This is a genomic window from Bacillus sp. 179-C3.3 HS, assembly GCF_047229225.1.
Taxonomy (GTDB): Bacteria; Bacillota; Bacilli; order Bacillales; family Bacillaceae; genus Bacillus.
Map to the genome: position 1 here is coordinate 1 of NZ_JBFEFT010000016.1, position 57,671 is coordinate 57,671.

Genomic DNA, 57,671 nt, shown 5'->3' on the forward strand with positions numbered 1-57,671 from the left:
CGTCGACACAACCGATGCCGGATCAACCACCGTATATCCAAGCATTTCAGCTTGATCTTTTTCCGCTTCTGAAATCCATTTTGCCGGTAGACCAAATGATGGCTCGATGGTTTCAATGCCTTCAATTGGATCATCATCAGGAGTCGGTGACATCGCTAGGTAATGATCGAGCAAGAGCTCACCTTTTGCCACTTCGTTCCCTTTAATTTTCAACCGATATTCGTTTGGGTTAAGGGCGATGTTATCTCTAATTCGGACAACTGGAATGACTAGACCTAACTCAAGAGCAAGCTGCCTGCGGATCATAACAATTCGATCTAACAGGTCTCCGCCTTGATTCGCATCAGCGAGCGGGATCAATCCGTAGCCGAATTCAAATTCAATGGCATCCATTTGAAGAAGATGAATGACACTTTCTGGACTTTTCATCTCTTCTACCTCTTGCTGTTCTTCGAGCACTTCTTCGATTTCTTCCTGATCTTGTTTGTTCTTCGACATGACGTATGCTCCGATTGCAAGTAACGCTGCAATTGGTCCTGTCAAAAGCACACCAATTGGCGTGAACAATCCAAGAAGGAAAATGGTTCCTGCTGTCACATAAAGCATGGCTGGGAACGCAAAGAGCTGACCAGTAATATCAGACCCTAGGTTTCCATTAGATGCTGCCCTTGTAACAACGATCCCTGTAGCCGTTGAAATCAGCAATGCAGGAATTTGTGAAACGATTCCGTCTCCTACCGTTAAAAGGGTAAAGTGGGACGCTGATTCTTGAAGCGACATGCCTTGTTGAAGCATCCCAATGATGATTCCAAAGATAATATTGATGATAACGATGATAATACCGGCGATGGCATCTCCTTTGACGAATTTACTCGCCCCGTCCATCGCACCATAAAAGTCGGCCTCTCTCGATACTTTTTCACGGCGACTTCTTGCTTCACTTTCAGTCAGCATTCCTGCATTTAAATCTGCATCAATACTCATTTGTTTACCTGGCATCGCATCGAGCGTAAAACGTGCCGCAACCTCAGACACACGCTCAGCTCCTTTTGTGATAACAATAAACTGAATGATGATCAGGATGAGGAAGACAACCAGACCAACGAGTATATTTCCTCCAACAACAAATGAACCGAACGTTTCTACAACTTTCCCAGCATCTCCAGTTGATAAGATCGAACGTGTTGTAGAGATGTTAAGTCCCAAGCGAAACAGCGTTAAGAGCAACAGCAATGATGGAAAAATAGAAAATTGCAGCGGCTCTTGCATGTTCATTGTGGTGAGAAGCACGATAAGCGCAAGAGAAATATTAATAATGATTAAAATACTTAATAGTACGGGCGGAAATGGTATGACCAGCATCGCCACGATTAAAATAACACTAAATAAAACAGATAAATCTCTTGCTGACATGCCAGTTCTCTCCTTTTAAAACCAAAAATTCATAAAATCTTTTGTTTCGTTTTATATACGTAAGCTAAAATTTCAGCGATGGCCTTGAAATATTCCTCTGGCACCGCTTGATCGATTTCGACCTGGTCATATAACGCGCGAGCGAGGGGACGGTTCTCTACGGTCATGACATCGTGTTCTTTTGCAATCGATCTAATTTTCAAAGCCAAAATATCCGTTCCTTTTGCCACAACAAAAGGGGCGTCCATTTTTTCTTCATCGTATTTAAGAGCGATCGCGTAGTGGGTTGGGTTGGTAATGATCACGTCCGCATTTGGGACTTCTTGCATCATCCGTCTCATGGCCATTTCCCGCTGCCGCTGCTTAATTTTTGATTTAATGAGCGGGTCACCCTCTGATTTTTTATACTCATCTTTGATGTCTTGTTTAGACATCCGTAAGTTTTTTTCGTAATCATATTTCTGATACATGTAATCAAGCCCTGCTAAGATTAAGAGCGCACCTGCTGCATATAACCCCATGATCAAGGTCATATTGGCGACAAAATGAAGAGTTTCCTCTGCAGTAAGTAAAGGAAGTCTCAAAATTTCCTCAAAGTGCATCCAAATGGCAACAAAGGTGACAAAACCAATAAAACCAATTTTTAAAATGGATTTTAATAGCTCTACAAGTGCTCGAACACTGTATATTCGTTTGAAACCTTTAATAGGGTCAAGCTTTTCTAATTTCGGTTTGATGACTTCTGTCGAAAAGAGAACCCCTACTTGTAAGTAGTTACTGATCACCCCAGCTAATAAGCCAACACCAAGGATTGGCAGGAGGAGGAGTCCTGTTTCTTGAAGTAACTCCAAGAATAATTGATGAATATTAGATGAACTAATCTCCATTAACATGGTAGTTGAATAAAAACGTTCAATGAGCGCAATAATTCGCTCTTTCATAAAAGGCCCAATAAAAAAGAATGATAAAAAGATTAATAGAAATGAGATGGCTGTATTGACGTCGGTACTTTTGGCAACCTGCCCTTTTTTTCGTGAATCCTGTCTCTTTTTTGGTGTTGCTTTCTCTGTTTTTTCACCTGCGAAAAATTGCAAGTCTAATCTAAGTCTTGTCATCATGACGAACCACCGACCAATGCTAAGAAATTCCTCATGGTAATCACAATGGTTTCAAATGTATTTTGAATAACCCCAAACATGACGCCCATACAGATGATGATCATAATAAAACTCACACTTATTTTAAGAGGAAGACCAACAACAAATACGTTCATTTGAGGAACTGTCCGTGCCACAATCCCTAATGCAAGATCGACTAAAAATAAACTCGCCACAACTGGTGCAGAGATTTGAAACGCAATGATAAACATCTGATTGAAGCTTCTTGCGATAAAGGATGCAAAGGATTCACTGCCGAAATTCAAAGCGTATTGATCAAGCGCAATATATTGGAAGCTGTAATAAATCCCATCAAGCAACAGGTGATGTGCATTTGTTGCAAGCATCAGCAAAAGGGTCACTGTATAAAAAAACTGCCCCATAAGCGGTGTTTGTGCACCTGTTTGCGGGTCAATCACGTTTGCGATGGCAAAACCCATTTGAAAATCAATGAATGATCCTGCGATTTGTACAGCTGAAATCATCATATAGGCGATCAATCCAAGCAGCAGTCCGACCATTGCCTCTTTCACAGTGAGCATCATAAAGAGTCCATCTACGTCGAGTACAGGCGGTTCTTTAATTGTGCTAAAACCAATGACAGATAGAAACACCGAGAAACCAACACGGTGCATGACCGGTATCGTTCTATGCGCTAAAAGTGGTACTGTCACAAAAAAAGCGGTAATCCGAATAAAAACAAGAAGAAAAGCAGGGAAATATTCTACGATTGACATCATCTTTTAACCTGCAAATCGATCTAAATTCGAGAACAGCTCAGTTGTAAAGGAAACAATTGTTGAAAGCATCCATGGACCGAATACGACGAGTCCAATGAGTACAGCAACAATTTTAGGTATAAAAGCAAGCGTCTGTTCTTGAATTTGGGTGGTTGCCTGAAACACACTGACAATCAGTCCCACAATGAGGGCGAGCGCAAGAAGCGGCCCACTGATAAGCAATACAACATACACTGATCTTTCAGCCATCGTAATGACAAATTCTGAACTCATGTTTTAAGCACCTACTCTAAAAGCTTTGCAGCAAAGATTTTACAATCAAATACCATCCATCTACTAAAACAAATAACAATATTTTGAAAGGGAGCGATATCATAACCGGTGGTAGCATCATCATCCCCATTGACATCAAAACACTCGCAACCACCATGTCAATAATTAAAAATGGAATAAAGATCATGAAACCAATTTGAAACGCCGTCTTTAATTCTGAAATTGCAAACGCTGGAACCATCGCCGTTAGTGGTATTTCTTGAATCGATTCTGGTGTATCCATCTTTGCGTAATTTAGAAATAAAGCCAAATCCTTCTGTCTCGTATGCTTACTCATAAACTCTTTAATTGGCATTTCGGCTTTTTCATATGCCTCATTTAATGTAATCTCATCATTTAAAAGTGGTGTTAATGCCTCTTTATTAATGTCTGAGAACGTTGGTGCCATAATAAAAAATGTAAGAAATAGAGCAAGTCCAACGAGCACTTGGTTCGGCGGCATTGAGTTGGTTGCAAGTGATGTTCTGACGAACGATAGAACAATCACGATTCGAGTGAAACACGTCATCAAAATAAGAATGCCCGGTGCAACCGAAAATACGGTCAACAGTAAAAGAAGGCGGACAGACGTGCTAATATTTCCTGCACCACTTGAATTAAATAAATCGATAAACTCATTCATTTTGTTTCGGGCCTTTCTTTCTGACTTCTGATTGGGTCTTTTTCAATTCGGCTAGCTGTGTCTTTAAATTAGCTGAAAAAGAAGAAGTGACGGATTGATTCGGTTTCTTCACCTGCGTTGTGAATTTTTGTACGAATTTTGGCAAATCTGGTTTACTTTCCATTGCTTCTTCGTATTGTTTCACAATGTCTTCACATTCTTTTTCATCTTCAATTTCTTTCAGCAACTGAATTGAGTCTGCTACGCCAACAACTAATACTCTTTTGCCCACTTTGATGAGTTGAACCGACCGATTTTGACCGACCGTGGTTCCGCCAATATTTTCAACATAACGAAACGGTTTCAGTAAGCGATTTTGCTTGCCGATAAATCTCACCAATCCATAAATGAGCAGGATGACAAAAAGTAAGGCACCAATCATTTTGACAAAATCCATAATAGAGACAGAAGAAGAGGGAACTTCTTCTGTCGGATTCGTTTGATTGTTAGTGTTTTCCTTTTGTGTATCCTTTGTGCTTTCCTTGTCTTTTTCGAGCCATTCATTCACTGTGCCATTTTCAGGATCTTTCGTTTCCGCAAGCAGTGAAGTAGGCGCCCATGTCAAGAAAAGCATAAAACTGATCATTGCTATACATATCAAACGTTTTTTCAACAAGTCTTACACCCTTTTTTAGCCTAACGTTTTATTAATTGCTTCAAGTACACGATCTGCCTGGAACGGCTTCACGATAAAGTCTTTTGCGCCTGCTTGGATCGCATCAATAACCATTGATTGCTGCCCCATCGCAGAACACATGATGATCTTTGCAGATGCATCGATTTGTTTGATTTCTTTTAATGCTGTAATGCCATCCATTTCTGGCATTGTGATATCCATTGTGACAAGATCTGGTGACGTTTCTTTGAATTTCTCAACAGCTTGTGCACCGTTTTCTGCTTCTCCTACCACATCAAATCCGTTTTTCACAAGAATATCCTTAATCATCATTCTCATGAAAGCTGCGTCATCTACGATTAATACTTTAGTAGCCATTTACTTTTTCTCTCCCTATATGTTTGTTTATTTTAAATTCGAAAGTCTTTCTGACTGACTTAAAATATCAGTCACCCGAACGCCAAAGTTCTCATCAATGACAACGACTTCACCTTTGGCGACGATTCGTTTGTTGACCAAAATGTCAACAGGTTCTCCTGCAAGTTTGTCTAGTTCAATGACACTTCCTGCTGAAAGCTCAAGCACTTCTTTCACACTGCGCTTCGTTCTTCCAAGCTCTACCGTAATAGATAGCGGAATATCCATCAGCATATCAAGGTTTCCTAGTTGCTGCGTTGTATGCTGAGGCTCACTGAATGCTTCAAATTCAACTGGCGCCACATTAACAGGTGCTGCCGGTTTTGGCTTCGCCTGTCTTTTTGGTGGCGGCGTTTGCTCTACAGGAGCAGATTGGACTTGCGGCGCTGCTTGTTGAGGCTCAGGTGCGCTTTGTGGCGCCTCCTCTTGTACAGGCTCTTCCTCTGCTGGCTCTGTTAATTCTGCGATCAAATCCTTCGCAAATGTAATAGGATAAAGCTGCATAATATTAGAATCTATGAGTTCTCCTACTTTTAATCGGAAGGATACTTTCACGAGCATTTCTTCAGCAGGAATCCGATCTGTTCCTTCTCCCTCATTCACATCGAGTAATTCGACACGTGGCGGAGAAATATCAATTTTTTTATCGAAGACTGTAGACATGGATGTCGCAGCAGAACCCATCATTTGGTTCATCGCTTCTTGTACAGCACTTAAGTGGATTTCACTTAAAGAAGGATCGGCATTGGTGCCATCTCCTCCCATCATTAAGTCAGCGATAACTGCCGCATCTGTTTGCTGAATGACGAGTAAGTTACTTGCACTAAAGCCTTCTGTATAGTTCACTTCAATTGCGACATATGGATGAGGAAACTCCTCATTCAACTTGCTTTTTGGAATCACTGTTACTGTTGGAGTGGTAATATCCACCTTTTGATTTAATAGGGTTGAAAGTGCTGTTGCTGAGCTACCAAATGAAATGTTTCCAATTTCTCCAATGGCGTCTTGTTCCATTGCAGAAAGGAGTGCATCCGGCTCTATTTCGTCATTGTTGCCTCCTTTAAGGAGTGCATCGATTTCATCTTGTGATAATTTACTTCCGTTATTCTCCATCTTCTTCACCTCTTATGTCGTGATCTAGAATTTGAATCGCCTGTTTCCGATTCACGCGGCCGGCCTGTCCCAAGAATTTCGGTTTATTCCCGACCATAACAGTAAGAGGCGCATTTACTGGTTTGTCCAAGGTAATACAATCACCAATTTCCAAATTCAAAAACTCTTCCACCGTCATTTCCGATTGTCCAAGTTCTGCGACTACCGGTATTTGTGCCGTCATTATCCGTTTTTCAATGGCCTTTGTTTCACCTTTTTTCGGTTCATTTCGATCAGACTGCATCCAGTAGTGGACAGACAATTTCGGAATGATAGGCTCCAATACAACGTGAGGAATACATAGGTTAATAACCCCGCTAACCTCTCCAATTTGCGTATTAAGAGAAATGACGACAACTGTTTCGTTTGGAGACACCATTTGAACAAACTGGGGATTTACCTCGAAATCTGCCATTTCTGGCTCGATGTCGGCTATGGACTGCCACGCTTCTCTGTAATTTTCCAAAGCTCCCTCAAACATGTTTGAGATCACCTTTGTTTCAATTTCTGTTAGTGACTCTGTCTTATTATGACTAATGCCGATTCCGCCCATCAGTCTATCCATCATGGCATAGCCGATGGTCGGGTTCACTTCAAGCATGATTCTACCTTCAAGTGGGCTGACGTAAAATAAGTTTAATAGCGTCATATTTGGAATGGAGCGAATAAATTCTTCATATGGTACTTGGTCCACCGAACTGACAGAAATTTGAATATATGATCTTAACTGTGCTGAAAAGTGGGTCGTCAGCAGTCTAGCAAAGTTATCGTGAATCCTTGTTAAACTTCGAATCTGATCTTTTGAAAAACGCAGTGCACGTTTAAAGTCGTACACTTTTACTTTTTTCGTTGTTTCTTCTTTTTTCAGCTCGTCTGCATCCATTTCACCAGTCGATATGGCGGATAATAATGCATCGATCTCATTCTGGGAAAGCACTTCTCCTGACATTTCTTCACCTCCATCGTTTCAATTAATCGCCTCTATTGCAGATTAAAGGAGGTTATATATACTTCTTTCACCTTGCCATCTTGCAAATAGTTATTCACTTTGTTTTTGACTTGTGTTTTAAAATGTTCTCTTCCTTTTTTACCATCAAGTTCATCTGCATTTGTCTCTGATAAAATATCGATGACAGCATCCTTCACTTGGAAACTTCTTTTCTCAAGCTCTTCTTTCGCTTTTTCAGAATCTGTCTCAATATTTAGGATCAGTTTGACGGCATTACCTTCAGACTTTAAATTTGTGATAATTTCAGGAATTTCTAAAGATGCCTTTGCAACTTCATCTGCTGTTGGCTCTTTTTCTGCTTTTGCTTCGCCAGACCCATTTATCAGATAAAAAACACCTGCTCCAATTCCGACGATGGCAATAATCATGGTTAGCATTACTACGACTAATTTCTTCTTCATTCAAACTCCTCTATTCCTTGATTCAATGAAATGACTTGGATTTTTCTGTAGAAAGAAATGACCTTCTCTTGAAGCTGCTTCTCATCTTCTTTCACAACAAATTTCTTTCCATTGGCTAATGTAATCGTCGTGTCTGGAAAGCTTTCAATTTGTTCGATATGAAGAGCGTTGATCATAAATCCTTTGCCATTTAATCTTGTCACTTCAATCATATTAAGCAGAGCAGCGATAGAACGCTCCTCCTACCTCCTATCGTTTCAGGTTCACAAGTTCTTGCAGAATTTCATCAGATGTCGTAATCGTCTTCGCATTTGATTGGAAACCACGCTGTGCAATAATCATTTCTGTGAACTCGTCTGTTAAATCAACGTTTGACATCTCAAGTCTAGCTGTTTGAATGATACCTGTTCCTTGTTCACCTGGTACGATCGCATTACTTGGTGCACCCGAGCTTAACGTTTGACGATATAAGTTGTCCCCAACTAAATCTAATCCTCCTGCATTACTGAAAGCTGCTAATGATACCTGACCAACTGTACGAGAAACGTTGTTCTCAACAACTGAAACCGTACCATCTGGCCCGATACTAACACTTGTCACGTTATCTTTTGGAACATTGATTTTTTGTCCGTTCATTCCAAGCACATAGTAACCATCAGGTGTCACCAAATCACCTGCCTCATCAGGCTTGAAATTCCCTGTTCTTGTAAAGAGAATTTCGCCTTGCTTTTCAATACGGAAAAATCCATCACCAGTGATGTAAAGGTCATAAGGTTCACCTGTGTTTTGAGCAGATCCTGGTGTCATAATTTTATCGATAGATGCTAGGGATGCCCCTAAGCCGACCTGTTTTGAGTTGATAGAACCAGAATTATTTGTTGGACCACCAGAACTTTGAATTGTTTGACTCACCATATCTTTAAAAGTGATACGGCTCTTTTTAAATCCATGTGTATTGACGTTTGCCACGTTGTTTGCGACAACGTCTAATTTTGTTTGGAAGTTTTTCATTCCGCTAATTCCTGAGTAAAGTGAGCGTAACATTTAATTTCCTCCTCAATTTGCTTACGATTTTTCTCCAACAGTTGTAACGTCCCAAGGACTGATTTTCGTGCCATCTTCAAGATATAAGAAATATTCATTTTTGATATTTTTCACAGACTTGACTGTACCCGAAACTTCTTTCCCATCTTGTTCGCCAACGACTTCTTTGCCAATCCAGCCAACATACGTTGTAAAAGGATCTTGATGGGCAACAAAGGTAGACATTAACGTGTTGAGCTTTGTGATGGATTCATTCATATTCATTTGCTGCTCTAAAGAAGAAAATGTTGCAAGCTGCGTGACGAACTCACGGTCATCAATTGGATTCGTTGGATCTTGGTTTTGCAGCTGCGTGAGCAATATTTTCAAGAACTGGTCACGGCCAAGCGTATCTGTTTTCTTTGTTTCTTTTGAAGAAGTGTCTGTTGTTGTTGCATTTGTTCTAAGCATAGAATCAACGGTTGTCATTCGTCTCCCCCTCTTCTTCATCTGACTCAACAAGAGAATCCAATACATCTTGGAAGTCTACTTCTTGTTCCTCAGTTTGTTGAAATGCTTGGTCTTTTGCCTGCTGTTGCTTGTTTTCTTCACTAAACTGTCCGAATAATGGCTGTTCATTTGATTGAAGCGGTATATGGAAACGGTCAACTTGCACCGACATATTCGGAAGTGCCTGTTTTAGTTGTGGTAGATGTTGCTCTAATAGCTCTTTTGCTGCCTGTGTTGAGGCAGTAATTTTACTTGCATACATCCCATTTTGTTTCGTTAGTTGGATCGTGATAAACCCGAGATTTTCTGGGTTTAACCGAACCGTAAAGCGCCCATTTGCATTACCAAATGGTGTGAACTTCATTTGTTTCCAAGTGTTTAAAATTTGCTGATCAACCGTAGCTGGTTTTTCATCAGGTGTCTGCGCCTGCTGAACAGGTGCAGCTGATTGTATTTGGAATAGCTGCTTATGACCTGGCATAATCGTCAGTGGCAATGTTTTTTCACTAGCAGGTGTTACAGCACTTTGCCCCTTCACGACGTCCTTTTTAATGAGCCATTCAAGTGATGAGGTATTTTTTGATGGAGAAGCGGAAGTTGCTTCCTGTCTAGGCGATACCAATTGCTTTAGCTCTCCTAGAGAGATTTTCCACTCTTTTTCAGACCCTTTCGCACTTGCCATCATATGGTCGATTAACTGATTAAAGTGTTTTCGTTCACTTTCGGACATTGCGTTCAGCTTATTTGCTGATCCTTGCGTGAAAAACTGTTCTTTTATTTGTTGAACAAGCTTTTCATCTGCTCCGTTTTCTGAAAGAAACTGGATGAAGTCCTGTCCTTTTCCTTGAATATCCTGCACTAGCTTTTCATCAACACTCTGTGGCTGCTTGTTTAGCAATTGATATAAGAAAAAGTGGACTTGAATCAGTTGTTCACTTTGCACTGCATCTGCCTTTTGCATGGAATCATCATCAATCTGCGATTCCATTTTTTGAAACAGCTCTTCTATCGACTGGAGCTCAGGCATATCAAGTGATTGTCCTTGAAGTGTTTGAAGTGCCTCAAGGAGTTCGCCCTCAATCCCCTTGTCAGGCGATTGCATCCATTCTTCAATGATTTGCAAGGCATCATTGATAGAAAGGGGAGCTTTTGCTGACTGAGGATCGACTTGGCTATTCTGAACACCTACTCCACTTAGCATTTGTTTAAACAAACCGCGTGCAGATGTTGAACCGCCACCCTTCAGTCCAGAGAGAGCTTGAGGAGATTGCTGTAAGGCACCAATATCCAATAGCTTCACTTATTGCCCACCTCCATTTTCACTTTCTTCTTTCTTGGCAAGCTCCTTGGTGAATGTCGCTGCCTTCTGAGGTGTAAGTTTTGCTAAAATGTCTGTCAGCTTATTTTTACTCAGCTCGTTGAGAATGGCCAAAGCCTCTTTATCACTTAGTTCTGATAAGATTTTGGCTGATTTTCCTGCATCCATACTTTCATAGATACTTGCTACTTTCCCTTTTGATTGCTGATTAGAAGTTGCTGTATCAGAAGATGCGCCTGCTGTATTATTGCTTGATGAACCAGTAGAAGAGTTATTGTTTTCTTCGTTACTACCTGTTCCATCGTCAGCAATTTTTTCAAGTGAATTGATTTTTTGATTCAACCTTTTCATCTCTTCATCACTTGTTTTTAAGTCTTTCAGCGCAATTTCGAGTTCATTTTTTTGCTCTTCAATGGTCTTTTTCAGTTTTTTGATCTCTGCTTCACTTTTTTCATTTTGTGAGGAAGATGATGGTTTTGAACTGTCATCAGAACCAACCAAACTATTAATCACCGGAATGTTTTGGAGCGGCTTCTTCAGGTCAAATCCTGCCATATTAAGGATCGTACCAGCTACAAGCACTAGTACAACCAATGGGATGATGACAATAAACAGAACCCATTGAAGCTTTCCGCCGCCTGATTCCTTCACTTTTTGCTTCTTAGGCATTCATCTCGACTCCTAATGTCCTTGAAACATGAATTGGCTGATAGAGATATCATCCATTTCTTTCATTTCAATGGCCTTATGTTCAAGGGAAAACTTTTCAAATTGCTTTTCTTTCATTTTTTCAAACTTTTTAAACTCGATGTTCTTTTCAGTTAAATCTGATTGTTTTTCATTCATCTGATGACGTTTCATGATCACAAGCTGTTGATAATGTTGAATGGTGTTATCTAAGTTGGTCACAAATTGCTGATAGTGACGCATTTCTTGAACACTCATTCCGCTTCTCAGCTTCTCTTCTTTGCTTTTTTCCATGAGTTCTTTTTTACTCATATTTTCATAGAGTTTTTCAGCGACTTGCTCAAATGCCGAAACGGATTGTTGGTACGCTGCAAGTGATTGGTCTTTTTCATTTTCTTTCAGTTCTAAAAGCTTTTGAAATTTGTATTGATATGTCACTATTGTCAATCCTCTCTATTCATCAATCTGAGCAATAAACTCACACTGTCTTCTATAGATACAGCTTCATCTACATCTTGTTTTAAAAACGAAACGAGGTGAGGGTAAGCATCTACAGCCTCATCAATGTCCTTCGAGGAGCCTTTTTTATAAGCTCCAATGTTAATGAGATCTTCAGCGTTTTGATAAGTGGATAAAAGCTGTCGAAATCGGTTGGCTGCTTCCTTATGATCATGACTTGCAATATTGCTCATGACACGGCTAATACTTTTCAAAATATTCACAGCAGGGAACTGCCCTTTGTTGGCTAATGCACGATCAAGTACAATGTGGCCATCTAAAATCCCTCTGACTGTATCAGCTATTGGTTCGTTCATGTCGTCACCATCAACAAGCACGGTATAGAATGCTGTGATGGAACCAAGCTGATTTGTTCCAGTTCTTTCAAGTAATTTTGGCAGTATAGCGAACACGGAAGGTGTGTAGCCTTTAGTTGTTGGCGGTTCACCTGTTGCAAGTCCTATTTCCCGTTGTGCCATGGCAACCCTTGTGACAGAGTCCATCATAAACATGACGTTTTTGCCTCTGTCTCTGAAATATTCTGCAATCGCAGTAGCGGTATAAGCGGCTTTCAGTCTCGTCAGCGCCGGTTGATCAGACGTTGCTACAACGACAATCGATCGCTTTAATCCTTCAGCGCCTAAATCTTTTTCGATAAACTCTCGAACCTCACGGCCACGCTCTCCGACAAGCGCGATGACATTGAGATCCGCTTCTGTTTGCTTTGCAATCATTCCCATTAAAGTACTTTTACCAACACCACTTCCAGCAAAGATCCCTATCCTTTGCCCAGTCCCTACTGTGAGCAGGCTGTCAATTACTCTTACGCCGACACCCATTTTTTCTCGTATCGGTGGCCTGTCCATTGGGTTTGGAGGAGATTGATCTGTGGAAACAGGTGCAAGACCTTTTGGGAGCAAACTGCCGTCAAGTGGATCCCCGAAGGCATCAATGACTTCACCGATTAACCCAGTACCTACTTTGACCTTTAAAGATTCTCCTGTCGCTTCAACAAGACTTCCTGGCGAGATATTGGATGCTTCCACATAAGGCATAAGCAGAATGTTTTCATCTTTAAAACCAACGACTTCTGCTTTGATCGGATGCTGTTTGCTTCCTTTTTTATGGATTAAGCAGACATCACCGATTGAACTTTCTGGCCCCTTCGATTCAATCATCAAGCCAACTACACGATTTACCTTACCAAACCGTTTATAAGGATCGGCTGATTCAATTGTTTCTCTTAGCACATCCATGTTCATTTGTGATCACCTGAATCAATCACTTCTAATAATTTTTCTTTTAACTGATTCATTTGTGTATCAACACTCGCTTCCACTTTGCCAAAGCTTGTTACGACGTAACACGTACCTTTAGACGCTTTATCATCCGAATAGATGGCAAGGTGTGTGTCTTTTTGGAGAATTCTGATCAGCTCGTCTTTATAGTCCATGACATGCATGTAATGATCAGGGTCAACATAGATGGAAATATCGTCGTATTCTTTCACTTCTGAAATCACTTGCTTGACAAGAGCCAAAAATTGATCTTTTGTGTCGTCTGCGGCAGACCAGACGCGTTTGGCGAGTTCAAAGGCCAATTCCACGATTGTTTCAGCAGAACTTTCAATTTTCGCTTCATAGTCTTGTTTCGCAAGGCTAACGATCTCATTTCCTTTATCTAAAATGGATTGATACTCTTTTTTGGCATCTGCTTCACCCTTTTGGAAGCCTTCTTGATACCCTGTTTGTTTTGCTTCTTCAATCAACTGCATTCTTTCTGCTTCAAAATCTGCACGTCGCTGATCGATTTCTGCTATCGTCTGTTCTAATTGACTGTTTGCTTGTTCTAAAATGCGACTTGCTTGATCTTCCGCATCACTCAGTAAAAGCTGAGATGCTTCCGTTTCATTGACAAGCTCTTCTTCCTCTTCTTCGCGGTCTCGCTTAAAGTCAACTTGCTGCAAAGGAATTGTTTGCCTGCCTTGGACAGGAATAACAGATGATTCGTGTTTGATAATCCTAGACAACGATATCGTCTCCTCCACCTCGAGCTATGACGATTTCGCCCGCTTCTTCGAGTCTTCTTACAATGCTGACAATACGAGTTTGTGCTTCTTCAACATCTCTAAGCCTAACAGGACCCATGAATTCCATTTCTTCTTTAAATGTTTCGACCATCCGTTGAGACATATTGCGGAAAACAATTTCTTTGACTTCTTCGCTTGCCACTTTAAGTGCAAGTAATAAGTCGTCGTTTTCAACATCTCTGATGACGCGCTGAATGGCTCTGCTATCAAGGGTAACGATGTCTTCAAAGACAAACATACGTTTCTTAATTTCTTCCGCAAGCTCTGGATCTTGTACTTCAAGTGTGTCTAAAATGGTCTTCTCAGTTGCCCGATCGACACCATTTAACACTTCAACAACTGCTTCGACCCCACCAGTTTGCGTATAGTCTTGTGTAAAGGTTGAAGAGAGCTTTTGTTCAAGGATACGTTCTACCTCATTGATGATTTCTGGAGATGTACGATCCATTAACGCAATTCTTCTGGCAACCTCTGTTTGTACTTCCTCACCTAACTCAGATAGAATTTGTCCAGCTTGAACTGGGTCTAAATAAGAAAGAATGAGCGCAATCGTTTGTGGATGCTCATGTTGAATAAAGTTTAAGATTTGCTCCGGGTCAGCCTTTCGTGCAAAATCAAATGGCTTCACTTGGAGTGAGGATGTTAATCGGTTTAAAATATTATCCGCCTTGTCCTCACCAAGCGCTTTTTCAAGCACTTGTCTTGCATACATGAGACCACCTTGAGATATGTAGTCCTGCGCGATGGCAATACTGTGAAATTCTTCGATGATTTCATCTTTTTTAGCAGCATCTACACTTCTTACATTGGAAATCTCTAGTGTTAACTTTTCTATTTCGTCTTCAGACAGATGTTTGTATACAGATGCTGACACATCTAGCCCTAAGGAAATCATTAGGATTGCTGCTTTTTGTCTGCCTGTTAGTCGATTTGGATCTTTTCTCGACATGTTTATTCCTCCTAATCCTCGGACAGCCAGCTGCGTAGCAATTTAGCAAAGTCTTCTGGTTTATCTTTTGCCATTTTTTCAAGCTGATTTTTTCGTACGATTTCTTCTGTTTCTGGTTCGGTATCAATATCAGGAACATTGATTGGTGTACCTTCATCTAACTCAAACTCTTCCTCTTCTTCTTGTCTTCGCTTACGAACGAGTAAGATAATGAGTGCGATAATGGCAAGTAGTAGCACACCGCCTACGATATAAACCCAAATTGGGATATTGCTTGTAGGGTTATCTGTTTCTGTTTGCTGTTTACCGTCTAATTTTGATACAGATAAAACAATTTTGTTTTCTAAGTCTGCTTCAGTGAGCGGTTGACCATTTGTGTATTCTTTATCAATCGATGTACTAATGATGGTTGAAAGGATTCTTCTAATATCCTCTTGTCTCTCAGGTGTAAGAGAGTTCACATCATCCGCATTTGGCGGTTCTACTAGTGCTTGAATGCCAATATCTCTTACTTTGTACGGACTTTCTGTGATATCTTTATGGATTCGGTTTACTTCGTAGTTGATTCGATCTTCACTCTTCTCGTAATCTCCGCTTCCATTTTCTCCATCGACACCTTGATAATTGGTGACATCATCGTCACCTGTTCCAGCGACACCTCCAGCTGCTGCACCATTTCCTGAATAGGTTTCGGCAATCTTCTCAGCGCTGACAGCGATGCCTTCCATGTTCTCTTGGTCAACTGGTTCTACAAGGTCTTCTTTTCTTTTCTCTTCAGTAAAATCAATGTCTGTTGTGACCGATACAGCTATTTTGTCTTGTCCCATCATCGTACCTAGCAGCTGTTGAATTTTTCTTTGAAGATTCTTTTCGATCTCTTCTTTTTTCTGCTGCTGTGCATCCATTCCACTTGCATAGGAATCAGCTGTACTGTTTAGGTCATAGTAGTTTGAATCTTGGTCCATGATGACAATGTTTTCTGTTTTTAAGTTCGGCACACTTTTTGAAATAAGATGATAAAGGCCTTTTACTTGTTGTTGCGCGATCGTGTAGCCAGGTTCAACTTGCAACACAATGGATGCCGATGCATTACTTTGCTCTTCTCCGACAAAAACGGAATCTTTTGGCAGGTTAATCATAACCTTTGAATCTTTAATCCCATCAATTGTGTTGATCAGATTGGACAGTTCTGTCTGAGTTGCATCTACTTTCAGAACATCAAATTCATTATCTGTTAAACCGAAGCCAGAATTGTTTGCAAAGAAGGAGTAATCAATATTCCCTGTTTTAGGAAGACCTTCTGCTGCGAGTGATACTTTTAACGAGTCTGCTTGCTTTTCTGGAACTAGAATGGTTGTTCCATTGTTCGCAAGTTCCGATTTAACATTTTTGCCATCGAGTTCCTGTTTGATTTGCCCCGCTTCTACTTCAGACAAATCTCTAAACAATGGAACCATTTTTTCAGAAGAAGCAAAGATGCTAACAACCGTAATAATGATTGCTAGGGCAGCAACGCCGCCAATCATGAGTATTTTTTGTAATTTTGATCGATTTCGCCAAAACTCAACTGTTTTTGTTCTTAATTGCATTAAAGTACGATTCATCTTAACCCCCGGTCATTCCATTCAGTCTTATTTTGTCCACCAGCACCTCCTACATTTGCATTCTCATAATCTCTTGATACGCTTCGACTGCTTTGTTACGAAACTCTGTCGCAGCTGTGAGTGTCACACCTGCTTTTTGTGCAGCAATCATGACTTCATCGAGATTGACATTTTTCCCTTGTGCAAGTGCATTAGTATACTGGTCTGATTTAAGTTGTGATTGATTTAACGCCTCAATGGAATTCTTCAGCACATCAGAGAAATTCGTTTGACTCTTTGGCGAGGTAGCCTGCACTGCTGATGCATTGGTCAATTCACTCGCTTGCTGAGCGGTTTGAAGCTGGAAAGGAGATATTGTGTTTATCAATTCTATTCACCTTACTTTCCTATTTCTAAAGCTTTCATCAGCATGCTTTTATTCGCATTAAGTGCAGTCACGTTTGCTTCATATGATCTTGAACTGCTGATGAGGTCAACCATTTCCTTCAGTGGATCAACATTCGGTGTTTGAACATAGCCATTTTCGTTGGCATCAGGATGTGTCGGATCATAATGAAGGTTGAATGGCGTTTCGTCTTCTCTGATCGATGTTACTTTGACGCCATTTCCTAACCTGCCGCTCGAATTCATACTTGAGTTCAATATAGATGAAAATGATTCACCTGACGGCTGTAATGTGACGAGCTTTCGTCTATAAGGCTCCCAGTTGCCATCAACAAGTTTAGCTCTTGTCGTATCCATATTTGCAAGGTTGGAAGATACTACGTCCATTCTGAGCCTTTGCGCTGTTAATGCTGAAGCTGAAGCGTTAACGCCTGAAAAAATCGACATCACTTACCTCCTGTCAAAACTGTTTTAAGAGAATTAAACTTGCTACTCATTCTTTCAACCAACGCATTATACTGAATTTGGTTTTTAGCGAGTTCACTCATCTCTTGATCAATATCGACATTATTTCCGTTTTCTTGATAAGATGTACGGTTACTCGAAACAACTGAATAATTAGACCCTGTTTTTGAAAATTCAATGTGACCTTGGTATGTTTTTTTAGCACTTAGTGTCGTATTCGCTTCACTTAGCATATCACGAAATGTGACGTTTTTCGACTTATAGTTCGGTGTGTCTATATTCGCGATATTGTTACTTATGACTTTTTGCTTAACATTCGCTCTGCTCATGGCATTCTCAAGGTTACTTATCGTTCCAGAAAATATATTCAAAACCAGATACCTCCAATCATATGAAATTCATTCCATTTAATCATGTCGAGATTTGTAAAACCATATGTTCATTGTAAGAAATAATAGGATTAAAGTCTATGATGTAATTGTAAAAAAAACTCGTAATATATATCTATTTTACGAATAGGTACAAAGGCCTAGATTCAAAGAACTATGGGATTGTAAGGGCTTTCTTTCAAAAAAGAGCGTTATTTTTCGTATTATTTCTACTTTTTCCACTAAAAAAACCCTTTTCAGCATTTTTTTAGCTGAAAAGGGTTTGTCATTATTGTGATTTTAAATTTTCAAGTTCAATTAAGAATTTGTTATTTAACACTTTGATGTAAGTTCCCTTCATTCCAAGCGAACGAGATTCGATGACACCCGCACTTTCAAGTTTGCGTAGGGCGTTTACGATGACGGAACGAGTAATTCCTACACGGTCAGCGATTTTACTTGCAACAAGCAGCCCTTCATTCCCATCAAGTTCTTCAAAAATGTGCTCAATCGCTTCAAGCTCACTGTAAGAAAGTGAACTAATCGCCATTTGTACAACTGCCTTACTTCTTGCCTCTTCTTCAATTTCTTCCGATTTCTCACGAAGAATCTCCATTCCAACAACTGTTGCTCCGTACTCAGCAAGAATTAAATCGTCATCATTAAATGTATCTTGCAGGCGAGAGAGAATTAATGTGCCTAAACGATCTCCACCACCGATAATCGGAACAATCGTCGTTAATCCTGATTGGAACAAATCGCTGTTCTCAATCGGAAAAGCTGTATATTCACTGTTGATATCAAGGTTTGAAGAAGTCTCTGGTATATTGAATAGGCTTTTCGTATATTCTTCTGGGAACTGTCGATCTTCAAGCATTTTTTTCATACGAGCATTTTCAATTTGTTGGTTGATGGAGAAGCCAAGTAGCTTTCCTCTTCTGCTTAGTACGAAAATATTTGAATCAATGACATCTCTAAGTGTTTCCGCCATCTCTTTGAAATTCACTGGTTTCCCTGCTGCATCTTGCAGCATCGAATTGATAATTCTTGTTTTTTGTAGTAATGCCATAATAATGATCCTCCTAGATTACTTTATTCATTTGTTAAAGTATAAATTGACTTAAGTCTTTGTTATTTGCAATCTTCCCTAGCTTCTCTTCTACATATTGAGGAGTAATGGTCACCGTTTCCATTGTAATATCAGGCGCCTCAAAAGAAAGTTCTTCAAGAAGCTTTTCTAGTATCGTATGGAGCCTTCTTGCACCAATGTTATCCGTCTCCTGATTGACGTGATATGCCACCTCTGCAATCTTATGAATAGCATCGTCAGAAAATTCTAGAGATATACCTTCTGTTTGTAGTAACGCCTTGTATTGCTTCAGTAATGCGTTATCTGGTTCCGTTAAGATTTTCACAAAGTCTTCTATACTTAATTTATCTAACTCTACCCTGATTGGGAAACGACCTTGCAGCTCTGGAATCAGGTCTGAAGGTTTCGCCATATGAAAAGCACCTGCCGCTACGAACAACACATGGTCTGTTTTCACAGCTCCATATTTGGTCATAACTGTTGAGCCTTCTACAATCGGCAAGATATCACGTTGTACCCCTTCACGAGAGACATCTGCAGATGAGGCACCGCTGCTTTTGGCAATTTTGTCGATTTCATCAATAAATATAATGCCCTGCTGCTCTGCCTTTTGGACAGCTTCTTGACCCACTTCATCCATGTCGATCAACTTAGAAGCTTCCTCTGCTGTTAGCGCCTTTCTTGCTTCTCTAACCGTTAGCTTTCTGCGTTTCTTCTTTTTCGGCATCAGATTGCTAAGCGCATCTTGCATATTCATGCCCATTTGCTCCATACCCGAGCCTTGAAGCATGTCAAACATAGATGGCTGTTGCTCTTCTACCTCAATGGTCACGTAATGATCCTCAAGCTCTCCCATTGCAAGTTGGTGAGCGATACGTTTCCTTGAAGATTCAAGTTCTCCTTCTTCATTTGACTCATCTCGCTCATGACCATCCGGATCAGAGCCGCCAAACAACATCTCAAAAGGATTTTTCACAGATTGACTTTTTTTCTTGCCAGGGACAAGTAAGTGAACAATGCGTTTGTTCGCCTGTTTTTCTGCTTCCTCTTGAACATCTTTCATCTTTTCTTCTTTGACGAGTCGAATGGCTGTCTCCACTAAATCTCTCACCATGGATTCTACATCACGGCCGACATATCCCACTTCAGTAAATTTTGTCGCTTCCACTTTAATGAAAGGAGCACCAGAAATTCGCGCAATTCTGCGAGCAATCTCTGTTTTTCCCACACCAGTGGGACCAATCATTAAAATGTTTTTCGGAACGACTTCATCCTTTAGCTTATCATGTAAAAGACTTCTTCTGTAACGGTTTCTTAAAGCCACCGCCACTGCTTTTTTCGCATCTAGCTGACCAATGATGTATTGATCAAGCTTTTCAACTATCTCTCTTGGGGTAAACGGCTTTTTCTCCATACGTCTCATGTCCTTTCTATTCAAGCTCTTCTAGTGTGATTTGATCGTTCGTATAGACACAGATTTCTCCAGCAGTTTCAAGTGCAGCCTTTGCAATATCTCTAGCTGAAAGATGATCACCAGCATGTGTTTTGAGTGCTCTTCCTGCACTTAGTGCATAGTTGCCACCAGAACCAATGGCCAAAATGCCATCATCAGGCTCAATGACTTCTCCGGTTCCAGATACGAGTAGAATACTTTCTTTGTTCATCACAATCAGCATGGCTTCAAGCTGTCTGAGCATCTTGTCACTTCTCCACTCTTTTGCTAGTTCAACAGCCGCTCTCTTTAGGTTTCCACCGTATTCTTCAAGCTTCGTTTCAAACTTTTCAAAGAGTGTAAACGCATCTGCCACTGATCCTGCAAATCCTGCCAGCACCTTGCCTCCAAAAAGACGGCGCACTTTTTTCGCTGTGTGTTTCATAACGACAGCCTGACCGAAAGTGACTTGACCATCACCGGCCATTGCACTTTTTCCTTTATGTTGAACGGCAAAGATCGTTGTTGCATGAAATGATGACATGAAAAAACCTCCTATTAGGATCGTTTAAACGCTCTTGGGTGATGAGACATGTATATTTTTCTTAAAGAATCTTTTGATACATGTGTGTACACCTGTGTGGATGATAAATTTGAGTGACCGAGAAGTTCTTGCACACTTCTCAAATCCGCCCCCTCGTTCAAGAGGTGTGTAGCAAATGTATGCCTTAACATGTGAGGATGGATATGTAATGTGCCTGACGCTTTTTTCATTAATTCAGTTAGGATGAAACGAACACCACGATCTGTAAGAGTGGATCCGCGCTGATTCAAAAACACATGTTCTTCAGCACGGTCTTTTCTCTTAGCTTGTAGCTTTTTACGGCCATCCTCTAAATATGTGGTCAGTGCTTCATGGGCGTATGATCCGAACGGAACATACCGCTGTTTGCTACCTTTCCCATGAACAAGCACTGTCCCCATCGATACATCTAAATCAGATACTTTTAATGTGCATAACTCACTCACCCTCATACCTGTTGCATAAAGAAGTTCTAAAATGGCCTGATTCCTTTGTCCAAGCGGTGTGCTGACATCAGAAACGGAGAAAAGCTCTTTTAGTTCCTCTTCATACAAAAATGAAGGAATTCGCTTATCCTGTTTTGGTAAGCTCACGAGTAAAAAAGGATTTTCTAACGCAAGCTGTTCTCTTAATAAAAATTTATAAAAGCTGCGAAGTGCAGAGACTTTCTTACTAATCGTTCTTCTTGAAAGGCCTTTTTCATAAGCTTCTGTTAAATAAATTCTCGTATCTTGATAGGATACCTCTTCAAAACCGTTTATTCCTTGAATGTTCATAAATCTGACAAACTCTTCAATGGCTTCTGTATAACCGGAAATGGTCAATGCTGAATAGTTTTTTTCAATTTGCAAATATTCAATGAACATGTGAACAAGATGCTGTTTATCCGTCATTTTTACACCTCTTTAAGGCTTTTAAATGGTATCATACATCCCGCTTGACGTGCAATGTTTTACCTATAGAGATTTCGAAATAGTTTGAATAGTCTCGATTGCGCGCTTAGCGTATTCTGCATAACGATCTTGTTTGTTTTTGATTTTGACGCCGAGATCTTTCAATAAACCGAAGTTAGCATTCATTGGCTGGAAGCTTTTTTTGTTTGTTGCTGTGATGTAGTGTGCCATACTACCAATGGCCGTTTCCTCTGGAAGGACGACAAGTTCTTCTCCTTTGACAAAACGAGCCGCATTGATCCCAGCTACTAAACCTGAAGCTGCAGACTCAACATAGCCTTCAACGCCTGTCATTTGTCCTGCGAAGAATAGGTCATCTCTATTTTTAAATTGATAAGTCGGTCTTAAAAGACTTGGTGAGTTAATAAATGTGTTACGGTGCATGACGCCATAGCGAACAATTTCTGCTTGTTCAAGACCAGGAATGAGACGGAATACTTCTTTTTGATCGCCCCACTTCATATGTGTTTGGAAACCAACGATGTTATATAACGTACCAGCTGCATCGTCTTGTCTTAATTGAACAACGGCATAAGGTCTTTTTCCCGTTTTCGGATCTTCTAGTCCTACTGGCTTCATCGGGCCAAACAACATGGTTTTCTTTCCTCTTTTCGCCATGACTTCAATTGGCATACAGCCTTCGAAGAAGATTTCTTTCTCAAATTCTTTTAGCGGTACAGTTTCAGCGGAGATTAGTGCTTCATAGAAACGATCGAATTCCTCTTCTGTCATTGGACAGTTTAAATAGGCGGCTTCGCCTTTATCGTAGCGTGATTTCAAGTATACTTTGTCCATGTCAATGCTGTCTTTTTCTAAAATTGGCGCAGCTGCATCGTAGAAGTAAAGATACTCTTCACCCGTTAAAGACTTTAATTCATTTGAAAGAGCCTCTGATGTCAGAGGACCCGTTGCAATAATGGTTGGACCTTCTGGAATACTTGTCACTTCTTCTTGAAAAACTGTCACATTGGGATGGTTCTTTACACGGTCTGTCACATTCGCTGCAAATTCATGACGGTCTACTGCAAGTGCTCCGCCAGCAGGAACAGAACTTTCATCTGCTGCTGCAATAATGGCAGAATCTAAGTAACGCATTTCTTCTTTTAACACACCTACTGCATTTGTCAAAGCGTTACCGCGCAGTGAGTTACTGCACACTAGCTCAGCAAATTTATCGGTATGGTGAGCGGGTGTTTGTTTCACAGGTCTCATTTCATATAGATTCACTTTAATGCCACGTTTGGCGATTTGCCAGGCAGCTTCACTTCCTGCTAAACCTGCTCCAATCACATTGATAAATTGACTCATTGGACAACTCTCCTATTTCGTAAGATTCTATTTGATGACATAAAAAAGCAGGTGAACAAGGCTGCTCACCGCTATTTTTGTTGCTCCTCTTTATAATCACAATTCACACATTGAACTTGAATGCCTTTTTTCAGCTTTTTCTCTACAAGCATATTTTCGCATTTTGGACATTTTCTTTCAATTGGTTTGTCCCAAGAAACGAATTCACATTCTGGAAAACGATCGCAGCCATAAAAAATGCGGCGCTTTTTAGATTTTCTTTCAACAATGTTTCCTTCGTGACATGACGGGCACTTCACACCGATATCTTTGACGATTGGTTTTGTGTTACGGCAATCAGGGAAATTAGAACATGCCATGAATTTACCGTACCGACCCATTTTGTACACCATCGGATGTCCACATTCTTCACAGTCGATGCCTGCGTATTCCGGCTCAATCTCAACTTCTTGCATCTCTGCTTCTGCCTTTTCTACGCGTTTTGCAAAGTCTTGATAGAAACTGTCGATGATCCGTACCCATTCAATCGTTCCTTCTTCAACACTATCAAGTTCTTTTTCCATCTGAGCTGTGAACTCAACATTAATGATTTCTGGGAAGAATTCCATAATGAGGTTGAGTACAATTCCACCAAGCTCTGTTGGAATAAATCGTTTGTTGTCCAAAGCGACATAGCCACGCTTTTGAATCGTATCCAAAGTTGGTGCATACGTAGATGGACGGCCTATCCCTAACTCTTCAAGCGTTTTAACAAGTCTTGCCTCTGTATAGCGCGGTGGTGGCTGTGTGAAGTGTTGTTCAGGTTCAATATCTTTTGACAGAACGACATCGCCTTCATTTAGATCAGGAAGCATTTTGTCCTTTTCTTCTAGCTGATCGTCTTTTCCTTCTACGTACACTTTCATAAACCCTGGGAATTTTACTTTGCTCCCATTTGCACGGAATGTTAAACCGTTATTGTCTAGATCTACACTCATTGTATCGAGAACTGCCGGTGCCATTTGGCTTGCAACAAATCGTTCCCAAATCAGTTTATAAAGACGAAGCTGATCTCTGCTTAGCACATGCTTGAGATCTGCTGGTTTTCTTAATGTAGAAGTTGGTCGAATGGCTTCGTGTGCATCTTGTGAATTGTCATTCTTTTTAGCAGGACGTTTCGTCGTATTCAAGAAATCCTTGCCATACGTTTGATCAATGAAAGCTGATACTTCTTCAATCGCTGTATTTGAAATACGCGTTGAGTCTGTTCTCATATAAGTGATGAGACCGACAGTACCTTCTTTTCCAAGATCAATTCCTTCATATAATTGCTGTGCAATCATCATGGTTTTTTTCGCACGGAAATTTAATTTTCTTGCAGCTTCTTGTTGCAAGGTGGATGTTGTAAACGGAACAGCTGGATTTCGTTTACGTTCTTTCTTTGTGACTTTTTCTACTGAGAATTTGCTTCCTTTTAGTTTCGAAAGGATTTCTTTTACATCCTCTTTTGTTTTCAAAGGTTGTTTTTTCCCATTCACACCAAAGAAGCTCGCTTCGAACGTTTCTTTTCCTTTTAAGAACGTGCCATCGATCGTCCAATATTCTTCTGGTTTAAACTCGTTAATTTCATTTTCTCGGTCAATAATCAGTCTGAGTGCAACAGATTGAACGCGACCAGCACTCAACCCTTTTTTGACCTTTTTCCACAAAATCGGACTGATTTTATACCCAACAAGCCGATCTAAGATTCGTCTTGCTTGTTGTGCATCGACCAAGTCCATGTTGATCATACGCGGATGTTTAAAGGAGTCTTTAATTGCATCTTTTGTAATCTCGTTAAAGACAACACGGCAATCTGAAGAGAGGTCAAGGTCAAGACTGTGGGCCAAATGCCAAGCAATCGCTTCTCCCTCTCTGTCGGGGTCAGCTGCGAGATAGACTTTCTTCGCTTTTTTCGCCGCTGTTTTCAATTCTTTTAAAACTGGGCCTTTGCCTCGAATCGTAATATATCTCGGTTCGAAGTCATGCTCCGTGTCGACACCTAGCTGACTCTTCGGTAAATCCCTCACATGCCCCATTGAAGCCTTTACTTTATACTTTTTTCCTAAATAACGCTCAATCGTTTTCGCCTTAGCTGGCGACTCAACGATAACTAAATAATCAGCCATACTCAAAATCCCCCTTAAGAGGTGTTCTCTCTTTATACATTACTTCTTACATATTTATATGAATTGCACCTATTGAAAAGGCAATCGTTAGAAATTCTTTATGATGAACACTATTATAAACACGAAAATCAAAGTGTAAACTTAAATCCTCACTATTATTAAATATTCCTATGTCTTTTGTCAAACGATATTTTTAAGAGAGTTCAGTATATTGAACGCCATGAGTGGTGAATTCCTCTAAAATATCATTTGTTGAATGGACGAGTTTCGCTCCTTGTTGAATGAGTTTCGCCGGTCCGGTCGAGTTCGGATCAAAGATTGAACCAGCCACAGCAAACACCTCTTTTCCTTGCTCAAGTGCTTGGTAGGCAGTAATCAGTGAACCGCTTTTTTCTTTACACTGAATCACAATGGTTCCTTTTGTCAGACCACTAATGATGCGATTCCTCATTGGAAAGTGCCACTTCTCGGGTTTCATATAGGGCGGGTGTTCTGACAAAAGCAAATGATGCTTTCCCATATATTGCGCCATCTGCACATGTTCTTTTGGATACAAATGCTGAAAGCCACCTGCCACAACGCCAATGGTTTTACCATTCCTTCTGATACACTCCCTATGTGACAGTCCATCGATTCCTTTTGCCAAACCACTGACAATCATCCAATCTTCCTTTACCAGTTCACCAACAATTTTCTTCACACATTCTTCTCCATATGACGATGGCACACGCGTGCCCACTACACCTAAACTTTTTTCTACATTTAAATAAGATACGTTTCCTTTAAGAAATAATACAGGGGGAGGATCATAGATGTTTTTTAACGACTCGGGATATAATGTTGATGTGATGGGAATCATGTGGATGTTTTGTTTTACATAGGATTGAACGATGTGTTGAAACATGGGGAAGTCATTTTCTTCAGCTTGTTTTAAGCGGGCAAAATCGATTGTTTGTAGAGATCGATCCTGTTTGAAATGATGTGTTTCTTCATTTATATATAATGCGGGATCCACTTTCCACCATTTCATTAACAAAGAGGGTGAGATGAGGCCTTTTAAGCGGTGAAAAACCATTCTTTCGGACACGTTGAACATACCATTCCTCCAATTTTAGATAGAAAGAAGAAGACTTGCCAAAGAGCAAGTCTTCTTGCGTCATTAATGCGTTTTACAAGCTTCGAAAAGATTCTTCTCTTTTAATACTTTAATTAATGTTTCTCCCATGACAGATGGTGTTTCTGCCACTTCAATGCCACACGCGCGCATTGTTTTGACTTTTTCGTCAGCTGTTCCTTTACCACCAGAAATAATGGCACCAGCATGTCCCATGCGTTTTCCTGGAGGTGCAGTTTTACCGCCAATAAAGCCAACGACTGGTTTTGTCATATTTGCTTTTACCCATTCAGCCGCTTCTTCTTCTGCTGTACCACCGATCTCACCGATCATAATGACAGCATGTGTATCAGGATCTTCATTGAAGGCTTTTAATACATCAATAAAGTTGGTACCGTTGACCGGGTCACCGCCGATTCCAACAGCTGTCGATTGACCAACACCAGCTTCAGAAAGCTGATGAACCGCTTCATATGTAAGCGTCCCAGATCGAGAAACAACACCAACATGGCCTTTTTTATGGATGTAACCTGGCATAATACCAATCTTACATTCTTCCGGTGTAATGACACCAGGACAGTTTGGTCCAACAAGTCTTGTTTTCTTGCCTTCCATATATCGTTTGACTTTTACCATATCAAGAACTGGAATATGCTCAGTAATACAGATAACAAGATCAACTTCCGCATCGACTGCCTCTAAAATCGCATCTGCCGCAAATGGTGCAGGTACATAGATGACAGAAGCATCGGCACCTGTCGTTTGTACAGCTTCAGAAACAGTATTAAATACAGGAACTCCTTCTACTTCAGTGCCACCCTTACCAGGCGTGACACCACCCACGATATTTGTTCCATATTCAATCATTTGCTTTGTGTGGAACAATGCGGTTGAACCGGTAATCCCCTGAACAATTACTCTCGTATTTTTATTAATAAATACACTCATTTAGGTTCCCTGCCTTTCTGCTCTACTTGACTAAAGATACAATCTTTTCTGCCCCGTCAGCCATAGACTCAGCAGATGTGATATTTAAACCTGAATCACTCAGAATTTTCTTCCCTAATTCAACATTTGTTCCTTCTAGACGGACAACGAGCGGTAATGTTAAACCAACTTGCTTCGTTGCTTCAACGACACCTTCTGCAATGACATCACATTTCATGATGCCGCCGAAAATGTTCACGAAAATCCCTTTGACATTTTGATCAGATAAGATGATTTTAAATGCTTCCGTTACTTTTTCAGCTGTTGCACCGCCCCCAACATCAAGGAAGTTTGCAGGGTCCCCGCCGTAATGCTTGATGATATCCATTGTAGACATCGCAAGACCTGCTCCATTCACCATACAGCCGATATTGCCGTCTAGTGAAATGTAGCTTAAATCATATTTAGATGCTTCAATTTCCTTTGGATCCTCTTCATCAAGATCACGGTATTCTAATATATCTTTTTGTCTATATAATGCATTGCTATCAAAATTTAATTTTGCATCAAGCGCCATGACTTTTCCATCACCTGTGACAACAAGGGGATTAATCTCAGCGATTGAACAATCTTTTTCGATAAATGCATTGTAAAGGCTCGTCATAAACTTAACTGCTTGTCCAACAAGTTTTGTTGGGATATTGATTTTAAAGGCTACTTCTCTTGCTTGATACCCTTGAAGACCAATCGCTGGGTCAATGACGACTTTGACGATTTTTTCTGGCGTTTTTTCTGCTACTTCTTCAATTTCGGTACCGCCTTCTTCAGAAGCCATCAACACAATTCTTGATGTGGCTCTATCTAGAACAAGTCCAACATAGTATTCTTTTTGAATATCGCAGCCTTCTTCAATAAGTAAGCGTTTTATTTCGCGCCCTTCAGGACCAGTTTGATGTGTGACAAGTGTCTTGCCGAGCAATTCCTCTGCAAACCCTTTCACTTCATCTTTTGTTTTTGCGATTTTTACCCCACCTGCTTTACCACGACCGCCTGCATGAATCTGTGCTTTTACGACATAAACAGAACTTTCTAGCTCTTCTGATGCTTTTACTGCTTCATCAGGTGTAAATGCTACTTTACCATTTGGAACTGAAACCCCATATTTTCTTAGGATTTCTTTTCCTTGGTACTCATGGATATTCATTTCCCATCCTCCCAACATATGTAGAAACAAGAATTATAAAATAGACTGCGCTTTCATTTTAAAGAATAAAAAAGAGAATGTCTAGGGTTCTATGTAAAATCGTAAAATCCTTCTAAACATTCAAACTTTTATTTTATTAAAAATATAAATTTTTCAGTCAAATCACTTATTTTACCTTATTTTTTCATTTTTTGATCTAATCTATAGATAAATGAAAAAATTTCTGCTACTGTATCGTATAACGCTTCAGGGATCTCCTCATCAAGCGTTAAGTGACGCATCAGTTCAACTAAATTATGGTCTTCTTGGATCGGAACCCCTGATTTTTTTGCTTCTTCAATAATTTGATCCGCAACGTAGCCGCTTCCAGTGGCGATGACTTTTGGTGCTTTTTGCTTCTCTTCATCGTAATGTAAAGCGACCGCCCTTCTAAGCGGTTTTGAATCCTTCATACTCGTAAGTCCAGCCCTTTCTCGCTGATTTTATGAAAGTGTTCTTCTAGAAAGTGAGACGGATCAACTGGCTCTTGTCTCTTCTTTGCTGTAATACCCGTTAAACTATAGCCTAAGGCATTTAAATTCTCTCGAACAGCTGGAATCATTGGATTAATGGTTCCTTGAAGCTCATAGTTCGTCTCAACTGTAATGGACATGACCTTTTGCTGAATCGTACAGTCAATCAAGGTTTCTTCAAGGTGTTCCATATTTAAGTAAAACATTAGGCGACATTGAGAAATATCAATGGAGCCATCTTTTTTCTTATGACCTTTTAAAATAAAGGTTAAATCTTGCACACTATGTTTAGAGAAAAGAGGATAGGACACCATCATTTGACTGACTGTCTGGTTTTCCTGTTGCACAAATAACTGCCCATTTAACCGATGAAACAATTGGTCGACTTCTTTCTTTAAGTGCTCAGGTAAATCAGCCTGTCTGACATCATTGAGGACGAGCTTTAATTGATGAAGCTCCTGATTTTTCACCTCTTGGCTTCCTTTTTCAAGTAGCTTTAGCATACCGATTTCATCACGTACACCGATCGCTTTTTTCATCGTCAAAAGTAAATCCAGCACATCGCCTTTATTGCTTAAAGTTGGCTCTGTTTGTTGAATCACACGTGCAAATGCTTCTGCCTCGTTTTTTGAAAGGAATGGGAATTCTCTTTGAATGACAGTTGCCTTTGCGTCAGCCTGTGGCCCTGTCTGCTGAAGAGCTTGAAGCAGTGTGGTGAACTGTTTCGCATCTGGCTGTTGGCTTCCCTCCGGTCCTTTCTTCGTAACACTTGTCAATATGTGTTCTATTTGTTGTGTAGTGATTGGAACTTGCTTTTGTGCCGCTGATTGCTGCTGTATGCTTGGCTGATTGACTTGGTCCGTTTGCCGCCCTTGTTGAAGTGAAGATTGTTGATGCCCTGTTGGCTGTGAAAGATTGTTCGTCGGTATTTGCACACTCCCCCCTTGCTTCGCTTGGCCTTCCTTCGCTGCTAGAAGCACTGTTAAGAGCTTTTCTGCATGGACAGTAGTCTCGGCATCTACAACCGCTCGAACAGCTTGTGTGAGGGCTTGTGTAGCATCTGATTGCTTAGGTAGCTGTGTTAATCGATCCAAGAGCGCTGTGATGTCTTGATGAAGCGCAGTAGATGATTTCACTGCTAAAATAGACTGAAGCACACCTTGCTGAATCGGTAAATCTTTTTTCAAAGCAAATAGTAGGGCTTGTAACCCTTTTTTGATATCTGCTCCTTGAAGTTGATCGATCCACTTCACTGCCGTCTTTAACTCTGTTTCATTGATGATCGATTTTTCTTTTAAAAAGGCGGTAGCGGTCAACATCGTTTCAAGCCCATTTTTTAGCGCTAAGCCTTCGATGAGTTTAACCGCTGCATCCTTTAACGTCTTAGGATCTTGATCAAACTGTTGAACAGGTTTTAGCTTATTGAGATGGCCGGCAGTCGCTTGTTCAAATTGGAACCAATAGAATGAATCTGCTTTTAGCTGTGCAGCAAGCTGTGCTTTTATTTTGGTCGATCCTATTTGAACAAGTGCTGTATCATCTCCTAGCATTTTTAACACTTTTCCGAGGATCAGCCGCTGAACATTTTCCTTTCCTTCCGTGTTTAAAGGAACAGTTTCTGCCGTATTTAACCGGCTATTCAATGCTGTATGTATGTCTTCAACTCTTGTCATCACAAGCTGCCTCCTTGTGTTCATATTTAAGAAATTACGGCTCGAATTGGTGCAAATGACACTCGATGGATAGGTGTAGCCCCATATGCTCGAATGGCGGCTAAGTGCTCTTTCGTTCCATATCCTTTATGCTCTTCAAAATGATATTCAGGATACAAACGCCCGTATTCTTCCATCATTCGATCTCTTGTCACTTTTGCAATACATGCACCTGCTGCGATGGATGCACTTTTTGCATCTCCTTTGATGATATTCTCCTGATTAGTGGGAAGCGGAAGTGTCATCGCATCAATGAGAAGATAATCAGGTGTGTGTGTTAGCTGCTCGACAGCCCTTACCATCGCCAGTCTTGATGCTTCGTAAATATTGATTTCATCAATGGTTGCCGCATCAACAATGCCGATTCCGATATCAAGCGCTTCTTCTTGTATCAGATCATAATATGCCAATCTTTTTTTCTCAGATAATTGTTTTGAATCATTTAAGCCTAGAAGCTCGGTGTCCTCTTTTAATATCACAGCAGCAGCTACAACCGGACCAGCTAGCGGGCCTCTCCCTGCTTCATCTATACCGGCAATACATGTATATCCCTGTGCCTTTGCTTCGTTTTCGAATTGGAGCATTTGATTCCACGCTGCTTTTTGTTCTAAGGTTCTTTCTCTATCTTTCTGCCACTTTTCTACCAGTTGCTTGACACTTTTTCTCTGATCATCTTGTACTAGGTTGCGAATATACGCTTCATCATCCGCGTGCTCTTCTATCAGTTCTTTTATTTGTTTTACAGTGAACATCAGGCTTTCCGTAGCCTCCTTTTTTATATCGGCCATTTTCCAGAAAAAATAAAGACCCGCATGAGCTGCGTGTCTTTTAGCTTTCAGGCTTCTCAAAGGTAATAGGACCGAATTTCTCAGTTCGAATATCTCGGATAATGATTTCAGTGGTTTTATCGTAATTAATCAGCCCACCGCTCATCAGACAGCCTCTCTTTGTTCCAATTGCATCAAACAGCTCCACCGTATCTTCAGGGATCTCTGTGAGATCGTAGCGTTTCATTAATCGTTCTGGGTAATTCTTTTCTAGAAAACGCAGCGCATAGACAGCTACATCCTGTAAATTGATAATCGAATCTTTTATTGCACCTGTGACGGCTAGTCTAAGTCCCACTTCGACATCTTCAAATTTTGGCCATAGGATTCCTGGGGTATCGAGCAGTTCAAGCTCTTTCCCTACTTTGACCCATTGTTGTGAAGTCGTTATACCAGGGCGATCTCCAGTTTTGGCAATGTTTTTCTTCGCTAAACGATTGATTAGGGTCGATTTCCCGACATTCGGAATTCCGATAATAAGTGCTCGAATGGCACGCGGCTTAACGCCTTTTGCTTTCATGCGATCGAATTTTTCTTTTAATATGTCTTTCGAGGTTGTGATGATTTGATTTAATCCTTGTCCATCGACAGAGTTGATCGCAAGTGAGCGAACGCCTTGTTCTTCTAAATGCGCTTGCCACTCCTTTGTCATACGAGGATCTGCTTTATCTGCTTTATTTAACAGCATGATTTTGGGTTTGTTTTGAAGGATTTCTTCAATCATAGGGTTTCTTGAGGACATCGGTATTCTGGCATCTGTTAATTCAAAAACAATGTCAATGAGCTTTAATTTTTCTGTGACTTCTCTTCTTGCTTTTGCCATATGGCCTGGGAACCATTGAATAGTCATATGTGCACCTTCTCTCTTTCGGTTGTCTATATACAGTACAAAAAAAGAGCCTGTTACTGGTAACAAGCTCTTTCCTTTTGATATCATTATCGTTTGATTTCTTTGATACGAGCCGCTTTACCGCGAAGTTCACGTAAGTAGTACAGTTTCGCACGACGTACCTTACCGTGACGTACAACTTCGATCTTAGCGATTTTTGGTGTGTGTACAGGGAATGTACGCTCAACGCCTACACCGTAAGAAATCTTACGAACTGTGAAAGTTTCGCTGATTCCACCACCACGACGCTTAATAACAACACCTTCAAAGATCTGGATACGCTCACGAGTACCCTCGACAACTTTCACGTGTACACGTAAAGTGTCACCAGGACGGAACGCAGGAAGATCAGTGCGTAGTTGTTCTTTTGTGATTTCTTCAATCAAATGTTGCATCGTTTTCAACTCCTTCCAACAGATGCTCATGTCCTCTTTCTTCATACAGCGGAACATCGTTTTCCAACTTGAATCGGCAAGCCGTCCAAGTCACAAGTAGTATCATACCACACCTCAATGCTGTGTGCAATACAATCTAGTCATTATGAAGCTGCCATAGCCATCTTTTTTCTTCATCCGTTAATGTTTTACATGAGTCAATCAAATCTGGCCTTCTTGTATACGTTCGCTTCAATGATTCTTTACGCCGCCATTCTTCAATTTTGGCGTGATTCCCAGACAGCAAGACATCTGGTACTTTCATTCCTTTGTAATCAGCGGGTCTTGTATAATGCGGGTGTTCAAGCAAACCTGTACTAAATGAATCTTCAATATGAGACTCTTCTTTTCCAAGCACATGAGGCAAAAGCCTGACCACACTGTCTGCAATCATCATCGCTGGCAGCTCTCCGCCTGTGAGAACGAAATCCCCAATCGAGATTTCATCTGTGACAAGATGCTCCCTGATGCGCTCATCATAGCCTTCATAGTGGCCGCAAATGAACATCAGATGTTCTTCTTTTGCAAGCTCTTCTGCTTTCTTTTGTGTATATCTTTCACCTTGAGGACAGACAAGAATGATGCGGGGCTTCTTTTTGGCATTTTTCGTCAAGTCTTCTACTGCATCAAATACAGGCTGCGCTTTTAGCACCATTCCAGCACCGCCACCATACGGATAGTCATCCACTGTTTTATGCTTATGATCCGAATACTCCCTAAAGTTGACAACGTGAAATGAAACGGCTTCTTTCTCCTGTGCCTTTTTTAAAATCGATGAATGAAGGACACCTTCAAACATTTCAGGAAAAAGGGTCAAAAAGTCAATTTTCATTCGTCAATGAGTCCTTCCATCACTTCAATACGGACTGTTTTGGACGGGATATCGATCATTTTGACGACAGATGGAATATAAGGAATGAGTACGTCTTTTTTGCCTTTTCGTTCAACGACCCAGACATCATTTGCCCCTGGCGTTAAAATCTCTTTAATGCGACCAATCAGTTTTTCTTGTTCATCATACACGTCACATCCGATGATTTCATGAAAGTAAAATTCACCTTCATCTAGTGAAGTGAGTTGTTCTTTTTCTACTTTTAAAATTGATTCTTTTAATAGCTCTGCTTCATTTAATGAACCCACTTCTTCAAATGTGAGCAAATCAAATTGTTTGTGCTGTCTGTGCGATGCTATAGTGACTTTTAGCGGCTCTGTGTGCCCCTTTTTAAAAATATAGAGGACGTTCCCTTTTTTGTAGCGTTCTTCTGGGAAATCGGTTTTAGACACGACCCGCACCTCACCGCGCACTCCGTGTGTGTTGACGATCTTTCCAACATTCAACCAATCTAGCTCCATATGAATGATCACCCCTGACGTATTTCAACAATCACGCCGTCTTTGACGACGATCACATTCTCTTGCATTTTCTCATCCCACTGGTCACCAATTCCAACTTCAACCAGAGCATCGACTTCGGTTTCTTTCATTTCACTTCCAAGCGGCAAAATATGTAGCTGCTCCATTTGAAAGTCAATTTGCTTGATTTTGTCTTGCCTTTTATCAATGGCTTTTTGGAATTGAGGGATGGCTTCTTGATGATTTGGTTCTTTTTCATGTTTCTTTAATTGAAAATATAATTGATTGCATTCACGTTCTAGTCTTTCTTTTTTTTCTAAAAAAGTCGTTAACAGTTTGTCCTTACTACTTTCAGTTAATACTTGCATGACGGTGACATGTTGAATGATCTGCATCTTCCTTTTTGTCCCCCTATTCGAACGCATTTGTCCTCTACAGTATAACGAAAAATAGGTTTAAACGTGTAAAAAAAGGGGAGGTCCTAAGCCCTCTCCCTTTTTTAATCAGCAATCTCAAGTAGAACTTTCTTAGAAGACTCTGCACCTGCTGCAAAAATGACTGTTCGTATCGCTTTTGCTGTTCGTCCCTGCTTTCCGATCACTTTTCCTGTATCTTCGGCATGGACAGACAGTGTATAAATCACCTGCTCCTCTTTTTCTAATGAAGATACGTGAATATCTTCAGGGAAATCAACAAGCGGCTCGACGATGGACACAATCAACTCTTCCAAGGACAGCTCATTCATTATTTGCTGTTTTTCGCGTTATGAAATTTTTCAAGAATTCCTTGGCTTGAGAAAAGGTTGCGAACTGTATCAGATGGTTTCGCACCATCTTGAAGCCATTTAAGCGCTAACTCTTCGTTGATTTTCACCTCAGCTGGTGATACCACTGGGTTGTATGTTCCAACTACTTCGATGTAACGACCGTCACGTGGTGAACGAGAATCTGCTACTACAATACGATAGAAAGGTGATCTTTTTGATCCCATACGTTTTAAACGAATTTTTACTGCCATTTTACTAGCACCTCCGAAAATATTTCAACAAGATAGTATATTAACAATGATAAAAGGGTTTGTAAAGTGTTTTTTCTTAACAACGGTTTTATCATGTATAACCAATTACATAAATGGTAATTTAAAGCCTTTTTTCTTTCCTTTTGACATATTGGTCATTTGCTTCATCATCTTTTTCATTTCGTCAAATTGCTTTAAAAGGCGATTGACTTCTTGTACAGATGTTCCGCTTCCTTTGGCAATCCTTTTTCTTCGGCTTGCATTGATGACCTCTGGTTGTTCTTTTTCTTGGGTGGTCATGGATTTAATGATCGCTTCGATATGATTGAGCTGCTTTTCGTCCACTTGGACGTTTTTGAGCCCTTTCATTTTACCGGCACCCGGCATCATTTGGATCAGTTCATCAAGTGGGCCCATGTTACGAACTTGGCCGAGCTGCTCGAGGAAATCATCGAGGGTAAAGCTCATTGTTCGCATTTTTTGTTCAAGCTCTTTTGCCTTATCTTGGTCAACGTTTGCCTGTGCTTTTTCAATAAGCGTGAGCACATCTCCCATGCCAAGAATTCTTGACGCCATCCGCTCTGGGTGGAATGGTTCAAGGGCATCAAGCTTTTCACCTAGACCAGCGAATTTAATCGGCGTATTTGTGACAGCTCGAATAGAAAGCGCTGCACCGCCTCGTGTATCACCATCTAGTTTTGTTAACACAACACCTGTCAAGCCAAGCTGTTCGTTAAAGCTTTTGGCTACATTGACAGCATCTTGACCTGTCATCGAGTCCACAACTAGGAAAATTTCTTCTGGATTTGCTACTTCTTTTACTTTCTGAAGCTCATCCATCAATTCATGATCGATATGAAGACGTCCTGCTGTATCTAAAATGACATAATCACAATGTTCTTCTTTTGCTTTTTCAATCGCTTGTTTAGCGATCTCAACTGGGCTTACTTGATCACCTAATGAGAACACGGGCATATCAAGCTGTTTCCCGAGTGTTTGAAGCTGCTGAATTGCAGCTGGTCTGTAAATATCCGCAGCAGCCATCATCGGCTGGCGATTATGTTTTTTGCGAAGTAAATTAGCAAGTTTCCCAGTGGTGGTTGTTTTACCCGCCCCTTGAAGACCAACCATCATAATGACCGTAGGAGATTTCTTCGCCACAGCGATCTTACTTTCTTCTCCACCCATTAATTCAGTTAATTCTTCTTTTACAACTTTAATGACTTGTTGTCCAGGGGTAAGGCTTTTCATAACCTCTTGTCCAACTGCACGCTCGCTTACCTTTTTCACAAAGTCTTTGACCACTTTAAAATTGACGTCAGCTTCAAGAAGGGCAAGGCGTACCTCGCGCATCATTTCTTTCACATCTTGCTCTGACACTTTTCCTTTGCCGCGGATTTTTGAAATCGTCTGCTGCAGTCGGTCGGCTAATCCTTCAAATGCCATACTGTGCCGCCTCCTAATCTAATTTCTCAAGCGATTCAATTAAAGCTTCTGCTTCATCCTTTTTCTCGAAATCTGCAAAAAGCTCTCTCATTTTTTTGAGAATGTCTTTACGCTCTTTAAATTTCTTAAACAAGAGCAGCTTTTCTTCATATTGTTCAAGCATCGCTTCAGTCCGTTTAATATTATCATAAACAGCCTGTCTTGATACTTCATATTCATCCGCAATTTCACCGAGGGAAAAATCGTCCAGGTAGTAAAGCGACATGTAGCTTTTTTGTTTTGCGGTCAACAACGATTGGTAGAAGTCAAACAAGTAGTTCATTCTCGTCGTTTTTTCAAGCGTCATGAGCTCTCTCCCCTTTGTTAAGTTTATTCCCTTTACATCAACTAAGTTTACACGGTTCTTAGCTGTGTGTCAAGTTTTTATCTTGTCAGTTCTTCTTGCGGTATTTCACATAAAAATGCCAGCAACTCGGCTGGCATTTTTGTTAGTCTTCTTTATCAATGACATCTGAGAATAAACCGTACACATACGATTCAGCATCGAATTGCTGAAGATCATCGACTTTTTCACCTAAACCGACAAGCTTTACCGGAATGTTCAGTTCATTGCGAATCGCTAGTACAATACCACCTTTTGCGGTACCGTCAAGTTTGGTTAATGCGATTCCTGTCACATTGGTTGCTTTTGAAAATTCTCTCGCCTGCGCCATAGCGTTTTGTCCTGTTGTTGCATCAAGGGCCAGAAGCACTTCGTGCGGGGCATCCGGAATTTCTCTTTCAATGACTCTCTTGACTTTTTCCAGTTCATTCATCAAGTTGACTTTGTTTTGAAGTCGACCTGCTGTATCACAGATGAGAACATCCGCATTTTTCGCTTTGGCTGATTGGACGGCATCATAAATAACTGCCGCTGGATCAGAACCAGCCGTCTGTTTGACGACAGGTACACCCGTTCGCTCTCCCCACACTTCTAGCTGCTCAATGGCACCAGCACGGAACGTATCACCTGCAGCTAAAACAACGGATTTCCCTTCGTTTTTCAGCTTATGTGCAAGCTTCCCAATTGTCGTCGTTTTACCTACACCATTTACACCTACAAGCAGGATGACATTTAAACGTCCATCTTGGATATCAAGCTCAGACATTTGCTCTTCCCCGCTTTGGTAAATGTCAACAAGCTTTTCAGAGATCACAGCCTGCACTTCGCTAGGATCTTGAATATTTCTAAGCTTCACTTCTTTTTTCAGCTCATCAATGAGCTCCATCACCGTCGTGAAACCAACATCTGCGCCAATTAATACTTCTTCTAGTTCTTCAAAAAAGTCCTCATCTACTTTACGATAACGAGAAATCAGCTCATTCACTCTTCCTTGGAAGGAATTCCTCGTTTTTTCAAGTCCATCTTTAAACTTTTCTGATACTGAATCTGTTTGTTGCGTCAATTTCTCTTTTAACTTCTTAAAAAAGCTCACTGGTTGTTAAACCTCCTTTAATTACTGGACAAGCTCTTTTGTTTCTTCTAATTTCACAGATACGAGCTTGGATACACCTGATTCCTGCATCGTGACGCCGTAAAGGACATCCGCTTCTTCCATTGTTCCTTTTCGGTGCGTGATGACAATGAATTGTGTTTCTTTGCTATATTTCTTTAAATATTGGGCAAATCTGAACACATTGGCTTCATCAAGTGCCGCTTCTACTTCATCTAACACACAAAACGGAACAGGTCTGACTTTTAATATAGAAAACAATAATGCAATTGCCGTTAATGCTCTCTCTCCGCCGGAAAGCAAACTAAGATTTTGTAGTTTTTTCCCTGGTGGCTGCGCGACAATATCTACGCCAGAGTTGAGCAAATCGTTTGGATCTGTCAGCTTGAGGTCTGCTCTTCCTCCGCCGAACAATGCTTGAAAGACAGATTCAAAGTGTGTACGAATTTGCGAGAATGTATCAGAGAAACGCTTTGTCATCTCTTGATCCATTTCTTCGATCACTTGGAATAATGTGTTTTTCGCTTCTGTCAGATCATTTCGCTGCTCCGTCAAGAAGATGAAGCGTTCATTCACTCGCTCATATTCATCAATACTGCCTATGTTCACTGTTCCAAGCTCTTCAATCGCAAGTTTGATGAGTTTCACTCTTTTTCGTGCTTCATCTGGCGTTAATGTAAGATGATACATATCTTTTGCTCCCTCAAATGAGAGGGCATATTCTTCGTTCAGATAAGCAATGAGGTTATCAAGTTCAACCTCCATTTTGCCTAGCTTAATTTCTTCATCTTTTAAGCTTGTCGTTAGCTGCTTATATAGACGTTTTTGCTCTTTTAGTTCTCGTTCAGCAAATTCCATTGTCTCGGAGAGGGATAAACGTTGTTTACGCCGCTCTGAAATAAGGGCTGTTGTTTTATTTTTATTGTCTAATTTTTCTTTTGCTGCTTCTTCCAGCTGCTCTGCTCCAGTTGAACTAGAGCTCATTTCACTTGTTAAAAGAGAGAGATCTTCTTTCGTATCAGCCAATGTACTTTCAGCTTCTTCTAATTCAGCCGTTAGACGTTTCAGTTTGTCTTGTTCATTCGCAAACGTTTCTTCTTTTTTCGCAAGTAAGATCTTCAGCTCTGTCAGTTCTTCAGAAATGGCTTCTTTTGTTGAGTTCTGGGTCTGTTTACGTTTTGTTAATGCATCGATTTCTTGATCAAGGGATGTGAGCTTTTCACCGATTGACGCTTCAAGGGTTGACTGCTCTTTGTCTTTGCTTACTAGTTCAATGGTGCGGTGTTGTAATTCTTCTTTTTCTTGATCATAGAGCTCTAAGTGGGAGTTGATATTTTTCTCTGCCACTTTTAGTTCATAAAGCTTCCCTTTGACTTCTTGCTGTTTTTCTCTCAACGTTTCGCCGCGTTGGCGTAGTTCATTCAATTGTGATTCGCCATCTGCAATCAACTGTTTCGTCTCTTTTGTTTCTTTTTCAAGAATGGTCGTTTTGTCTTCCATTTCGGCGAGCTGTTTTGTTAATGTGTCAATCTCTCGATTCCTTGAAAGGAGGGAGTTATTCTTTTTCTTTACGCCGCCTCCTGTCATTGAGCCGCCCGGGTTGACGACATCTCCATCAAGGGTCACGATGCGATACCGATGTCCAAGCAATTTCGCAAGCTCATTGGCACCTTTTAAGTCTGTCACAATGAGCACTGTTCCAAGCAGGTTTTGAATGACCTTTTGATACTTCGAATCAAAAGAAACGAGATCGCTTGCTACCCCGATAAATGACCCATGCTGCGCTGCCGTTTGGACGTCTCTGAACTGGATGGACCTTTCCTTGATCACGTTCATTGGCAAAAAGGTTGCGCGTCCATAAGAATGCTGCTTCAAGTAACCAATGGCCTGTCGTGCCGCTGCTTCATTTTCTGTCACAACGTGCTGCGCCGCTGCCCCTAGTGCAATCTCAATCGCGGTCTCGTGCTGCTGCTCTGTTTGAATCAGCTCTGCAATCGCGCCATGAATACCGCCAAGTCGATCTTTTGCCTTTAAAATCTCTTTGACTCCTTGGAAAAAGCCTGCAAAGTCTTCCTGCATTGATTCAAGCATTTCTTTTTTTGATTTGGCTTGTTGCACATATTGATAAGCTTGATATAAAGCAGATTCTTTCTTCTCATATTGCCTTTTTATTTGGGCAAGCTTTTGTTCAGCCTCTCTAAAGCGTTTCACTTGCGCCAGTATGTCTTCTTCTATATCAGATAGCTGCTGTTCAACGTGTGTTTTTTGATCCTTGACTGCCACACGCTCTTCAATATGCTTTTGGTTATTTTGCGTCAGACGCTCTAATTGCACAGTCACTTGTCGCTGCTGTTCTTCTAGTAATTTGCGCTCATTTCGGATAGAGGCTTGTTCGTTTAATAAATCAAAATAATCGCTCTTGCGCTGTTCAATTTGACCTTCGACATCTTCACTATGAAGAGACAGATCATGCTGTTTTGTTTTCACTTCATCTTTTAGCTGCTTCACTTCCGCTTGCAGTTGATCGCGTATGATTTTCTGCTCTGCAACCTTTTCCGTTAATAAGGCTTGCTTTTCGGTGAGGCGTACAAGTGTCTCTTCCAGTTGCCCTTGGTTAGCCGCCGCATTTTTTTTCCGTTCTTTTAGCACTTCTTTTTTACCTTCAAGCTTTTCTAACTCTTCGCTTGTAAACAGAAGGACTTCTTGCAGGTCCTGAATCGATTCGTCAAGTGCTTCAATCTGGTCTCTTGCCTGTTCGATTTTTGCTTCTTTTGCTTGAATGTCAGTTGATTGTTTGATTTCATCCTGCTTCAGACGTTCTACGGCTTCACCAAGTGTTGTCCACTTTTTGTGTAACTCTTCAATATCATGAACGGTTAAAGCGATTTCAACATGTTCAAGCTCTTCTTTCTTTTGCAAATAATCCTTTGCGATGGATGCTTGCATTCTTAATGGTTCTACTTGACCTTCTAATTCGTGCAAAATGTCTTCCACGCGATTGAGATTATCTTGTGTTTCGAATAGTTTATTTTCGGCTTTTTTCTTTCTTGTTTTATATTTCAAGACACCTGCCGCTTCTTCAAAGATACTTCTTCTCTCTTCTGCTTTACTTGAAAGAATTTCTTCTACCTTGCCTTGGCTAATGATAGAAAAAGCTTCTTTCCCGAGTCCAGAATCCATAAAAAGATCTATAATGTCTTTTAAGCGGACAGATTGATTATTGATGAGAAATTCACTTTCACCTGATCGATATACTCTTCTTGTCACACTGACTTCGTGAAAATCGATCGGTAAAAAGTGATCTTCGTTATCTAATGTTAAAGTCACTTCTGCCAAGTTGACTCTTTTTCTTGAGTCACTGCCTGCAAAAATGATGTCTTCCATTTTTCCTCCGCGGAGGCTTTTGGCTGATTGTTCTCCAAGTACCCAGCGGATGGCATCGGTAATGTTACTTTTGCCACTTCCATTTGGTCCGACAACAGCAGTGACACCTTTGACAAAGTCCACGGTCACTCGCTGTGCAAACGATTTGAATCCTATCACGTCTAAGCGTTTGAGGAACATGAGAGTGATCCTCCTTATGTGTTTAAAGTACTATCATTTTATCATAAAAAAAGATGATGAAATCCCCCTAGTCGTTCAGGGGGATTTTATTGGTTCATATGATGTTTCTGTAATTTGGCAAGCGCTTCCTGTGCGGCATGTTGTTCGGCTTCTTTTTTCGAACGACCATTCCCAACCCCGAGCACTTCTCCCCGAAGTGACACATTTGCTTCAAATTCACGGTTATGTGCAGGTCCTTTTTCATGCAGGATTCGGTATTCGAGGACACCTTTCCCATCGCGCTGGACAAATTCTTGAAGTTGACTTTTAAAATCCATGACATGAGAGAATGCACCGTCATTGATTTTTGGATACACAAATGCTTCTAGAAATGTTTCGACAGGCGCTAGTCCTTGATCTAGATAAAGCGCACCGATAAACGCTTCAAACACGTCTGCTAGTAAGGCTGGACGCTTTCTGCCACCGGTCATTTCTTCGCCTTTTCCTAACAATACAAGGTCTCCGAACGATAGCTCATGTGCGAGAGACACAAGTGACGGTTCACACACAATCGCCGCTCTTAACTTGGTTAAGTCTCCTTCGCTCATCGCTGGGTATTTCGCAAATAAAAATTGAGAGATGGTCAATTCTAAAACCGCATCTCCTAAAAATTCAAGTCTTTCATTGTCCTCATATGGCTTTTTCCGATGCTCGTTCACATAAGAGGAATGTGTAAACGCTTGATACAACAGTTTTTCATTTTTAAAGTGAACTGAAATACGCTGCTGAAATTCTCTAAATTGCTCTAGTTTTTTGTTCTGTTTCTGTTTTTCTTTATAGTGTTTTGGCATAGCAACCTCCAGGTAGGCATTCTCGCCTTTAAGGATACTGATTGTATGGAGTCTCTCTTTCTACATGCAAGGAAACATTGCTCCCAGCATCTGAAAAAGGCTGACAATTGATCAGCTGAATGTGTAAAACTAACATAAATTTTCAAAGTCCCGTCATGAAAATAGACGGGACTTTGTTACGCTTATTGCTGGCTATTTATGTAGTTCACAGCGTCACCGACTGTTGCAATTTTTTCAGCATCTTCGTCAGAAATTTCCATATCGAACTCATCTTCAAGTTCCATAACTAGCTCAACTACATCAAGGGAATCAGCGCCTAAATCTTCTTTAAATGAAGCTTCCATTTTCACGTCAGCCTCATCAACGCCAAGGCGGTCTACAATAATTTTTGTTACACGCTCTAATACGTCTGCCATTGCCTTTCACCTCCCCTCAAAGTATTATAGTTGATTCGTTTTTAAAAAACTAGAGAAAACATGACGAAATTTTGATATTTCTTAGGACATGACCATTCCGCCATCGACTTGGATGGTTTGCCCTGTAATATAGCTTGCTCCTTCTGAAGCTAAAAACACAACGACGTTGCTTATATCTTCAGGTGCACCAAAACGTGCGAGCGGGATTTGCTTCAACATTTCAGTTTGGACATTGTCATCAAGCTTGTCTGTCATATCAGTAGAAATAAAGCCCGGTGCTACTGCGTTGACTGTAATATGACGGCTTGCCAGCTCTTTCGCTGTTGTTTTCGTTAACCCGATAACGCCAGCCTTGGCTGCCACATAGTTCGCTTGTCCAGGGTTCCCGGAAACACCGACAACAGAAGCCAAGTTGATGATTCTTCCGCTTCGCTGCTTCATCATTTGACGTGTCACGGCTTTTGTACAGTTAAAGACCCCTTTTAAGTTTATGTTAATGACATCATCCCATTCATTTTCTTTCATTCTCATGAGTAGGTTGTCCTTTGTGATACCAGCATTATTGACGAGAATGTCGATTGAACCAAAAGTATCAATGGCTTGTTTCATTAACGCTTGTACTTCTTCCGCATTGGAGACATCTGCTTTGACAGCAAAGGCTTGCTGACCAAGTGCTTTGATTTCATCGACGACTTCGTTCGCTTTCGCTTCGTTTCCTGAATAGTTCACCACAACATTTGCACCACTTTTCGCTAAATCAATCGCAATAGAACGACCAATTCCGCGTGATGCACCTGTGACAACGGCTGTTTTATTTGTAAGCATCAAGAATCCCCCTTCAATGTTTGAATTGCAGCTTCAATTGTTTCTTGATCTGATACGGCAATCGTCGTCAGGCGGCGATTGACCTTTTTCACAAGGCCTGAAAGCACTTTGCCAGGACCAATTTCAATAAATGTGGTCACACCTAAATCAATGAGGCGTTCCACACTTTCTTCAAAACGAACTGGTGAATATAATTGTTCAATTAACTTTGTTTCAATTTCTTCACGAGATGTGACGATATCAGCTGTAACATTTGAGATGACTGGTGTTTTCGCATCTGCAATGTCTAATTTGGATAGAACATCTGTGAATTTGTCTGCTGCTGGTTTCATCAAGGCTGAATGGAATGGACCACTTACTTCAAGTGCGATTGCACGTTTTGCGCCTTTTTCTTTTGCTTTTTCAGATGCCAGCTCGACACCCTTTGCTGTACCCGAGATCACGATTTGACCAGGACAGTTTAAGTTCGCTAATTGGACAAGGTGACCGCTCTCTGTTACCTCTTGTGTCACTTCTAGCAGGGCTTCTTGATCTAGCCCAAGGATCGCTGCCATTGCGCCTTCTCCTGCGGGAACGGCTTCATTCATTAATTCGCCGCGTTTTCTTACTGCATATACGGCATCTTTAAATGAAAGAGCGCCAGCAGCAACAAGGGCTGTGTATTCGCCAAGGCTATGTCCTGCGGCATAATCTGCTTTGATTCCACTCTCTTCAAACTTTCTTAAGATGGCAATACTTGTTGTTAAAAGGGCTGGTTGTGCATTATATGTCAACGTTAATTCTGCTGCATCTCCCTCAAATATCATAGAAGATAGGTCAGCACCTAGCGTCTGGTCTGCTTCTTCAAAAACAGCTTTCGATACGGCTTCTTGGTCAAATAAATCTTTCCCCATGCCAATTTTTTGAGAACCTTGGCCAGGGAATAAAAATGCAATTTTACTCATGCTGTTTACCTCCATTAAGACTCGTCGTTCGTATTTTCTTTTTGAACTTCTTTTTGAATGATGGCTGAAACATCTTTTCCAACGATATCGCGCGCTTGACGAACTGCGTGGAAAATGGCATTTTCATCAGATGAGCCGTGCGCTTTAATGACAGGTGCTTTTAAACCAAATAAAGCGGCTCCGCCATATTCGGAGTAGTCCATCTTTGCTTTCATCTGCATCAATTTTGGTTTCATCATGCCTGCAGCGATTTTTGCTGTAAAGCTAGAAGTTAACGTTTCTTTCAGCATTTTAAAGACAGAAAGTGCTGTGCCCTCGATGGTTTTCAAGGCAATATTCCCTGTAAATCCATCTGTCACAACAACATCAGCTACACCTTCAAGTAAGTCACGAGACTCTACATTTCCGATGAAATTGAGGTCTGATGCTTTTAATAGCTCAAACGTTTTTTTCGTTAAATCATTGCCTTTTTTATCTTCTGTTCCTACATTTAAAAGTCCAATTCGCGGGTTATTCTTCGGGAAAACACGCTCTGCATAAATAGAACCCATCATGGCATATTGCAAAAGGTGTTCTGGTTTGGCATCGACGTTTGCACCGACATCTAATAATAAAAACCCGCTCCCATCAAGTGTTGGCAAAGTTGGGGCAAGTGCCGGTCTGTCAATTCCATCGATTCTTCCAACGATGAACAGTCCTGCTGTCATGAGTGCTCCTGTATTCCCAGCTGAAATGCAGGCATCCGCTCTTCCTTCGGATACTTCCTGGGCCATTTTCACCATAGATGAGTCCTTTTTACGCCGCACTGCACGGACTGGCTCATCGGTCGGTTCAATGATTTCTTTTGCATCTAAAATGGTGATGCGCTCATCATTTGTTATGTATGGTTTAATTTTATCTTCATCACCGACAAGGGTGATGTGGATATCTGGAAATGCCGTGATACTCTTTTGTACTCCATCAATAATGGCTTTAGGAGCATGATCTCCCCCCATTGCATCGACTGCAATTCTCATGTTATGTGCCACCTTTTACTTTTGTTTTGAGCGATACATGACGAAGTCGCCAGAAAAGACAACTTCCTCACCTACATAGCTATTGACTTCCACTACGGTACGTCCTTTTTCTTTATCATGTGTGGTTACTTTGGCTTTTGAGACGACTCTTTCGCCTTGTTTCACCTGTCTAGTAAATTTGATATTCGCTTTTGCTGTCAGTGCAAGCTCATCATCGATGACAGCAACTGCCAGCGAATTGGCCTGGGCAAAAAGATGATGCCCACGGGCAATTTGGTTACGGCTAAATACATGTTCTTTTCTCACTTCAAAAATAGAAATGGCTTGATCATCAAGCTCTACATCAATCATTTCTCCAATCACTTCATCAAGCGGAAGTGATTTCACCTCATCCTCTAATGTCTTTTCGGCAACGTGCTTAATTCTTTCGCGCAATTCAGGAATAGAAAGCTCTAAACGGTCGAGACGAACCGTTTGAATGCTTACACCGAATTTACCTGCCAATTCTTCATCAGTAATGAACGGAGTCGAGCTGATCGTTTGCTGGAGAAGCCTTTGACGTTCTTTTTTATTTAGTTTCATTTGCAGACACCATCCGTACATTTATGACTAGGTACTAATAGTAGTATATAATCTCATTCGTGATAAATCAATCCTTGTTTCAAAAAGACAAGAAAAATTCCCCAGTTCTAATCAGCTTAGTTTTTCCCCGCCAAGCACACCGCTGTCTTCTAGCGATTGTCTTAACGCTTTGTATTCCGGTTCAGTCCAAAAAGCTTCTGATTGCACAAGGTCTGCTGCGTCTTTCCTTGCGGTTTCAAGCGCTCTATAATCATGAACCATATCTGCTACTTTAAATTCAGGCATACCACTTTGTTTTTTTCCAAAGAAGTCTCCTGGTCCTCTTAATTCTAAGTCTTTTTCAGACAGTTCAAATCCATCGGTTGTCTCAGACATAATTCTCATTCGCTCTTTACCAGTTTCTGATTTCGGATCTGCCATTAATATACAGAACGACTGATGCTCTCCTCGTCCTACACGGCCTCTCAGCTGGTGAAGTTGAGATAACCCAAACCGGTCCGCATCATATATGACCATAATGGTGGCGTTCGGCACGTTCACTCCTACTTCCACGACCGTCGTTGAGACAAGGATTTGCACGTCATTTGCTGTAAAATCTCTCATCACTTGGTCTTTTTCATCACTACTGAGCTTCCCGTGCATTAAGCCAATTGACCATTTACCGCGATACGCTTCAGTTAGCATGCTGTGAACATCGATCGCATTTTGGACATCTAGCTTGTCTGATTCCTCTATGAGCGGACAAATAATATATGCTTGCCGTCCTTTTCTAAGTTCTTTATCCACAAAAGCTAGGATTCTCTCAAGCATGTCATGCTTTACCCAATATGTTTCGATTTGCTTTCGGCCAGCTGGTAATTCATCAATGACAGATACGTCCATTTCTCCAAACACAGTGATCGCTAGTGTTCGCGGGATAGGGGTTGCTGTCATAAAGAGGACATCTGGATCTTGTCCTTTACTTCTTAGTTTTTTCCGTTGTTCTACGCCAAAGCGATGTTGTTCATCTGTGATCACAAGGCCAAGCTGCTTGAATTCAACTTCATCTTGGATGAGGGCATGCGTGCCAACGAGGACATCAATTTCACCTTGTTTGAGACGCTCTAACAATTCTCTGCGTCGTTTCCCTTTGACTGAACTCGTTAATAAGGCAATGTTCAAATTCCATTTTTCGAAGAGCTGGTACAATGAGTCAGCATGTTGCTCTGCCAGTATTTCGGTCGGCACCATGAGTGCACCTTGGAAGCCCGATAAATGGGCTGCATAAAGAGCAATCGCTGCAACGGCCGTTTTACCAGACCCAACATCCCCTTGAAGCAGACGGTTCATACGATACGGGGACGCCATATCTGTCATGATTTCATCTAGGACCCTTGATTGCGCTTTTGTCAGCGGAAAAGGCAGGCTTTGAACAAATTCAAATACCGACTCTTTTTTAAATGCGTGGTAAATGCCTGATGTTCTTTCCCGCTCTTTTTTTCGAATGGCTTGCATCTTTAATTGAAAGAGCAAAAATTCTTCGTATACAAAACGTCGTCTCGCTTGCTTCAAGGCTTCTCTCGTTTCAGGAAGGTGAATGGTTTTCAGCGCCTCCTCATACGTCATGAGTTTATAAGCCGAGACAAGTTGTTTTGGCAATGGATCTTGCGCTTTGTCAGCATAAAGTGTGAGGGCTTGTTTGACAAATTTCCTCATCATCTTCACCGTCACATTTTCTTTGACAGAATAGACCGGTTCAATGCTGCCATCTTGTTCGTGCGTGCCTTTTTTAAACTCCTGTACCATGATGGATTGACGGTTTTTATCCCATTTCCCTGTGACAGAAACCGTATCACCTAATGTGAGGCTTCGCTTTAAGTATGGCCGATTGAAACAAATGGCTGTAATGAGAAAACGCCCAACAAGCAGCCTGAATGTCAGCCTGCTTCGTTTCTTTCCATAGTAGGTGAGAACGGGCTCACTGTGCACTTTTCCTTCAACTGTGACGCGTTCGTCATGCTTCACTTCTTCTAAGTTACGAAGCTCATAATCATCATATCGATAAGGAAAGTAGCCGAGCAAATCGGCTACTGTATGGATCCCAAGTTCATGGAGTGTCTTTTCGGTTTCAGTTCCAATCCCCTTAAGGACGGACACATTATCTTGCAGGTTCTGTATCACGAGATGAGGTCACACCTCCGAAAATCTTCTTTTCAAGCTCTCTAGCGGTCGGTGTTGCGGCCAGTCCGCCTTGCGCTGTCTCACGAAGTGCAGTTGGCATCGTTTGACCGATTTTATACATCGCATCAATGACTTCATCACACGGAATACGACTAGTGATGCCGGCAAGTGCCATATCTGCTGCAATCATTGCATTAGAAGCGCCCATTGCGTTTCGTTTCACGCATGGCACTTCAACAAGTCCAGCAACCGGATCACACACTAGTCCAAGCATATTTTTCAGTGTAATGGCCATCGCTTCTGCCGATTGCTGCGGTGTACCGCCAGCCATTTCGACAATAGCAGCTGCCGCCATGCCAGATGCCGAACCAACTTCTGCCTGACACCCGCCTGCTGCACCAGAGATACTGGCATTATTCGCCACAACAAAACCAAACGCGCCAGAAGTGAATAGGAATCTGACCATTTGTTCTTTTGTCGGTTTTAACGTATCTTTTATTGCAAATAACGTACCTGGCACAACTCCTGCTGAGCCTGCCGTTGGTGTCGCACAGATTGTCCCCATCGCGGCATTGACTTCATTCGTCGCAACTGCCTTACTGACAGCATCTAAAATGGTATGTCCTGACAATGTTTTGCCTGATGCGATATATGCTTGAAGTTTAACAGCATCTCCGCCTGTTAAACCAGATAATGATTTGACGCCTTTTAATCCATTTTCAACCGCTTGCTCCATCACTTCTAGGTTGCGATACATTTGCGCGAAAATGTCTTCACGTGACTTACCTGTCACTTCCATTTCTTGTGTAATCATAATTTCTGAAATGGAGGTATTCCGTTCTTCTGTTAGTTGCACGAGTTCTTTGACGTTTTTAAACATCATACATAACCTCCTTGTTGTTACTCTGCAATTTGAGTGACTTGAATAATGTTCGGCAGTGTTTCAAGCTCTGTTAATACCGCTGGATCAATATTTTGATCGACTTCAATTGTCATCAGTGCTTGTTGCCCGACATCTTTACGCGCCACTTCCATATGACCGATGTTGATAGCGAATTTCGCTAGTACATTTGCAACTGCTGCAATCGCCCCATAGCGATCGTTATGAACCACAAGAATGGCCGGATGATTTCCTGAAAGTCTAAGTTCAAACCCATTCAGTTCTGTGATTTCAATCTTACCTCCACCAATAGAAATCCCAACGAGTTCAAGCTGACCGTTCTCATCAGAGATCTCTACTTTTGCTGTATTGGGATGCGCTGGCACTGCATCTTCTTCTATAAATTCAATGTCTATTCCTTTACTTTTCGCGATATCAATCGCTGTTTTGATTCGCTCATCAAATGTATCAAAGTCAAGAACACCGCCGATGATGGCGACATCTGTTCCGTGTCCTTTATACGTATCCTTAAAAGAACCATAGAATGAAACAACAATTCGTTTTGGTTCTCTTCCAAATAAGCTACGAGCCACTCTTCCAATTCGAGCAGCACCCGCTGTGTGCGAACTAGATGGACCGATCATGACAGGCCCAATAATATCAAACACACTTCTAAATTTCATAGGTCTTCCCCTCTCATAACCACTTACGTATTGGTTTGTTTCTTCCTTTAGACTAATGGATTGACGCGTTTCCCGCAACTCATTTCACTGATGGACATGTTGTAAAAAAATGCAAAAGAAGAAGAAGGGCGTGTTCTGCCCTTCTTTCATCATTCAACAGCCAAAATATATGAATAAAGCGGCTGTTTTCCGTCGTGGATTTCGAGTTCGACATCTTCAAATGACTTCTCAATAAATGCTTCTAACGCGTCCATCTCTTCAGATGATGCGTCTTCCCCTTTGATAATGGTCACAATCTCATCATCTTCTGTCACCATCTGGCTGAGCAGTTCTTTCGCTGCATCCAATTGGTTTTTAGCCGTTAATGTGATTTTCCCATTGAGAAGACCCATATAATCGCCTTTGGCAATGTCGATTCCATCGATTTGTGTATCTCTCACTGCATAAGTGATTTGTCCGCTTTTCACATGATCTATCGCTTCTAGCATAGCTGCTTCATTTTCTTCATTTGATGCTGTTTCATTAAGAGAAAGAAGTGCCGACATTCCTTGTGGTACGGTCTTCGTCGGAATCACAACGACTTCACGACTAGAGACAGTTGCCGCCTGTTTAGCTGCCATGACAATATTAGAATTATTAGGTAAGATAAAGACGGTTTCGGCATGTATGCTATCGATCGCTTTGACAATGTCTTCAGTACTTGGATTCATCGTTTGTCCACCTTCAATCACGACGGAAGCCCCGATACTTTTAAACAAGTCAGCAATTCCTTCTCCCATTGCGACACTGACTACACCAAAACGTTGTTTCTCAGAAGCTGCTATTGGTGCAGGCGAATGATTTGTTTCTTCATTAACGATTGAGCTGTGTTGCTCTCTCATATTTTCTATTTTCATATTGATCAAGCTGCCATAACGCTGTGCATATGATAATACTTCCCCTGGCTCTTCTGCATGGATATGAACTTTCGCTAACGTCTCATCAGAAACGACAAGTAAAGAATCCCCAAATTCACTCAGTTCTTCTCTAAATGCATTTTCCTCAAAGGCCTGTTTGTCATCTTCGAATTTCACCATAAATTCAGTACAGTAACCAAATTCAATATCTTCTGTGTTCATATGGCTTTGTGCACTTTTATGATGCTCTGCACTGACAAGTTCTTTTAATGTTGGCAAAGAAGCTGTTTTGGACGGTAGTTCCTCACCTTTTAAAGAAGCTAGGAAGCCTTCATACACGTAAAGAAGTCCTTTTCCTCCACTATCTACAACACCCACTTCTTTTAAAACAGGAAGTAAATCAGGCGTCCTGTCAAGGGATGCTCTTGCTTCTTCAATGGTTAATTCAAGCACGCGATCAATTTGATCTTCAGTGGCTGAAACAGCAACCGCTTTCTTTGCTGCATCCTTTGCCACCGTTAAAATGGTTCCTTCAATCGGCTTCATCACCGCTTTATATGCTGTATCAACACCTGCTTGTAAGGCAAGAGCAAATTCTTTTGCATCAATGGTTGCTTTTTGTTCAATATGTTTACTGAAGCCTCTAAACAACTGTGACAGGATGACGCCTGAGTTTCCTCGTGCACCCATCAATAGTCCCTTTGAGAGAGCCACTCCGACTTTACCAATATGATCGGTATTTGTTTCTTCAACTGCTTTGGCACCTGAAGTCATCGACAAATTCATATTTGTCCCCGTGTCTCCGTCTGGCACTGGAAAAACATTCAACGCATCAACAATTTGTGCGTTTTGAGAAAGATGGTGTGCACCTGCAAGAATCATTTTTGCAAATGAGTGGCCATCAAGATTTCTAATAGACAATATATTTCCTCCTTACTACGGGTTCGTAACTTTTACTCCTTGTACATAAATGTTGACTGAGTCAACGGAAAGTCCAATTGTGTGATGAATGGTATATTTGACTTTCGTTTGAACATTATGTGCGACTTCAGATATTTTTGTACCGTAGCTAACAATGATGTACATATCAATATGAATTCGGTCTTCTTTTTGACGCACAAGAACACCCCGGCTGAAGTTCTCTTTGCGGAGAATATCCGTCAAGCCGTCCTTAATTTGATTTTTGGACGCCATGCCAACAATACCATAGCAATCGATTGCAGCGCCTCCTGCCACCATTGCAATGACTTCATTTGATATATCAATTTGTCCGTATTTCGTTCTAAGTTCAATGGACACATTGGTTCCCCCTTTTTGAGAAATTGCCATGAGTTATCACTATTTTACTATAAGACCCTTCTTTTTAAAAGAATTCATTCAATCCGACCCATTCCTACTTATACTATAGGCTGGTTTTTTTATCAAGATGTCAAGGTATTTTTCTTGAAAGAGGAGTAAACAATCCTTGCAAACCCTTTGAAGCTGTGGTAAATTATTAAAGTATCTTGAGGCATCTCTAAGAACGTATATGATAAGTAAGATGATGTTTTCGCAGTTAGGAGGGAAACAAATGGCACGTAAATGCGTAATTACAGGCAGAAAAACAAAAGCTGGGAACACTCGTTCTCACGCAATGAACTCTTCAAAACGTACATGGGGCGCGAACCTTCAAAAAGTTCGTATTCTAGTGGACGGTAAACCTAAAAGAGTATATGTATCAGCTCGAGCTTTGAAATCTGGTAAAGTTGAGCGTGTATAAGCAAGAGTAAACGCCTGCTACAATGAAACTGTAGCAGGCGTTTTTATGTGGAAATAAAGGAGATCTCATGAATCTTTCTTAAATGAACCAAGCATCGCACGGACAATGCCGCCAAGAAATCTAGGCAGTTTAATTGTATAAAATTTCATTTTGTCCCCCTCCTAAAAGTACCGCTTGCAGCACAATTGAGCTTAATCAGCCATCCACATTGATGGGTTGGTCAATCATTGCTTCTCACCATTATTAATATGCCTTCATGAAAAGAAAAAGTACCATTTGAGTGGATGAGTTCGTTACTAATACATAGTGTGGAACCAGGCTCAATATGACAATTTTCTAAAGGATATTTAAAACCTGTTAATGTAAGCTTTTCAACAGGTGAACCAAATGGCAGAAACGACACATATTTTTTATCTACATCCTGCGTCACTTCGTATGTACCAGGCCGATACATTTGAATGGTATTTTGGCGGTCAATGAGTGTGATGTTCTGCTCATGCTGAATGCCTTTGTATAGGAGCTGGATATTCCCTAAAAAATGATCGGCTCTTCCTCCTGTGATGCCGTATATCTGAATTTGCTCTGGTCGCTGACGCAAAGCCCATTGAAGTGCAAGCTCTAGGTCGGTCTCATCTTTTTCCGCTTGAAAGATGTTGAGGGCAGGCAATTTCTTCTTTAAATCCTCAAGCTCCTCGTCTGTCACACTATCAAAATCTCCGAATGCCCTATCCGGTACTATCCCATTTTCCAACAAGTAAACGGTTCCGCGGTCAACCCCCACCCAGCAGACATCCTCATTTGTTGCCTGTGTAAGGGGTGGAATGTATTCAAAAGGACCGCCGGCTACGATATGTATGTGCATGATTTACGCTCCTTTTCATTGAAAAAGAACCAAAGATCAACAATGACTTTGGTTCTTTTATCTTATGCTTCTCGAATCGCCTGGATGGCTGCTGCACGGTTTTCTTTCCCATAGACAGCTGAACCGGCTACAAGTAAATTAGCGCCTGCTTCTTTACAGCTTTTCGCTGTTTCTACATTGACCCCGCCATCTATTTCAATGAGTAAGTCCGTTAAGCCTTTTTGTTCGCTCAAGGCTTTTACTTCTTTTACTTTTTTGAGGACAGATGGAATAAATGACTGTCCGCCAAATCCGGGGTTCACTGTCATGAATAGGACAAGATCGATCTCCTCTAATACATGTACAATTTGCGAAACAGGTGTATGCGGATTTAAGACAACTCCCGCTTTTACGCCTTGTTCTTTTATCAACTGAATGGTGCGGTGTAAATGCGGACATGCTTCCACATGAACAGAGATAATATCAGCGCCTGCTTTGGCGAATGCAGGGATGTACCTGTCTGGCTCCTCGATCATTAAATGAACATCAAGCGGTAGACGCGTATGAGGTCTAATCGCTTCTACGACATTGGGTCCAAATGTGATATTTGGAACAAAATGACCGTCCATTACATCAATGTGAATATAATCTGCTCCACCTTGATCGACATCACGAATGTCTTTTTCCAAGTTCGAAAAATCCGCAGATAAAATGGAAGGGGCTATATAAAACATGATTTAGTACCTCGGCTTTCTGTCTTTGATTTCAGTTAAAAACTCTAGGTAATGCTGATAACGATATTCTCTTATTTCCTCATTCTCTACCGCTTCTTTTACCGCACAGCCAGGCTCTTTTACATGCAAACACCCTCTAAATTTACACGCGCGACTCTTTTCTTTTATGTCTAAAAAGTATAGATCTAAATCTTCTGCTTCGATTCCCGTAAATTCAAGTGAGCTAAAGCCAGGTGTATCGGCAATAAGTCCTTCTGCTGTATGAATGAGCTCAACATGTCTTGTTGTATGTTTCCCACGGCCAAGATGGGTTGAGATATCATTTGTTTTCAGTGCCAAATCAGGACTCATGGCATTTAATAATGAGGATTTCCCTACACCTGATTGACCTGCAAACACGGTGATTTTGTTGTGAAAATGAGGCGTTAGTTGTTCAATACCGTCACGCTCTATTGTAGAAGTTAAGTGAACATCGTATCCCATTTGACGATAGTCATCGGCATAGGCTTGGATCGTTTCACGCGCTTCTTCTGTTTTGAGTAAATCTATTTTCGTTATACAAATAATGGGCTTTATATGGTTGGCTTCAACTAGCACTAGAAATCTGTCTAAAAGCGATGTACTAAAGGTTGGCTCTGTGGCTGAGAAGACAAGGACCGCTTGATCTACATTACTAATCGGCGGGCGGACAAGTTCGTTTGTCCGTTCTTTCACTTCTAATAAGTAACCTTCTTTATCATGTTCTGCTTGATAGACGACATAGTCACCTACAAGTGGTGTCACTTTGTTCTTTCGGAAAATGCCTCTCGCTCTGCATTGAATGACTTTTCCGCTTTCTTTAGACTCGTCTAACACATAGTAAAATCCGCTTAACGCTTTGATAATTTTGCCCTCAGGCATAAAGTCCCTCCTTTATTCATCAGGGTATTCGATCGTTTTGGAGCTAACGACTTTGTCATCCACTGTCACCTGATAGTACCCTTTTTGACCCGGTTCTATTTTAAATTGAATGGTTCGCTCTGTCGGTGCAGTAATCTTGAATGTCTCATACATATCGGAGATGCTATGCTCTGCATCGTCGATCGAGATTTGCACATTCATTTCCTGTCCTTCTGTCGCTGGTTCGTATGGAATCGTGATCTTTTCAGTCACCGTTTTTGTCGGTTTTTCCTTTGGACCAAGAGAAAACGTGATTTTTACCGTATCACCCGGTTTCACAGCAGTACCCGCACCCGGTTCTTGCTTCATCACTTCGCCTTTTGGCACATCGTCTGAGTGCGCTTCTTTTTCATCAAGCTTGAGTCCATTATCTTCTAAATAATTGGATGCCGCTTGTTTACTATAAGTCGTCAAATCACGCAATGTGATGTCTGCAGGGCCTATGCTGACTGTCAATGTCACTTCTTCATCGGCTGCGACAAGTTCTGTGGTTGCTGATGGTTTTTGCTCCATGACAATCCCTGATTCGGTGTCATTATCATTTACTTCCTCTACGACAACTTGTTCAAACCCTTTTTCCGCTAATATTTCTTTTGCTTGATCAACCTTTTCACCTGTTACATCAGGTAATTCGGTTTTTTCTTTCCCTGTGCTTTGGTAAAGCTGAATTTCTGTGCCTTCCTTTACCTTCGTGCCGATTTTGGGATCTGTTTTCACAATAAGTCCTTTTTCGATGTTTTCATCGGCAATGTCAATCGGATCCGGAGCGACAGTAAATCCGGCATTTTTCAAGGTGTCCTCTGCCTCTTCAATGGTCATTCCAGACACATCGGCGACTTCGACATCCTTCGGGAAAAGGAAACCTGGAAACACAGTGATCGCTAAAACCCCTGCGACTGTCATCATACACAAGATGGTGACGATGATCCAAGGCCATTTTTTCCGTTTCTTTTTCTGCTTTTGTTTGTCTTTTTTCTTTGGTTTTTTAGCCGATTGGACGACTGTCTTTTGATCGTCTTGACTTACTTGATCATCTTGAATAATCGGAATAGCTTTCGTTGCTTCATGATCTTCTTCAATCACAAACCGCTTTTCTTTCATTCTGTCAGGGTCAAAAGCCGTTTTGAGCTCCTTTTGCATTTCAGATGCATCTTCATATCGATAAAAAGGATCTTTCGCCATCGCCTTTAAAATGATGTTCTCCACACTTTGGGGAACAGAGGGGTTCCATCTTCTCACAGATGGTGGCTCTGATTGCAAATGCTTTAGCGCTACACTGACCGCCGATTCTCCCTCAAATGGCATACGTCCTGAAATGAGTTCATATAGCACGATACCAAGTGAGTAAATGTCTGATTTTTTCGTTGCAAGACCACCACGTGCTTGTTCTGGAGACAAGTAATGGACGGAGCCTAGCACAGAGTTTGTATGGGTAATGGTGGCTGAACTAAGTGCAATCGCAATCCCAAAATCCGTGACTTTAATATTCCCCATATGGTCTATTAATATATTGTGTGGCTTAATGTCCCGGTGAACGAGCTGTTTGGCATGGGCTTCTTCCATTGCCGCAACGACTTGCTCCATAATGCGAACGGCTTCCTTTGGATGGAGCGGACCATTGGCGTGTATGTATTCCTTTAGTGTCATCCCCTCGACATATTCCATGACAATATAATAAATATCATCTTCTTCCCCGACATCGTAAATACTGACAATATTCGGGTGATCTAAACTTGCAGCTGATTGGGCTTCTCGCCTGAACCGCCTAATAAAATCATCATCACTTGCAAAATCAAACCGCAAAATTTTAATCGCGACTTCGCGATCTAAGATCATATCCTCCGCTAAATAGACGTTTGCCATTCCGCCTCCGCCGATCACACGGAGAATTTGATAGCGGCCGCTGATCCTTTTTCCGATCAACACTTGCTGTCACCCGCCTCTGTTTGGGAGGAGATTTCTAACAGTACTGCTGTAATGTTATCTTCACCGCCATTGTCATTCGCTGCTTCGATTAACTCTGTCACTTTTTCCTCTGGTGCGGTTGTTTGCATTAAAATTTGAATCATCTTCTCTTCTTCTACTTTATTGGACAATCCATCTGAACAAAGTAGAATTTGATCTCCTGGATCCACTTCAAACGTACGCGCATCAATTTGAACGTATTTGTCTGTTCCTAATGCTTTTGTCAGGACATTTTTCCTCGGATGATATTCTGCATCTGCCTTTGAGATCTCACCCGTTTTCACAAGCTCATTTACAAGAGAGTGATCGTCTGTTAATTGGGTTAAAGCGCCCTCTCTTAGCAAATAACAACGACTGTCACCGATATGGGCAATTGTGACCGTTTGCAAATGAACGAGCGCA

Annotated in this window: 64 protein-coding genes (1 of these 64 running past the window's edge); 1 reads left to right on the forward strand and 63 read right to left on the reverse strand. The window is 41.1% G+C overall.

Annotated features, from left to right (window positions below; translation table 11 throughout):
- From AB1K80_RS11045 to AB1K80_RS11325, 57 genes are all read right to left on the reverse strand, one after another.
- On the reverse strand, positions 1 to 1,413 hold a 1,413-nt coding region (locus tag AB1K80_RS11045), incomplete at its 3' end, for an FHIPEP family type III secretion protein (protein WP_412856675.1).
- A 29-nt stretch (positions 1,414 to 1,442) separates the two neighbouring features.
- Positions 1,443 to 2,531, reverse strand: a complete 1,089-nt coding sequence (flhB, locus tag AB1K80_RS11050; RefSeq protein ID WP_412856676.1) for a flagellar biosynthesis protein FlhB — start codon at positions 2,529 to 2,531, stop codon at positions 1,443 to 1,445.
- Complete coding sequence (gene fliR / locus AB1K80_RS11055) at positions 2,528 to 3,310, reverse strand: flagellar biosynthetic protein FliR (RefSeq protein ID WP_412856677.1); 783 nt, start codon at positions 3,308 to 3,310, stop codon at positions 2,528 to 2,530. Before fliR ends, flhB begins: the two co-directional genes overlap by 4 nt.
- A 3-nt stretch (positions 3,311 to 3,313) precedes the next feature.
- Positions 3,314 to 3,583, reverse strand: a complete 270-nt coding sequence (gene fliQ, locus AB1K80_RS11060; RefSeq protein ID WP_099680563.1) for a flagellar biosynthesis protein FliQ — start codon at positions 3,581 to 3,583, stop codon at positions 3,314 to 3,316.
- Positions 3,584 to 3,599: 16 nt separating this feature from the next.
- The gene (gene fliP, locus AB1K80_RS11065) at positions 3,600 to 4,265 is read right to left on the reverse strand and encodes a flagellar type III secretion system pore protein FliP (protein ID WP_412856678.1); all 666 of its coding nucleotides are present in this window, start codon (positions 4,263 to 4,265) and stop codon (positions 3,600 to 3,602) included.
- Positions 4,258 to 4,917 carry a flagella biosynthesis regulatory protein FliZ gene (gene fliZ / locus AB1K80_RS11070; RefSeq protein ID WP_412856679.1) on the reverse strand — a complete coding sequence of 220 codons (660 nt, stop codon included), beginning with the start codon at positions 4,915 to 4,917 and terminating at the stop codon, positions 4,258 to 4,260. Before fliZ ends, fliP begins: the two co-directional genes overlap by 8 nt.
- Before the next feature lie 18 nt (positions 4,918 to 4,935).
- Positions 4,936 to 5,298, reverse strand: a complete 363-nt coding sequence (locus AB1K80_RS11075; RefSeq protein WP_003212360.1) for a response regulator — start codon at positions 5,296 to 5,298, stop codon at positions 4,936 to 4,938.
- Between the two features lie 27 nt (positions 5,299 to 5,325).
- The gene (gene fliY, locus AB1K80_RS11080) at positions 5,326 to 6,450 is read right to left on the reverse strand and encodes a flagellar motor switch phosphatase FliY (protein WP_412856680.1); all 1,125 of its coding nucleotides are present in this window, start codon (positions 6,448 to 6,450) and stop codon (positions 5,326 to 5,328) included.
- Positions 6,440 to 7,438 (reverse strand): flagellar motor switch protein FliM, encoded by a 999-nt coding sequence (fliM, locus tag AB1K80_RS11085; RefSeq protein ID WP_412856681.1) that lies wholly within the window; start codon positions 7,436 to 7,438, stop codon positions 6,440 to 6,442. Before fliM ends, fliY begins: the two co-directional genes overlap by 11 nt.
- A gap of 32 nt (positions 7,439 to 7,470) precedes the next feature.
- Positions 7,471 to 7,899: a flagellar basal body-associated protein FliL gene (gene fliL, locus AB1K80_RS11090; protein WP_412856682.1), complete on the reverse strand. Its 429-nt coding sequence runs from the start codon at positions 7,897 to 7,899 to the stop codon at positions 7,471 to 7,473.
- Entirely contained in the window at positions 7,896 to 8,111 is a 216-nt protein-coding gene (locus AB1K80_RS11095) for a flagellar FlbD family protein (RefSeq protein ID WP_412856683.1), read from the reverse strand. Before AB1K80_RS11095 ends, fliL begins: the two co-directional genes overlap by 4 nt.
- Positions 8,112 to 8,148: 37 nt before the next feature.
- Positions 8,149 to 8,943 (reverse strand): flagellar basal body rod protein FlgG, encoded by a 795-nt coding sequence (gene flgG, locus AB1K80_RS11100; RefSeq protein ID WP_412856684.1) that lies wholly within the window; start codon positions 8,941 to 8,943, stop codon positions 8,149 to 8,151.
- Between the two features lie 21 nt (positions 8,944 to 8,964).
- The gene (gene flgD / locus AB1K80_RS11105; RefSeq protein ID WP_412856685.1) at positions 8,965 to 9,411 is read right to left on the reverse strand and encodes a flagellar hook assembly protein FlgD; all 447 of its coding nucleotides are present in this window, start codon (positions 9,409 to 9,411) and stop codon (positions 8,965 to 8,967) included.
- Positions 9,398 to 10,732 carry a flagellar hook-length control protein FliK gene (locus AB1K80_RS11110; RefSeq protein ID WP_412856686.1) on the reverse strand — a complete coding sequence of 445 codons (1,335 nt, stop codon included), beginning with the start codon at positions 10,730 to 10,732 and terminating at the stop codon, positions 9,398 to 9,400. Before AB1K80_RS11110 ends, flgD begins: the two co-directional genes overlap by 14 nt.
- Entirely contained in the window at positions 10,733 to 11,419 is a 687-nt protein-coding gene (locus tag AB1K80_RS11115) for a MotE family protein (RefSeq protein ID WP_412856687.1), read from the reverse strand.
- Positions 11,420 to 11,431: 12 nt separating this feature from the next.
- A complete protein-coding gene (gene fliJ / locus AB1K80_RS11120) occupies positions 11,432 to 11,875 on the reverse strand; it encodes a flagellar export protein FliJ (RefSeq protein ID WP_412856688.1) in 444 nt (147 codons plus the stop codon).
- A 5-nt stretch (positions 11,876 to 11,880) separates the two neighbouring features.
- Positions 11,881 to 13,197: a flagellar protein export ATPase FliI gene (fliI, locus tag AB1K80_RS11125; RefSeq protein WP_412856689.1), complete on the reverse strand. Its 1,317-nt coding sequence runs from the start codon at positions 13,195 to 13,197 to the stop codon at positions 11,881 to 11,883.
- Entirely contained in the window at positions 13,194 to 13,964 is a 771-nt protein-coding gene (gene fliH / locus AB1K80_RS11130) for a flagellar assembly protein FliH (protein WP_412856690.1), read from the reverse strand. Before fliH ends, fliI begins: the two co-directional genes overlap by 4 nt.
- Complete coding sequence (gene fliG / locus AB1K80_RS11135) at positions 13,957 to 14,973, reverse strand: flagellar motor switch protein FliG (RefSeq protein WP_412856691.1); 1,017 nt, start codon at positions 14,971 to 14,973, stop codon at positions 13,957 to 13,959. The genes fliH and fliG overlap by 8 nt, the downstream gene beginning before the upstream one ends.
- 11 nt (positions 14,974 to 14,984) lie before the next feature.
- On the reverse strand, positions 14,985 to 16,577 hold the full coding sequence (gene fliF / locus AB1K80_RS11140; protein WP_412856692.1) for a flagellar basal-body MS-ring/collar protein FliF: 1,593 nt from the start codon (positions 16,575 to 16,577) through the stop codon (positions 14,985 to 14,987).
- 49 nt (positions 16,578 to 16,626) lie between these two features.
- Positions 16,627 to 16,944, reverse strand: a complete 318-nt coding sequence (fliE, locus tag AB1K80_RS11145; RefSeq protein ID WP_412856693.1) for a flagellar hook-basal body complex protein FliE — start codon at positions 16,942 to 16,944, stop codon at positions 16,627 to 16,629.
- An 11-nt stretch (positions 16,945 to 16,955) separates the two neighbouring features.
- Positions 16,956 to 17,408 (reverse strand): flagellar basal body rod protein FlgC, encoded by a 453-nt coding sequence (flgC, locus tag AB1K80_RS11150; RefSeq protein ID WP_412856694.1) that lies wholly within the window; start codon positions 17,406 to 17,408, stop codon positions 16,956 to 16,958.
- Positions 17,408 to 17,797 (reverse strand): flagellar basal body rod protein FlgB, encoded by a 390-nt coding sequence (flgB, locus tag AB1K80_RS11155; protein WP_412856695.1) that lies wholly within the window; start codon positions 17,795 to 17,797, stop codon positions 17,408 to 17,410. Before flgB ends, flgC begins: the two co-directional genes overlap by 1 nt.
- Positions 17,798 to 18,083: 286 nt before the next feature.
- Complete coding sequence (codY, locus tag AB1K80_RS11160; RefSeq protein ID WP_412856696.1) at positions 18,084 to 18,863, reverse strand: GTP-sensing pleiotropic transcriptional regulator CodY; 780 nt, start codon at positions 18,861 to 18,863, stop codon at positions 18,084 to 18,086.
- A 34-nt stretch (positions 18,864 to 18,897) separates the two neighbouring features.
- Positions 18,898 to 20,298, reverse strand: coding sequence for an HslU--HslV peptidase ATPase subunit (gene hslU, locus AB1K80_RS11165; protein WP_412856697.1), 1,401 nt, complete (start codon positions 20,296 to 20,298; stop codon positions 18,898 to 18,900).
- A gap of 16 nt (positions 20,299 to 20,314) precedes the next feature.
- Positions 20,315 to 20,860 (reverse strand): ATP-dependent protease subunit HslV, encoded by a 546-nt coding sequence (gene hslV, locus AB1K80_RS11170; protein WP_060699087.1) that lies wholly within the window; start codon positions 20,858 to 20,860, stop codon positions 20,315 to 20,317.
- 14 nt (positions 20,861 to 20,874) lie between these two features.
- Positions 20,875 to 21,792 carry a tyrosine recombinase XerC gene (gene xerC, locus AB1K80_RS11175; RefSeq protein WP_412856698.1) on the reverse strand — a complete coding sequence of 306 codons (918 nt, stop codon included), beginning with the start codon at positions 21,790 to 21,792 and terminating at the stop codon, positions 20,875 to 20,877.
- 63 nt (positions 21,793 to 21,855) lie between these two features.
- Positions 21,856 to 23,160, reverse strand: a complete 1,305-nt coding sequence (trmFO, locus tag AB1K80_RS11180; protein WP_412856699.1) for an FADH(2)-oxidizing methylenetetrahydrofolate--tRNA-(uracil(54)-C(5))-methyltransferase TrmFO — start codon at positions 23,158 to 23,160, stop codon at positions 21,856 to 21,858.
- Between the two features lie 71 nt (positions 23,161 to 23,231).
- A complete protein-coding gene (topA, locus tag AB1K80_RS11185; protein ID WP_412856700.1) occupies positions 23,232 to 25,307 on the reverse strand; it encodes a type I DNA topoisomerase in 2,076 nt (691 codons plus the stop codon).
- Between the two features lie 193 nt (positions 25,308 to 25,500).
- Positions 25,501 to 26,403 carry a DNA-processing protein DprA gene (gene dprA, locus AB1K80_RS11190; RefSeq protein WP_412856701.1) on the reverse strand — a complete coding sequence of 301 codons (903 nt, stop codon included), beginning with the start codon at positions 26,401 to 26,403 and terminating at the stop codon, positions 25,501 to 25,503.
- A gap of 63 nt (positions 26,404 to 26,466) precedes the next feature.
- Positions 26,467 to 27,369: a succinate--CoA ligase subunit alpha gene (sucD, locus tag AB1K80_RS11195; protein WP_412856702.1), complete on the reverse strand. Its 903-nt coding sequence runs from the start codon at positions 27,367 to 27,369 to the stop codon at positions 26,467 to 26,469.
- Between the two features lie 22 nt (positions 27,370 to 27,391).
- Positions 27,392 to 28,552 carry an ADP-forming succinate--CoA ligase subunit beta gene (gene sucC / locus AB1K80_RS11200; RefSeq protein WP_012009945.1) on the reverse strand — a complete coding sequence of 387 codons (1,161 nt, stop codon included), beginning with the start codon at positions 28,550 to 28,552 and terminating at the stop codon, positions 27,392 to 27,394.
- A 176-nt stretch (positions 28,553 to 28,728) separates the two neighbouring features.
- Complete coding sequence (locus AB1K80_RS11205) at positions 28,729 to 29,004, reverse strand: FlhB-like flagellar biosynthesis protein (protein WP_412856703.1); 276 nt, start codon at positions 29,002 to 29,004, stop codon at positions 28,729 to 28,731.
- Entirely contained in the window at positions 29,001 to 30,737 is a 1,737-nt protein-coding gene (locus tag AB1K80_RS11210; protein ID WP_412856704.1) for a glycosyltransferase, read from the reverse strand. Before AB1K80_RS11210 ends, AB1K80_RS11205 begins: the two co-directional genes overlap by 4 nt.
- Before the next feature lie 26 nt (positions 30,738 to 30,763).
- A complete protein-coding gene (locus AB1K80_RS11215) occupies positions 30,764 to 31,528 on the reverse strand; it encodes a ribonuclease HII (protein ID WP_412856705.1) in 765 nt (254 codons plus the stop codon).
- A gap of 76 nt (positions 31,529 to 31,604) precedes the next feature.
- Positions 31,605 to 32,453 (reverse strand): ribosome biogenesis GTPase YlqF, encoded by an 849-nt coding sequence (gene ylqF, locus AB1K80_RS11220; protein WP_412856706.1) that lies wholly within the window; start codon positions 32,451 to 32,453, stop codon positions 31,605 to 31,607.
- A gap of 86 nt (positions 32,454 to 32,539) precedes the next feature.
- Entirely contained in the window at positions 32,540 to 32,887 is a 348-nt protein-coding gene (gene rplS / locus AB1K80_RS11225) for a 50S ribosomal protein L19 (RefSeq protein ID WP_412856707.1), read from the reverse strand.
- Between the two features lie 136 nt (positions 32,888 to 33,023).
- A complete protein-coding gene (gene trmD / locus AB1K80_RS11230) occupies positions 33,024 to 33,758 on the reverse strand; it encodes a tRNA (guanosine(37)-N1)-methyltransferase TrmD (RefSeq protein WP_412856708.1) in 735 nt (244 codons plus the stop codon).
- The gene (gene rimM, locus AB1K80_RS11235; protein ID WP_412856709.1) at positions 33,755 to 34,279 is read right to left on the reverse strand and encodes a ribosome maturation factor RimM; all 525 of its coding nucleotides are present in this window, start codon (positions 34,277 to 34,279) and stop codon (positions 33,755 to 33,757) included. Before rimM ends, trmD begins: the two co-directional genes overlap by 4 nt.
- Positions 34,280 to 34,287: 8 nt before the next feature.
- Positions 34,288 to 34,674 carry a YlqD family protein gene (locus AB1K80_RS11240; protein WP_412856710.1) on the reverse strand — a complete coding sequence of 129 codons (387 nt, stop codon included), beginning with the start codon at positions 34,672 to 34,674 and terminating at the stop codon, positions 34,288 to 34,290.
- A gap of 104 nt (positions 34,675 to 34,778) precedes the next feature.
- Positions 34,779 to 35,024, reverse strand: a complete 246-nt coding sequence (locus AB1K80_RS11245) for a KH domain-containing protein (protein ID WP_412856711.1) — start codon at positions 35,022 to 35,024, stop codon at positions 34,779 to 34,781.
- Positions 35,024 to 35,296 carry a 30S ribosomal protein S16 gene (rpsP, locus tag AB1K80_RS11250; RefSeq protein WP_412856712.1) on the reverse strand — a complete coding sequence of 91 codons (273 nt, stop codon included), beginning with the start codon at positions 35,294 to 35,296 and terminating at the stop codon, positions 35,024 to 35,026. Before rpsP ends, AB1K80_RS11245 begins: the two co-directional genes overlap by 1 nt.
- 105 nt (positions 35,297 to 35,401) lie before the next feature.
- Positions 35,402 to 36,742, reverse strand: a complete 1,341-nt coding sequence (ffh, locus tag AB1K80_RS11255; protein WP_412856713.1) for a signal recognition particle protein — start codon at positions 36,740 to 36,742, stop codon at positions 35,402 to 35,404.
- 13 nt (positions 36,743 to 36,755) lie between these two features.
- Positions 36,756 to 37,088 carry a putative DNA-binding protein gene (locus tag AB1K80_RS11260; RefSeq protein WP_412856714.1) on the reverse strand — a complete coding sequence of 111 codons (333 nt, stop codon included), beginning with the start codon at positions 37,086 to 37,088 and terminating at the stop codon, positions 36,756 to 36,758.
- 142 nt (positions 37,089 to 37,230) lie between these two features.
- A complete protein-coding gene (ftsY, locus tag AB1K80_RS11265; RefSeq protein ID WP_412856715.1) occupies positions 37,231 to 38,217 on the reverse strand; it encodes a signal recognition particle-docking protein FtsY in 987 nt (328 codons plus the stop codon).
- Between the two features lie 21 nt (positions 38,218 to 38,238).
- A complete protein-coding gene (smc, locus tag AB1K80_RS11270) occupies positions 38,239 to 41,799 on the reverse strand; it encodes a chromosome segregation protein SMC (RefSeq protein ID WP_412856716.1) in 3,561 nt (1,186 codons plus the stop codon).
- Positions 41,800 to 41,885: 86 nt separating this feature from the next.
- A complete protein-coding gene (gene rnc, locus AB1K80_RS11275; protein WP_412856717.1) occupies positions 41,886 to 42,629 on the reverse strand; it encodes a ribonuclease III in 744 nt (247 codons plus the stop codon).
- Between the two features lie 182 nt (positions 42,630 to 42,811).
- Positions 42,812 to 43,045 carry an acyl carrier protein gene (gene acpP, locus AB1K80_RS11280; RefSeq protein ID WP_012009931.1) on the reverse strand — a complete coding sequence of 78 codons (234 nt, stop codon included), beginning with the start codon at positions 43,043 to 43,045 and terminating at the stop codon, positions 42,812 to 42,814.
- Positions 43,046 to 43,126: 81 nt separating this feature from the next.
- A complete protein-coding gene (fabG, locus tag AB1K80_RS11285) occupies positions 43,127 to 43,870 on the reverse strand; it encodes a 3-oxoacyl-[acyl-carrier-protein] reductase (RefSeq protein ID WP_412856718.1) in 744 nt (247 codons plus the stop codon).
- Positions 43,870 to 44,814 (reverse strand): ACP S-malonyltransferase, encoded by a 945-nt coding sequence (gene fabD / locus AB1K80_RS11290; RefSeq protein WP_412856719.1) that lies wholly within the window; start codon positions 44,812 to 44,814, stop codon positions 43,870 to 43,872. Before fabD ends, fabG begins: the two co-directional genes overlap by 1 nt.
- A 14-nt stretch (positions 44,815 to 44,828) precedes the next feature.
- Positions 44,829 to 45,830, reverse strand: a complete 1,002-nt coding sequence (plsX, locus tag AB1K80_RS11295; RefSeq protein ID WP_412856720.1) for a phosphate acyltransferase PlsX — start codon at positions 45,828 to 45,830, stop codon at positions 44,829 to 44,831.
- 15 nt (positions 45,831 to 45,845) lie between these two features.
- A complete protein-coding gene (gene fapR / locus AB1K80_RS11300; RefSeq protein ID WP_412856721.1) occupies positions 45,846 to 46,412 on the reverse strand; it encodes a transcription factor FapR in 567 nt (188 codons plus the stop codon).
- A gap of 111 nt (positions 46,413 to 46,523) precedes the next feature.
- Positions 46,524 to 48,572 (reverse strand): ATP-dependent DNA helicase RecG, encoded by a 2,049-nt coding sequence (recG, locus tag AB1K80_RS11305; protein ID WP_412856722.1) that lies wholly within the window; start codon positions 48,570 to 48,572, stop codon positions 46,524 to 46,526.
- Positions 48,550 to 49,452, reverse strand: coding sequence for an L-serine ammonia-lyase, iron-sulfur-dependent, subunit alpha (sdaAA, locus tag AB1K80_RS11310; protein WP_412856753.1), 903 nt, complete (start codon positions 49,450 to 49,452; stop codon positions 48,550 to 48,552). Before sdaAA ends, recG begins: the two co-directional genes overlap by 23 nt.
- 20 nt (positions 49,453 to 49,472) lie before the next feature.
- Positions 49,473 to 50,135: an L-serine ammonia-lyase, iron-sulfur-dependent subunit beta gene (gene sdaAB, locus AB1K80_RS11315; protein WP_412856723.1), complete on the reverse strand. Its 663-nt coding sequence runs from the start codon at positions 50,133 to 50,135 to the stop codon at positions 49,473 to 49,475.
- A gap of 149 nt (positions 50,136 to 50,284) precedes the next feature.
- Positions 50,285 to 51,952 carry a DAK2 domain-containing protein gene (locus tag AB1K80_RS11320; protein WP_412856724.1) on the reverse strand — a complete coding sequence of 556 codons (1,668 nt, stop codon included), beginning with the start codon at positions 51,950 to 51,952 and terminating at the stop codon, positions 50,285 to 50,287.
- A gap of 15 nt (positions 51,953 to 51,967) precedes the next feature.
- Positions 51,968 to 52,330: an Asp23/Gls24 family envelope stress response protein gene (locus AB1K80_RS11325; RefSeq protein ID WP_008344871.1), complete on the reverse strand. Its 363-nt coding sequence runs from the start codon at positions 52,328 to 52,330 to the stop codon at positions 51,968 to 51,970.
- A gap of 271 nt (positions 52,331 to 52,601) precedes the next feature.
- On the opposite strand from AB1K80_RS11325, the gene rpmB reads away from it, so the two are divergent.
- Positions 52,602 to 52,790 (forward strand): 50S ribosomal protein L28, encoded by a 189-nt coding sequence (gene rpmB / locus AB1K80_RS11330; protein WP_289382835.1) that lies wholly within the window; start codon positions 52,602 to 52,604, stop codon positions 52,788 to 52,790.
- A gap of 65 nt (positions 52,791 to 52,855) precedes the next feature.
- Here the strand turns inward: rpmB and spoVM are convergent, their stop codons facing one another.
- From spoVM to AB1K80_RS11360, 6 genes are all read right to left on the reverse strand, one after another.
- Entirely contained in the window at positions 52,856 to 52,939 is an 84-nt protein-coding gene (gene spoVM / locus AB1K80_RS11335; protein WP_412856754.1) for a stage V sporulation protein SpoVM, read from the reverse strand.
- 71 nt (positions 52,940 to 53,010) lie between these two features.
- A complete protein-coding gene (locus AB1K80_RS11340) occupies positions 53,011 to 53,652 on the reverse strand; it encodes a thiamine diphosphokinase (RefSeq protein WP_412856725.1) in 642 nt (213 codons plus the stop codon).
- Between the two features lie 62 nt (positions 53,653 to 53,714).
- Complete coding sequence (gene rpe / locus AB1K80_RS11345; protein ID WP_412856726.1) at positions 53,715 to 54,365, reverse strand: ribulose-phosphate 3-epimerase; 651 nt, start codon at positions 54,363 to 54,365, stop codon at positions 53,715 to 53,717.
- A 3-nt stretch (positions 54,366 to 54,368) separates the two neighbouring features.
- On the reverse strand, positions 54,369 to 55,265 hold the full coding sequence (rsgA, locus tag AB1K80_RS11350) for a ribosome small subunit-dependent GTPase A (protein WP_412856727.1): 897 nt from the start codon (positions 55,263 to 55,265) through the stop codon (positions 54,369 to 54,371).
- 12 nt (positions 55,266 to 55,277) lie between these two features.
- Positions 55,278 to 57,230, reverse strand: coding sequence for a Stk1 family PASTA domain-containing Ser/Thr kinase (gene pknB, locus AB1K80_RS11355; RefSeq protein ID WP_412856728.1), 1,953 nt, complete (start codon positions 57,228 to 57,230; stop codon positions 55,278 to 55,280).
- Positions 57,224 to 57,671, reverse strand: partial view of a Stp1/IreP family PP2C-type Ser/Thr phosphatase gene (locus tag AB1K80_RS11360; RefSeq protein WP_412856729.1) — the 3' portion only. The gene runs 323 nt beyond the window's last position; only the last 448 of its 771 coding nucleotides appear in the window; its start codon lies beyond the right edge, outside the window; the stop codon is at positions 57,224 to 57,226. Before AB1K80_RS11360 ends, pknB begins: the two co-directional genes overlap by 7 nt.

Coding starts and splice junctions, on each gene's coding strand:
- flhB (WP_412856676.1), bottom strand. CDS start 2,531: ATGATGACAAGACTTAGATTAGACTTGCAATTTTTCGCAGGTGAAAAA.
- fliR (WP_412856677.1), bottom strand. CDS start 3,310: ATGATGTCAATCGTAGAATATTTCCCTGCTTTTCTTCTTGTTTTTATT.
- fliQ (WP_099680563.1), bottom strand. CDS start 3,583: ATGAGTTCAGAATTTGTCATTACGATGGCTGAAAGATCAGTGTATGTT.
- fliP (WP_412856678.1), bottom strand. CDS start 4,265: ATGAATGAGTTTATCGATTTATTTAATTCAAGTGGTGCAGGAAATATT.
- AB1K80_RS11075 (WP_003212360.1), bottom strand. CDS start 5,298: ATGGCTACTAAAGTATTAATCGTAGATGACGCAGCTTTCATGAGAATG.
- fliY (WP_412856680.1), bottom strand. CDS start 6,450: ATGGAGAATAACGGAAGTAAATTATCACAAGATGAAATCGATGCACTC.
- fliM (WP_412856681.1), bottom strand. CDS start 7,438: ATGTCAGGAGAAGTGCTTTCCCAGAATGAGATCGATGCATTATTATCC.
- fliL (WP_412856682.1), bottom strand. CDS start 7,899: ATGAAGAAGAAATTAGTCGTAGTAATGCTAACCATGATTATTGCCATC.
- AB1K80_RS11095 (WP_412856683.1), bottom strand. CDS start 8,111: ATGATTGAAGTGACAAGATTAAATGGCAAAGGATTTATGATCAACGCT.
- flgG (WP_412856684.1), bottom strand. CDS start 8,943: ATGTTACGCTCACTTTACTCAGGAATTAGCGGAATGAAAAACTTCCAA.
- flgD (WP_412856685.1), bottom strand. CDS start 9,411: ATGACAACCGTTGATTCTATGCTTAGAACAAATGCAACAACAACAGAC.
- AB1K80_RS11115 (WP_412856687.1), bottom strand. CDS start 11,419: ATGCCTAAGAAGCAAAAAGTGAAGGAATCAGGCGGCGGAAAGCTTCAA.
- fliI (WP_412856689.1), bottom strand. CDS start 13,197: ATGAACATGGATGTGCTAAGAGAAACAATTGAATCAGCCGATCCTTAT.
- fliG (WP_412856691.1), bottom strand. CDS start 14,973: ATGTCGAGAAAAGATCCAAATCGACTAACAGGCAGACAAAAAGCAGCA.
- fliF (WP_412856692.1), bottom strand. CDS start 16,577: ATGAATCGTACTTTAATGCAATTAAGAACAAAAACAGTTGAGTTTTGG.
- flgC (WP_412856694.1), bottom strand. CDS start 17,408: ATGTCGATTTTTTCAGGCGTTAACGCTTCAGCTTCAGCATTAACAGCG.
- codY (WP_412856696.1), bottom strand. CDS start 18,863: ATGGCATTACTACAAAAAACAAGAATTATCAATTCGATGCTGCAAGAT.
- hslU (WP_412856697.1), bottom strand. CDS start 20,298: ATGGAGAAAAAGCCGTTTACCCCAAGAGAGATAGTTGAAAAGCTTGAT.
- hslV (WP_060699087.1), bottom strand. CDS start 20,860: ATGTCATCATTTCATGCAACAACGATCTTTGCCGTTCAACATAAAGGA.
- xerC (WP_412856698.1), bottom strand. CDS start 21,792: ATGACGGATAAACAGCATCTTGTTCACATGTTCATTGAATATTTGCAA.
- trmFO (WP_412856699.1), bottom strand. CDS start 23,160: ATGAGTCAATTTATCAATGTGATTGGAGCAGGTTTAGCAGGAAGTGAA.
- topA (WP_412856700.1), bottom strand. CDS start 25,307: ATGGCTGATTATTTAGTTATCGTTGAGTCGCCAGCTAAGGCGAAAACG.
- dprA (WP_412856701.1), bottom strand. CDS start 26,403: ATGTTCAACGTGTCCGAAAGAATGGTTTTTCACCGCTTAAAAGGCCTC.
- sucD (WP_412856702.1), bottom strand. CDS start 27,369: ATGAGTGTATTTATTAATAAAAATACGAGAGTAATTGTTCAGGGGATT.
- sucC (WP_012009945.1), bottom strand. CDS start 28,552: ATGAATATCCATGAGTACCAAGGAAAAGAAATCCTAAGAAAATATGGG.
- AB1K80_RS11205 (WP_412856703.1), bottom strand. CDS start 29,004: ATGAAGGATTCAAAACCGCTTAGAAGGGCGGTCGCTTTACATTACGAT.
- AB1K80_RS11210 (WP_412856704.1), bottom strand. CDS start 30,737: ATGACAAGAGTTGAAGACATACATACAGCATTGAATAGCCGGTTAAAT.
- AB1K80_RS11215 (WP_412856705.1), bottom strand. CDS start 31,528: ATGTTCACTGTAAAACAAATAAAAGAACTGATAGAAGAGCACGCGGAT.
- ylqF (WP_412856706.1), bottom strand. CDS start 32,453: ATGACTATTCAATGGTTCCCAGGCCATATGGCAAAAGCAAGAAGAGAA.
- rplS (WP_412856707.1), bottom strand. CDS start 32,887: ATGCAACATTTGATTGAAGAAATCACAAAAGAACAACTACGCACTGAT.
- trmD (WP_412856708.1), bottom strand. CDS start 33,758: ATGAAAATTGACTTTTTGACCCTTTTTCCTGAAATGTTTGAAGGTGTC.
- rimM (WP_412856709.1), bottom strand. CDS start 34,279: ATGGAGCTAGATTGGTTGAATGTTGGAAAGATCGTCAACACACACGGA.
- AB1K80_RS11240 (WP_412856710.1), bottom strand. CDS start 34,674: ATGCAGATCATTCAACATGTCACCGTCATGCAAGTATTAACTGAAAGT.
- AB1K80_RS11245 (WP_412856711.1), bottom strand. CDS start 35,024: ATGAATGAGCTGTCCTTGGAAGAGTTGATTGTGTCCATCGTCGAGCCG.
- rpsP (WP_412856712.1), bottom strand. CDS start 35,296: ATGGCAGTAAAAATTCGTTTAAAACGTATGGGATCAAAAAGATCACCT.
- ffh (WP_412856713.1), bottom strand. CDS start 36,742: ATGGCATTTGAAGGATTAGCCGACCGACTGCAGCAGACGATTTCAAAA.
- AB1K80_RS11260 (WP_412856714.1), bottom strand. CDS start 37,088: ATGACGCTTGAAAAAACGACGAGAATGAACTACTTGTTTGACTTCTAC.
- smc (WP_412856716.1), bottom strand. CDS start 41,799: ATGTTCCTCAAACGCTTAGACGTGATAGGATTCAAATCGTTTGCACAG.
- rnc (WP_412856717.1), bottom strand. CDS start 42,629: ATGCCAAAACACTATAAAGAAAAACAGAAACAGAACAAAAAACTAGAG.
- acpP (WP_012009931.1), bottom strand. CDS start 43,045: ATGGCAGACGTATTAGAGCGTGTAACAAAAATTATTGTAGACCGCCTT.
- fabG (WP_412856718.1), bottom strand. CDS start 43,870: ATGCTTACAAATAAAACAGCCGTTGTCACAGGTGCATCACGCGGAATT.
- fabD (WP_412856719.1), bottom strand. CDS start 44,814: ATGAGTAAAATTGCATTTTTATTCCCTGGCCAAGGTTCTCAAAAAATT.
- plsX (WP_412856720.1), bottom strand. CDS start 45,830: ATGAGAATTGCAGTCGATGCAATGGGGGGAGATCATGCTCCTAAAGCC.
- fapR (WP_412856721.1), bottom strand. CDS start 46,412: ATGAAACTAAATAAAAAAGAACGTCAAAGGCTTCTCCAGCAAACGATC.
- sdaAA (WP_412856753.1), bottom strand. CDS start 49,452: ATGTTTAAAAACGTCAAAGAACTCGTGCAACTAACAGAAGAACGGAAT.
- sdaAB (WP_412856723.1), bottom strand. CDS start 50,135: ATGAAATTTAGAAGTGTGTTTGATATTATTGGGCCTGTCATGATCGGT.
- rpmB (WP_289382835.1), top strand. CDS start 52,602: ATGGCACGTAAATGCGTAATTACAGGCAGAAAAACAAAAGCTGGGAAC.
- spoVM (WP_412856754.1), bottom strand. CDS start 52,939: ATGAAATTTTATACAATTAAACTGCCTAGATTTCTTGGCGGCATTGTC.
- AB1K80_RS11340 (WP_412856725.1), bottom strand. CDS start 53,652: ATGCACATACATATCGTAGCCGGCGGTCCTTTTGAATACATTCCACCC.
- rpe (WP_412856726.1), bottom strand. CDS start 54,365: ATGTTTTATATAGCCCCTTCCATTTTATCTGCGGATTTTTCGAACTTG.
- rsgA (WP_412856727.1), bottom strand. CDS start 55,265: ATGCCTGAGGGCAAAATTATCAAAGCGTTAAGCGGATTTTACTATGTG.